General features: G+C 44.8%; 50 protein-coding genes and 1 pseudogene. 23 read left to right on the top strand and 28 right to left on the bottom strand.

From position 1 onward, the window contains the following. From QUA45_RS11825 to QUA45_RS11815, 3 genes are all read left to right on the top strand, one after another. On the top strand, positions 1–2,180 hold a 2,180-nt coding region (locus QUA45_RS11825), incomplete at its 5' end, for a PAS domain S-box protein (protein WP_333220814.1). Then, positions 2,177–3,553 carry a response regulator gene (locus QUA45_RS11820; protein ID WP_333095027.1) on the top strand — a complete coding sequence of 459 codons (1,377 nt, stop codon included), beginning with the start codon at positions 2,177–2,179 and terminating at the stop codon, positions 3,551–3,553. The genes QUA45_RS11825 and QUA45_RS11820, both read left to right, overlap by 4 nt. A gap of 224 nt (positions 3,554–3,777) precedes the next feature. After that, a complete protein-coding gene (locus QUA45_RS11815; protein ID WP_333220812.1) occupies positions 3,778–4,791 on the top strand; it encodes a poly(ethylene terephthalate) hydrolase family protein in 1,014 nt (337 codons plus the stop codon). A gap of 67 nt (positions 4,792–4,858) precedes the next feature. On the opposite strand, the pseudogene QUA45_RS11810 reads toward QUA45_RS11815, so the two are convergent. From QUA45_RS11810 to QUA45_RS11780, 7 genes and pseudogenes are all read right to left on the bottom strand, one after another. After that, a pseudogene (locus QUA45_RS11810) lies at positions 4,859–4,948 on the bottom strand (helix-turn-helix domain-containing protein); the annotation flags it as partial. Between the two features lie 162 nt (positions 4,949–5,110). Then, positions 5,111–7,207 carry a SpoIIE family protein phosphatase gene (locus tag QUA45_RS11805; RefSeq protein WP_333095029.1) on the bottom strand — a complete coding sequence of 699 codons (2,097 nt, stop codon included), beginning with the start codon at positions 7,205–7,207 and terminating at the stop codon, positions 5,111–5,113. After that, positions 7,204–8,196: an ABC transporter substrate-binding protein gene (locus tag QUA45_RS11800; protein ID WP_333095031.1), complete on the bottom strand. Its 993-nt coding sequence runs from the start codon at positions 8,194–8,196 to the stop codon at positions 7,204–7,206. Before QUA45_RS11800 ends, QUA45_RS11805 begins: the two co-directional genes overlap by 4 nt. Further along, positions 8,193–9,185 carry an ABC transporter substrate-binding protein gene (locus QUA45_RS11795; RefSeq protein WP_333095032.1) on the bottom strand — a complete coding sequence of 331 codons (993 nt, stop codon included), beginning with the start codon at positions 9,183–9,185 and terminating at the stop codon, positions 8,193–8,195. Before QUA45_RS11795 ends, QUA45_RS11800 begins: the two co-directional genes overlap by 4 nt. A 5-nt stretch (positions 9,186–9,190) precedes the next feature. Then, on the bottom strand, positions 9,191–9,436 hold the full coding sequence (locus QUA45_RS11790; protein WP_333095033.1) for a hypothetical protein: 246 nt from the start codon (positions 9,434–9,436) through the stop codon (positions 9,191–9,193). Next, positions 9,433–9,675 carry a GrpB family protein gene (locus QUA45_RS11785; protein ID WP_333220810.1) on the bottom strand — a complete coding sequence of 81 codons (243 nt, stop codon included), beginning with the start codon at positions 9,673–9,675 and terminating at the stop codon, positions 9,433–9,435. Before QUA45_RS11785 ends, QUA45_RS11790 begins: the two co-directional genes overlap by 4 nt. A gap of 201 nt (positions 9,676–9,876) precedes the next feature. Continuing rightward, a complete protein-coding gene (locus tag QUA45_RS11780) occupies positions 9,877–10,749 on the bottom strand; it encodes a hypothetical protein (protein ID WP_333220808.1) in 873 nt (290 codons plus the stop codon). Between the two features lie 223 nt (positions 10,750–10,972). On the opposite strand from QUA45_RS11780, the gene QUA45_RS11775 reads away from it, so the two are divergent. From QUA45_RS11775 to QUA45_RS11765, 3 genes are all read left to right on the top strand, one after another. Continuing rightward, entirely contained in the window at positions 10,973–12,544 is a 1,572-nt protein-coding gene (locus QUA45_RS11775; protein ID WP_333220816.1) for an NAD(P)H-quinone oxidoreductase subunit N, read from the top strand. 152 nt (positions 12,545–12,696) lie between these two features. Then, positions 12,697–13,296 carry a Uma2 family endonuclease gene (locus tag QUA45_RS11770; protein ID WP_333220807.1) on the top strand — a complete coding sequence of 200 codons (600 nt, stop codon included), beginning with the start codon at positions 12,697–12,699 and terminating at the stop codon, positions 13,294–13,296. A 105-nt stretch (positions 13,297–13,401) separates the two neighbouring features. Beyond that, positions 13,402–13,818: a GNAT family N-acetyltransferase gene (locus QUA45_RS11765; protein ID WP_333095041.1), complete on the top strand. Its 417-nt coding sequence runs from the start codon at positions 13,402–13,404 to the stop codon at positions 13,816–13,818. 2 nt (positions 13,819–13,820) lie between these two features. Here QUA45_RS11765 and QUA45_RS11760 read toward each other — a convergent pair whose 3' ends face one another. Both QUA45_RS11760 and QUA45_RS11755 read right to left on the bottom strand, forming a co-directional pair. After that, positions 13,821–14,180: a Spx/MgsR family RNA polymerase-binding regulatory protein gene (locus tag QUA45_RS11760; protein ID WP_333095043.1), complete on the bottom strand. Its 360-nt coding sequence runs from the start codon at positions 14,178–14,180 to the stop codon at positions 13,821–13,823. A gap of 15 nt (positions 14,181–14,195) precedes the next feature. Continuing rightward, the gene (locus QUA45_RS11755) at positions 14,196–14,639 is read right to left on the bottom strand and encodes a DUF4332 domain-containing protein (protein ID WP_333095044.1); all 444 of its coding nucleotides are present in this window, start codon (positions 14,637–14,639) and stop codon (positions 14,196–14,198) included. Between the two features lie 395 nt (positions 14,640–15,034). Here QUA45_RS11755 and QUA45_RS11750 point away from each other — a divergent pair, with 395 nt between their 5' ends. The 5 genes from QUA45_RS11750 (at position 15,035) to QUA45_RS11730 (ending at position 22,251) form a co-directional block, all read left to right on the top strand. Beyond that, the gene (locus tag QUA45_RS11750) at positions 15,035–16,423 is read left to right on the top strand and encodes an aminopeptidase P family protein (protein WP_333220805.1); all 1,389 of its coding nucleotides are present in this window, start codon (positions 15,035–15,037) and stop codon (positions 16,421–16,423) included. A 180-nt stretch (positions 16,424–16,603) separates the two neighbouring features. Further along, positions 16,604–18,166 (top strand): adenylate/guanylate cyclase domain-containing protein, encoded by a 1,563-nt coding sequence (locus tag QUA45_RS11745; protein ID WP_333220803.1) that lies wholly within the window; start codon positions 16,604–16,606, stop codon positions 18,164–18,166. A gap of 209 nt (positions 18,167–18,375) precedes the next feature. After that, positions 18,376–19,362 (top strand): GntR family transcriptional regulator, encoded by a 987-nt coding sequence (locus QUA45_RS11740; RefSeq protein WP_333041052.1) that lies wholly within the window; start codon positions 18,376–18,378, stop codon positions 19,360–19,362. A 165-nt stretch (positions 19,363–19,527) separates the two neighbouring features. Continuing rightward, entirely contained in the window at positions 19,528–20,202 is a 675-nt protein-coding gene (locus tag QUA45_RS11735; protein ID WP_333095047.1) for a nitroreductase family protein, read from the top strand. A 159-nt stretch (positions 20,203–20,361) separates the two neighbouring features. Then, on the top strand, positions 20,362–22,251 hold the full coding sequence (locus tag QUA45_RS11730; RefSeq protein WP_333095048.1) for a hypothetical protein: 1,890 nt from the start codon (positions 20,362–20,364) through the stop codon (positions 22,249–22,251). Positions 22,252–22,310: 59 nt separating this feature from the next. On the opposite strand, the gene QUA45_RS11725 is transcribed toward QUA45_RS11730, so the two are convergent. Together QUA45_RS11725 and QUA45_RS11720 are read right to left on the bottom strand one after the other, a co-directional pair. After that, positions 22,311–22,949 carry a Uma2 family endonuclease gene (locus QUA45_RS11725; RefSeq protein WP_333095049.1) on the bottom strand — a complete coding sequence of 213 codons (639 nt, stop codon included), beginning with the start codon at positions 22,947–22,949 and terminating at the stop codon, positions 22,311–22,313. 187 nt (positions 22,950–23,136) lie between these two features. Further along, positions 23,137–23,916 (bottom strand): ABC transporter permease, encoded by a 780-nt coding sequence (locus QUA45_RS11720; RefSeq protein ID WP_333095050.1) that lies wholly within the window; start codon positions 23,914–23,916, stop codon positions 23,137–23,139. Positions 23,917–24,043: 127 nt separating this feature from the next. On the opposite strand from QUA45_RS11720, the gene QUA45_RS11715 reads away from it, so the two are divergent. The 4 genes from QUA45_RS11715 to QUA45_RS11700 all read left to right on the top strand — a co-directional run bounded on the left by QUA45_RS11715 (position 24,044) and on the right by QUA45_RS11700 (position 29,011). After that, positions 24,044–25,201, top strand: a complete 1,158-nt coding sequence (locus tag QUA45_RS11715) for a DegT/DnrJ/EryC1/StrS family aminotransferase (RefSeq protein WP_333095051.1) — start codon at positions 24,044–24,046, stop codon at positions 25,199–25,201. Positions 25,202–25,610: 409 nt separating this feature from the next. After that, positions 25,611–27,287, top strand: coding sequence for an AarF/ABC1/UbiB kinase family protein (locus tag QUA45_RS11710; protein ID WP_333095053.1), 1,677 nt, complete (start codon positions 25,611–25,613; stop codon positions 27,285–27,287). A 191-nt stretch (positions 27,288–27,478) separates the two neighbouring features. Further along, a complete protein-coding gene (locus tag QUA45_RS11705; protein ID WP_333095054.1) occupies positions 27,479–27,853 on the top strand; it encodes a hypothetical protein in 375 nt (124 codons plus the stop codon). 207 nt (positions 27,854–28,060) lie between these two features. Then, positions 28,061–29,011 carry an NAD-dependent epimerase/dehydratase family protein gene (locus tag QUA45_RS11700; protein ID WP_333095055.1) on the top strand — a complete coding sequence of 317 codons (951 nt, stop codon included), beginning with the start codon at positions 28,061–28,063 and terminating at the stop codon, positions 29,009–29,011. 14 nt (positions 29,012–29,025) lie between these two features. Here QUA45_RS11700 and QUA45_RS11695 read toward each other — a convergent pair whose 3' ends face one another. From QUA45_RS11695 to QUA45_RS11640, 12 genes are all read right to left on the bottom strand, one after another. After that, complete coding sequence (locus QUA45_RS11695) at positions 29,026–30,048, bottom strand: Npun_R2821/Npun_R2822 family protein (RefSeq protein WP_333095056.1); 1,023 nt, start codon at positions 30,046–30,048, stop codon at positions 29,026–29,028. Between the two features lie 157 nt (positions 30,049–30,205). Further along, positions 30,206–31,078 (bottom strand): Npun_R2821/Npun_R2822 family protein, encoded by an 873-nt coding sequence (locus tag QUA45_RS11690; protein ID WP_333220801.1) that lies wholly within the window; start codon positions 31,076–31,078, stop codon positions 30,206–30,208. After that, positions 31,075–32,049 carry an Npun_R2821/Npun_R2822 family protein gene (locus QUA45_RS11685; protein WP_333220799.1) on the bottom strand — a complete coding sequence of 325 codons (975 nt, stop codon included), beginning with the start codon at positions 32,047–32,049 and terminating at the stop codon, positions 31,075–31,077. Before QUA45_RS11685 ends, QUA45_RS11690 begins: the two co-directional genes overlap by 4 nt. A gap of 125 nt (positions 32,050–32,174) precedes the next feature. After that, positions 32,175–33,278 carry a formylglycine-generating enzyme family protein gene (locus QUA45_RS11680; protein ID WP_333095059.1) on the bottom strand — a complete coding sequence of 368 codons (1,104 nt, stop codon included), beginning with the start codon at positions 33,276–33,278 and terminating at the stop codon, positions 32,175–32,177. Continuing rightward, entirely contained in the window at positions 33,275–34,240 is a 966-nt protein-coding gene (locus tag QUA45_RS11675; RefSeq protein ID WP_333220797.1) for a glycosyltransferase family 10 domain-containing protein, read from the bottom strand. The genes QUA45_RS11680 and QUA45_RS11675 overlap by 4 nt, the downstream gene beginning before the upstream one ends. A gap of 143 nt (positions 34,241–34,383) precedes the next feature. Further along, complete coding sequence (locus QUA45_RS11670; RefSeq protein ID WP_333220795.1) at positions 34,384–35,625, bottom strand: glycosyltransferase family 4 protein; 1,242 nt, start codon at positions 35,623–35,625, stop codon at positions 34,384–34,386. A 63-nt stretch (positions 35,626–35,688) separates the two neighbouring features. Then, positions 35,689–37,692 (bottom strand): ABC transporter ATP-binding protein, encoded by a 2,004-nt coding sequence (locus QUA45_RS11665; RefSeq protein ID WP_333095063.1) that lies wholly within the window; start codon positions 37,690–37,692, stop codon positions 35,689–35,691. 92 nt (positions 37,693–37,784) lie between these two features. Beyond that, on the bottom strand, positions 37,785–38,936 hold the full coding sequence (locus tag QUA45_RS11660; RefSeq protein WP_333095064.1) for a glycosyltransferase family 4 protein: 1,152 nt from the start codon (positions 38,934–38,936) through the stop codon (positions 37,785–37,787). 280 nt (positions 38,937–39,216) lie between these two features. Beyond that, entirely contained in the window at positions 39,217–40,053 is an 837-nt protein-coding gene (locus QUA45_RS11655; protein WP_333095066.1) for a hypothetical protein, read from the bottom strand. A gap of 12 nt (positions 40,054–40,065) precedes the next feature. Further along, positions 40,066–40,908: an alpha-1,2-fucosyltransferase gene (locus tag QUA45_RS11650; protein WP_333148840.1), complete on the bottom strand. Its 843-nt coding sequence runs from the start codon at positions 40,906–40,908 to the stop codon at positions 40,066–40,068. A gap of 179 nt (positions 40,909–41,087) precedes the next feature. Beyond that, the gene (gene galE / locus QUA45_RS11645; RefSeq protein ID WP_333095070.1) at positions 41,088–42,089 is read right to left on the bottom strand and encodes a UDP-glucose 4-epimerase GalE; all 1,002 of its coding nucleotides are present in this window, start codon (positions 42,087–42,089) and stop codon (positions 41,088–41,090) included. Between the two features lie 200 nt (positions 42,090–42,289). Next, the gene (locus QUA45_RS11640) at positions 42,290–42,493 is read right to left on the bottom strand and encodes a hypothetical protein (protein WP_190659093.1); all 204 of its coding nucleotides are present in this window, start codon (positions 42,491–42,493) and stop codon (positions 42,290–42,292) included. Positions 42,494–42,729: 236 nt separating this feature from the next. On the opposite strand from QUA45_RS11640, the gene gloB reads away from it, so the two are divergent. Then, positions 42,730–43,503, top strand: coding sequence for a hydroxyacylglutathione hydrolase (gloB, locus tag QUA45_RS11635; RefSeq protein WP_333095071.1), 774 nt, complete (start codon positions 42,730–42,732; stop codon positions 43,501–43,503). A gap of 2 nt (positions 43,504–43,505) precedes the next feature. Here the strand turns inward: gloB and QUA45_RS11630 are convergent, their stop codons facing one another. Further along, on the bottom strand, positions 43,506–44,345 hold the full coding sequence (locus QUA45_RS11630) for a glycosyltransferase (protein ID WP_333095073.1): 840 nt from the start codon (positions 44,343–44,345) through the stop codon (positions 43,506–43,508). 619 nt (positions 44,346–44,964) lie between these two features. Between QUA45_RS11630 and QUA45_RS11625 the strand changes: the two genes are divergently transcribed. From QUA45_RS11625 to dnaB, 3 genes are all read left to right on the top strand, one after another. Then, positions 44,965–50,061 (top strand): PAS domain-containing protein, encoded by a 5,097-nt coding sequence (locus QUA45_RS11625; protein ID WP_333220793.1) that lies wholly within the window; start codon positions 44,965–44,967, stop codon positions 50,059–50,061. A 262-nt stretch (positions 50,062–50,323) separates the two neighbouring features. Next, a complete protein-coding gene (rplI, locus tag QUA45_RS11620) occupies positions 50,324–50,782 on the top strand; it encodes a 50S ribosomal protein L9 (protein ID WP_006634794.1) in 459 nt (152 codons plus the stop codon). A gap of 166 nt (positions 50,783–50,948) precedes the next feature. Then, positions 50,949–52,274, top strand: coding sequence for a replicative DNA helicase (gene dnaB, locus QUA45_RS11615; RefSeq protein WP_190735109.1), 1,326 nt, complete (start codon positions 50,949–50,951; stop codon positions 52,272–52,274). Between the two features lie 94 nt (positions 52,275–52,368). Here the strand turns inward: dnaB and QUA45_RS11610 are convergent, their stop codons facing one another. Together QUA45_RS11610 and QUA45_RS11605 are read right to left on the bottom strand one after the other, a co-directional pair. Continuing rightward, entirely contained in the window at positions 52,369–52,956 is a 588-nt protein-coding gene (locus QUA45_RS11610; protein WP_333095075.1) for an FKBP-type peptidyl-prolyl cis-trans isomerase, read from the bottom strand. Between the two features lie 278 nt (positions 52,957–53,234). After that, positions 53,235–53,561: a phasin family protein gene (locus tag QUA45_RS11605; protein WP_242723321.1), complete on the bottom strand. Its 327-nt coding sequence runs from the start codon at positions 53,559–53,561 to the stop codon at positions 53,235–53,237. Between the two features lie 215 nt (positions 53,562–53,776). Between QUA45_RS11605 and QUA45_RS11600 the strand changes: the two genes are divergently transcribed. The 4 genes from QUA45_RS11600 (at position 53,777) to QUA45_RS11585 (ending at position 56,640) form a co-directional block, all read left to right on the top strand. Then, positions 53,777–54,133, top strand: a complete 357-nt coding sequence (locus QUA45_RS11600) for a zinc ribbon domain-containing protein (RefSeq protein WP_333148834.1) — start codon at positions 53,777–53,779, stop codon at positions 54,131–54,133. A gap of 135 nt (positions 54,134–54,268) precedes the next feature. Then, entirely contained in the window at positions 54,269–55,234 is a 966-nt protein-coding gene (locus tag QUA45_RS11595; protein WP_333095077.1) for a BadF/BadG/BcrA/BcrD ATPase family protein, read from the top strand. Between the two features lie 244 nt (positions 55,235–55,478). Further along, complete coding sequence (locus tag QUA45_RS11590; protein WP_333095078.1) at positions 55,479–56,135, top strand: hypothetical protein; 657 nt, start codon at positions 55,479–55,481, stop codon at positions 56,133–56,135. Between the two features lie 37 nt (positions 56,136–56,172). Beyond that, a complete protein-coding gene (locus tag QUA45_RS11585) occupies positions 56,173–56,640 on the top strand; it encodes an MgtC/SapB family protein (RefSeq protein ID WP_333220790.1) in 468 nt (155 codons plus the stop codon). 268 nt (positions 56,641–56,908) lie between these two features. Here the strand turns inward: QUA45_RS11585 and QUA45_RS11580 are convergent, their stop codons facing one another. Further along, positions 56,909–57,214 carry a hypothetical protein gene (locus tag QUA45_RS11580; protein WP_333220788.1) on the bottom strand — a complete coding sequence of 102 codons (306 nt, stop codon included), beginning with the start codon at positions 57,212–57,214 and terminating at the stop codon, positions 56,909–56,911. Beyond that, positions 57,195–57,467 (bottom strand): hypothetical protein, encoded by a 273-nt coding sequence (locus QUA45_RS11575; RefSeq protein ID WP_333220786.1) that lies wholly within the window; start codon positions 57,465–57,467, stop codon positions 57,195–57,197. The genes QUA45_RS11580 and QUA45_RS11575 overlap by 20 nt, the downstream gene beginning before the upstream one ends. Positions 57,468–57,502 lie beyond the last annotated feature (35 nt).

Raw genomic sequence — 57,502 nt, 5'->3', positions numbered from 1 at the left:
GTCCTAACCCGATCGAGATCGCCCGGTTTGCAGATGGACGCTACATTGAAGTGAACGACAGTTTCCTCAGCACTTTTAATTACTCTCGCGAACAGGTAATTGGTTTTACAGCAATTGAGTTGAATCTTTGGCTTAATTTAGAAGAAAGTGACAGATACAAACAGCTATTGCAAGAATCAGGAGTGGTTCGCAATCAGGAATTTGATTGTCGTACTTCTTCAGGCGAGGTGAGGAAGATGCTGGTATCAGCAGATATTATTGAGCTGGGTGGAGAAGCGTGTATTCTCTTAGTCACTAACGACATTACCGATCGTCAAAGGGTAGAAGAAGCGCTAAAAGAAAGCGAGGCTAAATACCGTGACTTAGTTGAAACATCGCAGGATATGATTTGGTCAGTTGATGTTGAAGGGCGTTATACCTTCGTCAACGCTGCCGTCCAACAGATTTTTGGCTACAGCCGTGAAGAAATGATAGGGCGAAAATTCAGTGAGTTTCAAATACCTGAACAACTTCCCAAAGATAACGAGATATTCCAACGTATGTTGAATGGAGAGTCCGTATTTCAGTATGAAACCATACAATTAGCTAAAGACAGCAGACCTATCAATCTCCGGTTTAATTCACTTGTAGTGCGGGATTCCGAGGGAAATATTCTAGGAATAACTGGCACAGCCAGCGATATTACGGAGGACAAAAAAGCAGAGGCAGCCTTACAACAAGCCAAAGAAGTTGCAGATGCGGCTAACAAGGCTAAAAGCGAATTTTTATCAAAAATGAGTCACGAATTGCGAACTCCCCTCAATGCAATTCTCGGCTTTACCCAAGTGCTGGGACGCGACCCATCCCTTTCTCACATACAGCAGGAACAGATCGCCATCATTAGTCGTTCTGGCGAGCATTTGCTGACGCTGATTAATGACGTTCTGGAAATGTCTAAAATCGAGGCAGGTCGGATTACATTAAATCCTACTAGCTTTGACCTGTATCACTTGCTCCATTCTCTAGAAGAAATGCTCAAACTCAAAGCTGATTCTAAAGATTTACAGCTCAGTTGGCACATCAATTCTAATATTCCTCAGTATGTAAAAACTGACGAAAGCAAATTGCGTCAAGTCTTAATTAATCTGCTAGGAAATGCGATCAAGTTTACTACGAAGGGAAGTGTCACACTTCGAGTTGCAGCAATTAGTGAGAAACAAAAGTCCCCAAAAGACAACGAACCACGGATTATTACGTTTGAAGTGGAAGACACGGGTCACGGTATTGCTCCTACTGATGTAGATTCTTTATTTGAGCCTTTTGTACAAACGGACGCGGGTCGGAAATCTCAAGAAGGAACTGGGTTGGGTTTACCCATCAGCCGACAATTCGTACAACTGATGGGAGGAGACATTACCGTCAGCAGTACCTTGAATCGAGGAACAATTTTTAGTTTTGATATCCAAATTAGCTCCCCTGAGATGGCTAAAGTTCAACCTCGACAATCAAGAAAGCGGGTAATTGGTTTAGAACCCAATCAACCCTCATATCGCATCTTGGTGGTTGATGATAAATGGGAGAGCCGTTTGCTATTGGTTCATCTTCTCCAACCGCTTGGCTTGGAGGTGCGCGAAGCAGTAAATGGTCAAGAAGCTATTAGAATCTGGGAAACTTGGAAACCTCACCTAATTTGGATGGATATGCAAATGCCTGTGATAGACGGGTATGAGGCTACCAGACAAATTAAAGCCAAGATTAAAGATGAGGCTACCCCGATTGTTGCGTTGACCGCTAGCGCTTTTGAGGAAGAGCGAGCCGTTGTTTTATCATCAGGCTGTGACGATTTTGTAAGCAAGCCTTTCCAAGAAGAAGTTATTTTTGCCAAAATGGCTGAACATTTAGGGGTACAGTATATCTATGAAGATTTACCGAACGTTACATTATCTCAGCTTGGGGGTCAAGACTTGAGTGTAAAAGAAGAAGAAAAAACAGAAAATTTAAAGGCAACTTTGGCAAAAATGCCTGCGGAGTGGTTGAGAAAGTTAGATCGAGGATCTATCGATGCTGATGCCCACCTGATTTTAAGTTTAGTCGCCACAATCCCTGAATCCGATACTTCTTCTGCGGAGGTTCTCACCGATTGGATTCATGATTTTCGATTTGATAAAATTACTGCTTTAATAGAAAAAATTCTTCCATGAACAGCCAGCAATTAGAATCTCATGTTGCCAATCTTTTAGTAGTTGATGATACCCCCGACAACCTGCGTCTTTTATCCATTATGTTGAGCGACAAAGGATATAAAGTTCGGGGCGTAATAAACGGGGCAATGGCTTTAAAAGCAGCGCGTTCAACCCCGCCAGATTTGATTTTGCTGGACATCACGATGCCCCAGATGAATGGGTATGAAGTTTGCCAACACCTAAAAGCGGATAGCAGAACTTCGGGTATCCCAGTTATTTTTTTGAGCGCCCTAGATCAAGTATTAGATAAAGTCAAAGCATTTGCTGTGGGAGGAGTAGACTACATCACCAAGCCATTTCATTTAGAAGAAGTTTTAGCTCGTGTTGAAAATCAACTAACTATTCAACGTTTGCAAAAAAAATTGCACGATCAAAATGCAAGATTGCAGGAGTCCGAGGCTAAAGAGCGGAAGAAATCCCAACAACTAGAGCTGGCTCTACAACAGTTACAAAAGGCACAAGCTCAACTCATCCAAAGCGAGAAAATGTCAAGTTTAGGGAATGTCGTAGCAGGGGTAGCTCACGAAATTAACAATCCGATTAGCTTCATTAAAGGGAACCTCTGCCCCATAACCGAGTACACTGAAGATTTGCTGAGGCTGGTGCAACTCTACGAACAAGATTTTCCTAATCCCACAGCCGCTATCCAGGAACAACTGGAGGCAATCGATTTCACTTTTCTCAGGAAGGACTTGCCGAAGCTAATTGCTTCTATGAGAATAGGAGCTGACCGAATCGGAGAAATCGTGCACTCGCTACGGAATTTTTCCCGACTCGATGAAGCTGAGTTAAAAGCGGTGGATATTCATGAAGGAATTGAAAGTACGCTGATGATTTTGCAGCATCGGCTGAAAGATGAAGCAGACCAAACGATAATTAAAGTTGTAAAAGAGTATGAGGAGCTGCCAAAGATAGAATGTTATGCGGGGCAAATAAATCAGGTTTTTATGAACATCCTGACTAATGCGATTGAGGCGTTGCAGTCACAAAAAAGTTGGGAAAAAGAGGCCGATAATAACAGCCACATCCCTACTATTACTATTTGCACGAAGTTACTCTCCGATTTTCAAGTGGGTATTTATATTACTGATAATGGGCCGGGCATAAAAGAAGAGATTCAACAACGCATTTTTGAACCCTTTTTTACAACGAAGCAAGTGGGCCAAGGAAAGGGTTTGGGATTATCGATCAGCTATGCTATTGTAGTGGACGAGCACGGCGGGCAACTTCGTTGTGTTTCGAGACCTGCTCAAGGGGCGACATTGGTAATCGAAATTCCGATTCACCACTTTAAAAAATATTTTTATGAAGAAGATTTAGGCGGGTTATAAGCCACACTAAAATAAAAGTAGTCAAACATGGTGTAAAATCAGGAATCTTGTTTATTTATGAGTCAGTGTATTTGTAATTTTGAGACAAATTTATATTAATCACAAGTTGATACTCTTAGCCACAGAGTCCGAAATATTTTCCGGCAACGCTCCTTAAATTGCCAACGGTCACCGACTTGTTTTTTTGCATAGCTTATGCACGCACTCTCAAACCCACAATAATAATGATGAATTTCCACCCTCATTTTTTTTCGGCAAAAACCCTAGCAATTGTTTGTGCAATTGCTGCGTTTGTTGTCCTTGGTAGCAAAGTCTTTGCCACAACAATCGGTTATGCACCGCCATTTAAAGAAACCAGCTTTTACAGTACGATGATATCTGCTAATAACGATTTAGCTGACATTTATTATCCTAAACCATCCGATCTTAATTCAGGTAATTACTCTTTCCCCATTGTACTTTTATTGCAAGGTGCGCTTGTAGATAAATCATTTTATTCAGATTACGCTAGCCACGTGGCGCGGTACGGCTTTGTGGTAGTCGTTCCGAACCATTTGCGCCCTTCGCCCTTCAATCCCACTTTACCGCCTAATTTGGCGTCGGAAACTTCGCAAATTGCGGCGGTTTTGTCGCAAATGGCGATCGAAAACACAAACCCCACATCTCCTATTTCGTCTGTTATCGATACGCAGCGCCTTGGTTTATTGGGTCATTCTTTTGGTGGTGCAGTGGGGTTATCTGTGATTGCTAATAAATGCCTCCCAGAATTGTATTTGTGTCAAGAGCCATTTACGCGCCCGAAAGAACTATTAGCGGGTGCATTTTTTGGGGCTAACTTGCGGAATCCCATTGCTAATGAATTTGTACCCATCGCTAATGATGGCATTGCAGTGGGGTTGATTCAAGGATCTATCGATGGTGTCGCCCTGCCCGATCGATCTCAAAGCACTTTTGAGCAAATTCAAACACCACCCAAAGCTTTGATCGCTGTTATGGGTGCAAATCACTTTAGCATCACTAATGTTAATAACCCTGCGGGTGCGAACCCCGATCGCAATACTGCTACCTTAGAGCAAGCCGTGGGTATTGAAACGATCGCCCGTTGGAGCGCCCTGTTTTTGCGGGCACATATGCTTAAAGATCGATCGGCATTTGATTATATTTACTCTCAAGGTGACGCCCTCGATCCGAATGTCCGCGTTACCACCGTTGCAGTTTCCAAACCATCTTCTAAGTAGCTACCTAAAAAAACGTAAGATAGATTAAGGCTAATAGATAGTGTGCGTACAGTTTTATTATTGGGCATCACTTATCTGACAGACCGCGAGCACTATATTTTTTTAACCATCTATGTACAGTAATTCTATGTACATCTAAACGTTCAGCTACATCTGTAAGGCTTTGACTCGCTCCAGTTTTTAACCAATCAAGTGCCTGATTTTTTTGTTTATTAGGTAGAGTTCGCTACTCGGACAGAATTATTTTTAACTCCTCTGCTGTTAAATCAATTCTTTCTGGGTAGTTTACTTTCATAAAGTATTCCTCAAACTTTGTTCTTCATTGTAGCAGTTCTGTTTGGGAAATGATATTTTTAACTAAATTTCCCTTTTCAGTAACGTCAGCCTGCCGCTTAAAGACTAGCAACGTAATATCATCAAACACTTTCTGCTTACCAATATGTTGCCGCACATCTACAATCACCGCATCCTTAACTCCTGCTGCAGACTTGTGCCAATTTTGACTAATTACTTGACACAATTGCTTCAGTCCATACTGCTTTTTGCGGATGTTATAGGCTTCTGGAATCCCATCAGTATAAAGCACCACGCCATCTCCAGGTTCTAGCTCAATCAGGACGTGACTGATGAAGTCTGCGATATCATCATCTAAAGCGATGGGGAAGCCTAACTCCATCGTATCGATGCGCTCAACATCTCCATTTTTTCGCACAACTAGCGTTTCTTCATGCTGACCGCTGATGCTAATGAGTCCTTCGGAGTAGCTCAAAATCGCCAGCGTCAGACTTTTCTCAGAATTCATGCGCTGTACGTTTTTGTAGAGGGTACGGTTGAGTACATCCAAGAATCGAACGGGGTCTAGTTCACGAATTTCTTGCAGGGTGCGAACTGAGGTTTGCGCCATCAGCATCAGAATGCCGCTTTCGAGGCCATGTCCGGTGACATCACCGATCGCCAGTGTGACAACACCATCGATCTGTAGCACGTCGTAGTAGTCACCTCCTACTTCATCAGCGGGTTCCATGTATCCGGCGATATCTAGTCCGTCAATTTCCAGTTCCTCAGGGTTAGGCAAAATCATTTGCTGGATCTGACGCGCCACATTTAATTCTGCACCTAAGCGGAGGTTGTCTACTTTGAGTTTTTCGTTGAGGCTAATGATTTCTTGATTAGCATGAGCGAGTTCTGCTGTTCGTTCTTTAACTTTGTCTTCGAGGGTTTCAAAGGATTCTTGGATTTGCCTCGCCATACTGTTGAACGATCGTGCCAGCAGACCGATTTCGTCTCGCGATCGCATCTTCACACGGATGTCTAACTTACCTGCCGTAAACTGGGCAACCGCTTGGGTTAGGTTAATCACAGGCTTTGTTAATAGTTGTGCGATCGCCAAAGCGATGATAGTTACAATTGTGGCGATGATTGCTAATAAAATAAGTGCATCACGTATTTGTTTTTCTACAGGTGCTAGCGCAACGGCAATGGGTTGTGCGAAAAGAACTGACCAAGGTTTATATTTCAGGCGGGCGATCGCTAACAGGCTCAACTCATTATTACCCCTAGCTGCCAATCGTGTGGTTAGATAGGGCTGCTTAGTGTCTAAAGCTTGCTTGAGGTCGGGCAAATTGATTGCAAATTCTTTCGTTATAGTCTTAGGCAAACGCCCTTCGCGTTGGAGTTTCGCTACAACATTGGGTGACAAAGGCACAATTGATTTGAAAAGGAGTTCAGGTGTAGTGCTATGTGCCAGATGAATATAGTGATCATCTAAAAGAACTGCTAAGGATTTCGCACCTGCGCGTTCAGTTTCCCGAGTCACCAACTGCTGGACAGATGTGGCATTGTATGTGACTCGCAATACACCCAATATATTTCCCTTCGCATCGCGAACAGGACTGCTAAAAAAAAGCGTAGCGAGGTTGGGAATTGTCGTCGATTGCCTAATACTAGAAACAAAAGGTAGTTGAGTTTTGAGCGGTTCTTGGAAGTAATCTTGGCCGGATTCATCTCGTCCGACATCCGGTGTATTCGTATCGAGTACATTCCGTCCCTTTAAGTTGAGCAAGGCATAGGAGATAATATTAAGCATATCTTTGCGACTGAGCCGGGTTAAGGTTTCAGTCGCTAACATCTCTTGGGGACTACCATTTCGCCGTTCTGGAGGTAGGCCCAGATAGGCGGCCAAACCTGGTAAAATCGCTTCTACGCGCACGGCACTGAGATTCCCATCGATAAACCCATCTATTCTGTAAACAGTTTCGTTAGCTGCCGCAAATAGGGATTGTCGTGCGTTGTCGGTCAATGCCTTTTCAGTTGTATTTTTGTCGATAAATGCTAACAACAGCAATGGAATTAGAGCAACGAGGAGAAACGACACGATTAACTTTGTACGAATGCTGTTGAAAAAGGAACGCTTCATGGTTTCAGACTAGGAGGGGGGGTTAAGAAAGAAGAATTGAACAATTTTTCTAGATTGGGAAGGCGCGTCACATTGCCAGCGCGAATAAAAAAGTCCGCATATTTCTTGGCAGTTTTGTAGATATAATTAGGACTGTCTGATTGAAAGAACTTTTGATTTTCGGCAAAGTCAGTGAGGTCTATTCCCTCGAAAGAGATTGTCTTGCTGGGAATATTCAACGCTTTGCTCACGAGCGCGTTTCCTTCGGGAATATTGGCTTCCCAATATGACAAGGCTTGAAACCAGCCTCGCACAAAGGCGCGAATATCTTCGGGGCGATCGCGTATCGCCTCACCCCGAAACGCGATCAAATCCAAAATTAAGCCTGGGGTTTGCTTGCTTGTAAACAAAATTTTTGCCCCTATTTTTAATGCTTCCGAAATATGCGGTTCCCAAGTGTGCCCTGCTTGGATAGCATTGTTTTGTAAGCGCTGGGGAACTTCTAAACCATCAACTTTAACCAGCCTAACATCATCGCTCGTCAGCTTAGAGATTTTCAACATCTCAGTAACGAAGACTTCGCTAAAGCCGCCTAGATTTGCACCAAGCTTTTTTCCTTTCAAGTTAAGAATTCTTTTAATGTCCGATTGCGCGACTACGACATCTGCACCAGTCGATTCATCCACAACCATCACAGCTTGGATATCAGGATTTGTGGCACTCAAGATCATAAAATCTCCCAAGGTTAATCCGATCCCATCATACTTCCCTGCACTGAAATCTGCTTGTTGCAATTGTAAGTAGTCTACATAGCTCAGTTCCACGTCTATCCCTTGCGCTTTGAAGAATCCTTTCTCTTGAGCAATGATGCCAGGCATATGGCCAACAAAAGAGATAAAACTTACTTTCAGGGGAGGAGTTTTTACTTTTAGAGATTCCGGAGAATGACAAGCAAACAGCAGCCCGCAGGTAATAATAATAAAGATGCTGTTGAAAAAGGAGCGCTTCATGGTTTCAGACTATGAGGGGGGGTTAAGAAAGAAGAATTGAACAATGTTTCAAGATTAGGAAGGCGCGTCACATTGCCAGCGCTAATAAAAAAATCTGCATATTTATTGGCGGTTTTGTAGATATAATTAGGACTGTCTGATTGAAATAACTTTTGATTTTCTGCAAGGTTAGTGAGGTCTATTCCCTTGAAAGAGATTGTCTTGATGGGAATATTCAACGCTTTGCTCACGATCGCGTTTCCTTCGGGAATATTTGCTTCCCAATATGACAAGCCTTGAAGCCAGCCTCGCACAAAGGCGCGAATATCTTCGGGGCGATCGCGTATCGCCTCACCCCGAAACGCGACCAAATCTAAAATTAAGCCAGGGGTTTGCTTGCTTGTAAACAGGATATGCGCCCCTAAGTTTAATGCTTCAGAAAGATAAGGTTCCCAAGTGTGTCCTGCTTGGATAGCATTGTTTTGTAAGCGATTGGGAACTTCTAAAGGCTCGACTTTAACCAGGCTAACATCATCGCTCGTCAGTTGAGAGGCTTTCAACATTTCAGTAACGAAAACCTCGCTAAAGCTGCCTAGATTTGCACCAAGCTTTTTTCCTTTCAAGTTAGGGATTGTTTTAATCTCCGATTGCGCGACTACCACATCTGCACCTGTCGATTCATCCAAAACCATCACAGCTTGCATATCAGGATTGGTGGCGCTCAAGATCACCAAATCCCCCAAAGTCAATCCGATCGCATCATACTTCCCTGCACTGAAATCCGCGTCTTGCAATTGTGAGTAGTCTACATAGCTGAGTTCCACGTCTACCCCTTGCGCTTTGAAGAATCCTTTCTCTTGAGCAATGATTAGAGGTGTATAGCCAACAAAAGGGACACAAGATACTTTTAGGGGAGGACGTTTTACTTTTAGAGATTCCGGGGAATGACAAGCAAACAGCAACCAGCCGATAATAATTAATATACAGATGTAATTGAGTAGTTTAGACATACTAGCTAGAGCATTCCTGGTGTAGAAAAGGCGACTGATATTTTCTTGAACCCGATCGACCTAAGTGCATCGTCCGCAATCGCCGCTAAACCTGTTCCGGTGGCTATATCTAGAACAAGCTTGCCCGATCGCACTTTTGCCACTTCTACTAACCGAGTTGCAGCTTGTTTGTGCAATTCATTCTCGTAGCCTGGAGGGTTGTTGCAGTCATTGAGAATCTCCTGTTTGTAGGCACTTAGCGAGTCAGTCATGCCGAATTACTGGTTGAACTTTCTACTTTAGCAAAGTCTTTGACCTCAATTAAGAAATCAATAATCGGTTTTGCATAAATGCTCGGTATCGCTGTGCTACCGATATGGTGAACGGTGACCGCCTTTTCTCCCATTGCTAATGCAATCTGTTTTGACTCTTTAAGGAAGGTAATTCGCCATCCTAGATCGTGGGGAACTACTTCTACTTTTCGGAAGTTTTTAAAGTTAGGCAAAGACATAATATTTACCTGTTAGCTAAATATTATTTGGCACGACAGTTACTATTTTATCAGCTCTATCGGCTCACCAGAAACTCTAAAATATAAAAGATAAAATTTCAAAGCGAAATAGTTTTTACCAAAACTCAATTTGAATCGGGGTTTTTAAAGTGGCAGCATATTCAGGAACAGGCTTTCGGGCCTGTTCCACAATAAAGATGATTAGGAGTTAAGTACGTGCAAGTTATCGAGCATGGTTTTAGCAGTTGCGATCCAGTCGGGTAACTCGGGCGATATCGCGTATACCCAAACGATCGCGTGTAGCTGTCGCATTTTACGGTACGGTTCCAGAGTGGCAAAGTCGGGCGCATTCGGATAAGCGGCCATCCCCTCATCGTCGAGGTTAATCAAGTCCCAGGCGATAGAACCGGTGCAAGTGTCCTCAAAATCGTTCCACAGCAATCCTTTCGCAGTTGGAATTAAATTTAAGGCATGGGCATCTCCGTGCAGCGGCTGCAACACGCTGACTGAATTGCTTAACTCCCCAAGCAGGCGATGGTAAGTTGTTTGCAGCAGCGTCAGGTCACTTTTCGGCAGAATATTGCCAAGCTTTTCGAGCCTTTCGAGCCCGCGCGGAATATCGTTGAGGGGCGGCGCCAGCAGCGGGTAATCGCCCGGGTAATCGCGCAGAACCGCGTGCAGTTCAGCTTGCATTCGTCCGACTGTCGCCCCATCGGGCAAAGCATCAGAGATTGGTTCAAAGTAGCGCCAGAAGCTCATCGTCAAACCGTCGCAATGGTGGGGAACCGGGGGTAAAAAATCGCTGGGAGGGACTACAGGAGCGCCTTTGGCAGCCAGAAAGGCGACGACAGAGAGTTCGCGGGCCAACCAAGACTCGACTGGCGATCGCAGTACGGGGGTTAGGGTAGCGATCCGAGCCACAATGGGTGCAGGTTTCAGGTGAACTCGCACGGAATAGGTGTCAGCAAGCACGTGGGGGTCGTTTACCCGAATGTCGGCTGCAGAGGCAACAGACACCGATGCTGCGACGGCGCGGGCTGTAAGTTCGGGGTGATCGAATTCTGTCGATGGCATAAGCGGCACATTAAAACTGGTTCGCAGTTGCCCGCAGCCGGCGAGTCAACGCGCAACTGCGAACCTACTTTTTTGTATTATATTGTAATACAAAAGCTCGCACTCGCAACGCAGAGAGCATGAGGGAGCTTCCGCGATACAATCTGTGTTTGGTAAAGAATTTTTACAAGTTCACAGCCCATTACAGCCTTTGCGGCTTGTACTACCCAACCTGCCTGAAAATATGGATTTTGCTACTCTTGCTGCCCAGCTAAATGCTGGAACTATCTTGCCAGAGGGAATTGTCATCATCACCCTCTTGGTGGTTCTCGTCGGCGATTTAATCGTAGGCCGCAGTTCCTCGGGTTGGACTCCCTACGTTGCCGTTGCGGGTTTGCTGGCCGCCGTCGCTGCCTTGTGTTTGCAGTGGGATAACACGGATACCATCTCGTTTCTGGGCGGTTTTAACAGCGATGCCTTGAGTTTAGTGTTTCGCGGGATTATCGCTTTGAGTGCGGCTGTCACTATTTTGATATCCGTCCGCTATGTACTGCAAACTGGTACTGCTTTAGCGGAATTCATCGGCATTTTGCTTAGCGCTACTTTGGGGGGAATGTTCCTCAGCGGCGCTGATGAATTGGTGATGATTTTTATTTCGTTGGAAACTCTGAGTATCTCGTCTTATTTGCTGACAGGTTACACAAAACGCGACCCGCGTTCCAATGAAGCTGCTTTGAAATATTTGTTAATTGGGGCTTCTTCTTCGGCGGTGTTTCTCTACGGGATTTCGCTGCTGTACGGGTTGTCTGGCGGCGAAACGAAGTTAAGTGCGATCGCGGCTAACCTTTCTACCGTGAATGAAGGTCAATCTCTCGGTTTGGTGATTGCTTTGGTTTTTGCGATCGCCGGAATCGCCTTCAAAATCTCTGCGGTTCCCTTCCACCAATGGACTCCTGACGTTTACGAAGGTTCTCCTACACCCGTTGTTGCCTTCCTTTCTGTCGGTTCCAAAGCAGCCGGTTTTGCCCTAGCAATCCGCTTGTTAACAAGTGCTTTCCCCGCACTTACCGAACAGTGGCACTTCGTGTTCACGGCCTTAGCCATTCTCAGCATGGTGTTAGGAAATGTGGTTGCCCTCGCCCAGACTAGCATGAAGCGGCTTTTGGCTTATTCGTCGATCGCCCAAGCCGGTTTTGTAATGCTGGGTTTGATTGCAGGAACAGAAGCCGGTTACTCCAGCATGATATTTTATCTGTTGGTTTACCTGTTTATGAACTTGGGTGCTTTCGCCTGCATCATCTTGTTCTCGCTGCGGACTGGAACCGACCAAATTAGCGAATACTCAGGTTTGTACCAAAAAGACCCGCTGTTAACTTTAGCCTTAAGTATTTGCCTGCTTTCTCTCGGTGGAATTCCGCCCCTGGCTGGATTTTTCGGCAAAATCTATCTGTTCTGGGCCGGCTGGCAAGCAGGACTTTACGGCTTAGTTATTCTGGGATTAGTTACCAGCGTAGTTTCGATTTACTACTACATCCGCGTTGTCAAGATGATGGTAGTAAAAGAACCTCAAGAAATGTCAGACGCGGTAAAAAATTATCCCGAAGTTCGCTGGAACCTTCAGGGAATGCGGCCTTTGCAAGTCAGCGTTGTACTCACTTTGGTTGCGACAACTTTGGCGGGAATTTTATCGAATCCTTTGTTTAATTTGGCAAATGATGCTATTACCAAAACTCCCATGTTACAGTCGGCATTGAGTCATGTGAAACCTGTTGTGGGTGCGAAAATCGAATCGAATTTGGTGTCTCGCCGGGATTGATTTTTCCTGGTTTTGAAATAGTGGAAAACGCCTGACTCTTTGAAGTTGGGCGTTTTTTTTTGTTGTGATATACTGTTAATTAGGATTTTCAACCGCAGATGTAGCCAGATTAACGCAGATTAACGCAGAGAAAAGTTAGTACAGAGGCAACAATGTTAGTACAAAGTAAGGCAAAGTTTTATACTCCAGATGAGTACCGGGAGTTAGAGAAAACTGCTGAGTTTAGAAATGAATACCGCGATGGAGAAATTGTACAAAGGAGTGGTGTCAGTATTAATCACACCCAGATAATCGGTAATATTTATGCGTTCTTAAAATCTGCTTTGCGGAGAAAGAATGCCCGACCATTTACGAGCGATTTGCGGTTGTGGATTCCTCGGTATCGACGCGGGACTTATCCAGATGTGATGGTAGTTGAAGGAGAATTAGTTTGCACAGAGGGACGGAAAGATGAAATACTCAATCCTGTGCTGATTGTGCAAGTGCTTTCTAAGTCTACCAAGGATTTCGATCGGGAGGATAAGTTTCGGTTTTATCGATCGATCCCTGAATTCCGTGAATATGTGTTAGTCAATCAATCTGAGTTTTTAGTCGCACAATATATTAAAACCGAATCAAATGAATGGTTGTTTCGGGAATATGAGGGGGAATCAGCAATAGTTTCCTTCGCTTCAGTGGAAGTGCAAATGTCGATGCTCGATATTTATGAGCTGGTTGTATTTGAAAGCCCGGAAACAGAAGTGCAGCAATAAAATTCATGCTGTGGGGTGATGCAATGTCTAGCTTGGTAACAGTAAAATAATAATAATTTGGTTGGTGGTAAGGACTTTAGTCTTCTAATTTTTATGAGGGAAGATATGGATAACTACCGAATTGTCGAAACTTTTACCGAAAACCAGGTTTCCGACTTGATGGATTTGTATAAAAACGAGTTTTGGAGCGACAAGCGGAGGCGGGAGGATGTTCTGAAAATGCTGGCTTCTACTGATGTTACCATTGGTTTGGTCGATGAGTGCGATCGGCTAATTGGCTTTACCCGAGTCATTACCGATTTTGTCTACAGAGCCATGATTTTTGATGTGATTGTCAAGCCGACACACAGAAAATGTGGACTGGGTAAGGTGTTGATGGATGCAGTGTTAAATCATCGCGAACTGCAAGCAGTGGAGAGTTTCGCTCTTAATTGTTTGCCGAACATGATGCCGTTTTACGAGCGTTGGGGTTTCACAGATGATGTGGGCGAAATGAAGTTTATGCGGCGAACAACAGGCTGAACTCAGCCCCTTGAAATCCCCAATTTTTCTCGAATTACATCTTCTTTGAAACCTACTAAAACAGCCGTTCCATCTTTAACGAAAAGAGGACGTTTCAGCAGCATCGCATCCTTTGCAAAAGCCTCTACCCACTGTTCGCTAGTCCAATTTTTCTTGTCATCGCCCAAAGCGCGGTAAGATTGACCGGAAGTATTTCGCATGGGTTGAAAACCCAAAGCAGCTACCCAGTTTTGAATTGTTTCGCGAGTCGGCGGCTGTTCTTTGGTGTTAATGAACTCGTAATTCACATCGCTATCTTTGAGCCAGTGGAAAGCTTTTTTGCAGGTTCCGCAGTTCGGGATTCCGTAAACTTGAATTGACATAATAATGACTACTAACTAATGACTACTGACTAATCTAGCTTGTTGAACCCATTTTTGCACGCGATCGACTGAAGGAGTCAAGTCATTGCGCTGCATTGTCGCTACGTGCAGCCTTAAAACTTGTTGGTGTAATCTCTCCACGGGCATTTCAGCCAATTGAGCCGGCGAAGCAACGCCCGCGTGCAGTAACAGCCCGCAATACTGACACCCTACACTTGGAATTCGAGCCAAATTTGCCATCGCTACCCATTTATTAACATATTGAATGTTAATCTGTAATTGATGGGCTAGCAACATTTTCGCAGCCGGTGTTTTCGTCATGCGAATTAGTTGTCCGGTTGTGGTGATGCTGCACTCTTCCAGTTGAGATTGGTTTTCCTTGCTCAATCCCGGTAAGTGTGCGATCGGCCAATCGCGTACTTGCGCTGAAGTTTGAGGAACTTTGTGAGAAATTTTCATGTTTTTTCAGTGAACTTTACTTATACTTTAAAGTCTAAAATATCAAACAGTCAATAGAGGCGATCGATCGCGTCACCCAATCAACAAAAACCCGACCAAGGAATTTGACTAATTGCGGATGTTGTGACATTTCTGCTAATTGCCTGCAAAGTAGCACTTTTAGCCTGTTTTTCCTGACTGTGGTTCAGGCTTACTGCTTAACCAAATCATCCCGGCGATGACGACAAAGACTATAGAAAAGACAGCATATAAATGCTAGCAAAAAATTAGATAAAGATGAGAGTTTTCTCAAAAATGTCTGCCAAGTTGGCAGTCTTAATTTTAGTGGTTTAATGCTAAAAATGCAAAAACTTCCCCTGACTGCAAACCCAACTCAAACTTATCGGTTTCTACCCATGAAAATTACAGAAGGTTATGATTTGTTAACTAATACTCTACACCAACGGCGGCAAAAACTGGCTAATTTAATTAATTTTCCGGTAATTTTATGGTCGGGGCGCAGCATTCCTCGCAATTATCCGGCACTTACTTATCCCTTTCGTGCCAGCAGTCACTTTCTATATTTTGCTGGTTTGCCCTTAGAAAATGCTGCCATTCGCTTAGAGTCGGGGAAATTAGAATTGTTCTTAGATGACGCACCTGCTAGCAGCACTCTTTGGCACGGAGAAATGCCGAAAAGAGCAGAAATTGCCGAACTAATTGGGGCTGATGCTGCTTTCCCAATGGCCGAATTGAAAGCCCGATCGATCAATGCAGCAACGATCGCTATTCAGGATTCTTGGACTCAGTTGCAACAGTCTCAAATTCTAGATCGCCCTCTGGCACCGCCCAACTCGCCAACCGGAATCGACCTAGAATTAACTCAGGCGATCGTATCTCTGCGCCTGAGCCACGATGCAGCCAGTTTGGCCGAATTGCGTCAAGCTGCGGCTGTCACCGTAGAAGCTCACAAAGCGGGAATGGTGGCCACTCGAAATGCTCAAATTGAAGCAGGGGTGCGCGCTGCAATGGAAAGTGTCATCATCTCCAAAAATATGACCTATGCCTATCCTAGTATCGTGACTGTGCATGGAGAAGTGCTGCACAGCGAACATTATCACAATCCCCTACAAGCCGGAGACTTGTTGTTAGCAGATGTCGGTGCGGAAACATCCACGGGATGGGCGGCTGATGTGACTCGCACTTGGCCGGTTTCTGGCAAGTTTTCTCCGACTCAAAGAGCAATTTATGATGTAGTTTTGGCAGCACACGATGCTTGTATTGATAAAGTTAGTCCGGGGGTGGAATATCAAGACATTCATCTGTTAGCTGCTCGAATTATGGCAGAAGGATTGCTTGATTTGGGAATCTTGCGGGGCAATGTTGAAGATTTGGTGGAAATGGATGCTCACGCGCTATTTTTTGTACACGGTATCGGACATTTAATCGGTTTGGATGTTCACGATATGGAAGATTTAGGAGATTTGGCTGGCTATGAAGAAGGAAGAACCAGAAGCAGTCGGTTTGGGTTGGGATTTTTGCGGCTGAATAGAGTTTTGCGTCCGGGAATGCTGGTATCGATCGAACCGGGATTTTATCAAGTTCCGGCCATCTTAAATAACCCAGAAAACCGTGCCAAATATGAAGATTTTGTTAACTGGGAGGAGTTGGAAAAATTTGCAGATGTGCGGGGGATACGCATAGAAGATGATATACTTGTCAGCGAAAAGGGTAGAGAAGTATTGACAGGCGAATTGCCCACAAAAGCTCCGGAGATTGAGGAGTTAGTTGCGGTAAATACGTAAGTAGAGCCGAGTTCGATCGCACATACGCAGTTCCATCAGGTGTGAAAAAAGATAAAGATGAATAAAGGTTGGTCAAGAAATCTTTTGATATTAGTTAAAAAAGTGGTCTCGCAAGTCAGAAAATTCGCAGCACTCATACTTCCACGCATGGTTCGTAAACCTATATCCTCGCGACCTCCGATGCAAGCTGCACCTTTGCCCAGCAACGAAGAAGAGAGGCTAGAAGCACTTCATCGCTACGACATTCTAGATACAGAGGCCGAAGCAGCTTTTGACGATCTCACAGCTTTAGCCTCGTATATTTGCGGCACTCCTATTGCTTTAGTAAGCTTAATAGATTCTAACAGACAGTGGTTTAAATCAAAAGTCGGTCTGGAAGCGCCAGAAACTCCGAGAGAGTCAGCTTTTTGCGCCCACGCTATTTTAAATCCCAACCAATTGCTAGTTGTACCCAATGCTTTAGATGACGATCGCTTTGCCGCCAATCCGCTAGTAACTTCCAATCCAAATATTCGGTTTTATGCTGGCGCGCCGCTAGTAACTCCTGACGGTTATCCGATCGGCACTTTGTGCGCGATAGATACAATTCCTCGTAATCTCACCCCACAACAGCTAGAAGCGCTGCGGACTTTAGGACGGCAAATTATCAACCACATGGAGTTGCGAATCAATCTGACTAAATTAAAGCGCGCACAGATCAAGAACAAACAAGTAGAAGAAAAACTCCGTTCTACAGACGAGCAAATTGTCAATTTTTTAGAAGGAATGAGCGATGCTTTTTTTGCTTTTGACACGCAGTGGCGATTTACTTACGTCAATTACAAAGGATCGCAATTTTTGAAGCGCTCGCAGGAAGAACTTTACGGTAAAAATTTTTGGGAAGAGTTTCCCGAATTCGTGAATTCTGATTTTTATAAAGAGTATCATGAAGCTGTAGCCAAACAAATTGGAGTGGCTTTTGAAAAATATTATCGTCCCTTAAAAGTGTGGCTGGAAGTCCGGGTTTTTCCTTCTCACGACGGCATTTCTGTGTTTTTTCATGACATAACTAAGCGCAGGCAGATGGAATCTGCACTCAGGAAAGAACAGAAAAAAACTGAAAGTTTACTGTTAAATATTTTGCCAGAACCGATCGCCCACAGGTTGAAGTCTAAACCGGGGGTAATAGCAGACAAGTTTGAAAAAGCAACAATTCTTTTTGCTGACTTGGTGAATTTTACCCAGATTTCTACTACTATGTCCGCCACTAAATTAGTATACTTACTGAATGAAATTTTCTCAGCTTTTGACCAACTGAGTGAGAAGCACGGCTTAGAAAAAATCAAGACGATCGGGGATGCTTACATGGTCGCAGCCGGTATTCCCATTGAACGTCCAGACCACGCAGAGGCGATCGCCGAAATGGCGCTGGATATGCTAGCAGCAATTAAGGAATTAAATGTGAAGCTAGACGCGACATTTGACCTCCGCATCGGGATTAATAGCGGGCCGGTGGTAGCGGGGGTAATCGGCACTAAAAAATTCATTTACGATTTGTGGGGAAATGCGGTGAATACAGCCAGCCGCATGGAATCTCACGGCATAACAGGTCGCATTCAAGTCAGCCACTATACTTATGAGCTGCTCCAGGATAAATATGAATTTGAAGATCGTGGCGAGATCGAGATTAAAGGTAAAGGGGAAATGCAGACTTATTTGCTGATGGGTAGAAAAATAGCAAGCGAGCTCAAAATCTCAGAGTAAATAAAACTAAGACTGGAAAGTACCTGATTGTTGAGGGAAACTCCGGAGGCTGCGATTAATCGCCTATTCGGCGCGATCGCCCTGTGGCAGAACGGCTGCTGCAGATCAACCAAATAAGATTATGCTATAGACAGAGATATCGGAGCAATCCTAGGCGCGGTACTCGACGTTATAAAAATACTAAGTTGAAGTCGTCGGAGCCTTTAATAATGGTTCAATTTCATATTCAAACAGATAGCGATATTCCAGCATCCACCCAACTATTCAATCAAATCAGGTTCGCGATCGCCTCGCGACAATTTCCGCCCGGACACCGCTTGCCCAGCACCAGACAGCTAGCCATGCAGACAGGTTTGCACCGCAACACCATCAGCAAAGTATACCGCCAGCTCGAAAATACCGGACTCGTAGAAGCGCAAGCAGGATCCGGCATTTACGTCCGCGCTCAAGGCAACGAAGTTGTAGGCAACAAACACAAATCTCCGATCCTCGAAGAATATCCCCTTGCCAACAAAATAGTGCAAGGAAGTATCGATAAACTGCTGGAACAGGGCTGTACGCTCAACCAAGCGAGGGAATTATTTTTGGCCGAAATTGACTGGCGGCTCAGGTGCAGCGCCCGCGTGGTCGTCACAGCCCCTACAGAAGACATCGGCGTGGGTGAACTGATGGCGAAAGAACTCGAACAAGCTCTTCGCATTCCCATACAGTTAGTCCCGATGGAACAGCTAGGTACTTTTTTGGATCAAATTTCTTCGGGAACTGTGATCACGAGTCGATATTTTATCGGAGAAGCAGAATCGATTTCGGCACCGCGTTCGGTGCGAGTTATTCCCGTAGACATCTACGACTACAGCCAGGAAATCCAGTTAGTGGGGGGTTTGCCGAAAGACAGTTATTTGGGTCTCGTCAGCCTGAGTCCGGGAATGCTGCGATCGACCGAAGTCATCATCCACAGCATCCGGGGAGAGGATTTACTGGTGATGACGGCCTTGGTGTCGGACGAGTACAAGATTAACTCGATCGTGCGATCGGCCAGAACAATTTTTTGCGACCAACCGAGTTTTGCTACAGTAAAAGCTGCCATCAATGCGGCTAGAGAAGATATTATTCGTCCCCCGCAACTGATATGCTCCGAAAATTACATCGGATCTAAGTCGATTAATTTGCTCAAGCGCGAGTTGGGCTTGGGGTGACGAAGGAAGAAGGAAGAAGGAAGAAGGAAGAGGGAAGAAGGAAGAAGGAAGAAAAACAATTCAACTTTTTTAAGTTACCAATCCCAATGCCCAATGCCCCAATCCCAATTCCCTGTTTGGCCAATGCCCAATGCCCAATGCCCAATTACCAATTACCAATTATCTATGACAATTGAAATCCAACCTTCAATTAATGTTAAAACGGCGATCGAAAGCCGCCGCGCCGCCCGCAGCTTCAAACCAGATCCGATTCCCCCAGCAATATTGGCAGAGATTTTGCGGTTGGGAGTGCGATCGCCCTCTGGTTACAATTTGCAGCCTTGGCGGTTTATCGTACTTCAAGACCCAGCCAGCAAACAAAAATTAAAAGCTTGCGCCTTCGATCAGCGCCAAGTGGTAGAAGCCCCAGTAGTATTAATCTGTTGTGGCGATCGACGCGCCGCCGGATCCAAAAACACCGAAGCCGTCATCGAATTGGGCAAAGCCACAGGGGCAATGAATGAGAATTTAGCCGGTTATATGCGACAAGCAATCCCGCAATTGTTCGAGAACCGTCCCTGCTTCGACTCCCTAGAAGCTTGGACAAACAGGCATACAATGCTCGCAGTAGCCCACTTAATGATTGCAGCTAAAAGTTTTGGGGTAGACAGTTGTCCGATGGAAGGTTTTGTCAGCGCTAAGGTGAAAGAAGCCTTTCAAATTCCCGAAGAAGTAGATGTTTGCTGTTTGCTGCCACTTGGTTATGCAGCAGAACCTTTCAAACAATATGGCGGACGTTTTGAGGTCACTCAAGTTTATTACAGCGAAAGTTATGGGCAGGCTTTGCAAGCTGAGATTTGAGAGTTAAGATTTTGTTGCAACTTGAATTTTAAGAGTTAAGGCTTGGAATGAATCGATGCCAAAGTTCAAACCAATCAAAAATCCCGACAGTTCTGCAATCTAAAATCTAAAATTCAAAATCTAAAATCGAAAGTGGTGAGATAAGACAGAGGAGAAAATATGACAGTAGCAACGCGACAAAGCAACGCCCAAATTCTCGAAATAAAATTGCAGCAACACTTGCAAGCTGCCGGATTTAAAAACTTACCGCTTTATATTAGTTGTGATTTTCGAGATGAATCTTTAACTGTTGTGGGAGAACACCCGCGCAGTTTAGTTCTCAAAGCCAAACCGACTTTTGCGGTGCTAGAAGCAGCAATTCTCGAAATAGAACCAGAATCTATTCAACAGATTGGACTTTGCCTAAAAATTACCGGGCAAAAACAGCCTTATGCTTTCCATTCTTTTACCATGCACAACCCTGTTTTGTCAAGACCAAAAACAGTGCAGTTGTTCAAAAAAACAGAGAATATTCCCGCAGCAGAAACCGGGATAGTCTTAACAGAAAATGCCGACCATATGGCGGATGTAGAGGAGGAGATACCGTTAGAAACCGATGGGAAAGATGCGTGGGATGAAGAATATTTCCCCAATTTGTCTGAGAGTTCCAGCAATTCCGCTCCGATCGCCTTTAAAGTAGCTGCCATACCCACAGATATTGCAGACAATCCCTTCAATCCGCTGGATATGGAAGCGGTAACAGTTGCCCAAAAACCCAAACATTCACCGTTGGCGATACTGGCTGCAGCAGGAATGGTCAGCATGGCGGCGCTAATTTTGGCAGGCGGTTATTATATGCTGAGCCGCCCCTGCGTCATCGGAGAATGTACTGCATTAGCTAATGCCAAACAGTTGAGCGAGAATTCGACGAAGACGCTGAAAACCTCAAAAGTTGCCAACAGCCCCCAAGAAGCGCAGCGACAGTTAAAACAGGCGATCGCCCTTTTGGAACCGATTCCCTCTTGGTCAATTCATCGCGGTGAAGCTCAAAGCGCTCTGGAAAGCTACCGGAAGCAAAATCAGAATTTAAACTCTGCGATCGATGCAGCGCGCCTCGCACAGTTAGCAGCCAAGAAAACCCAAAATCCGCCTTACTCTGCCGAGGACGGTCAGGAAGCGCAAGCTCTGTGGCAAAGTGCGATCGCCGAACTCGGAGAAATCCCCCCAGACAGCCCAGTTTATACATTTGCTCAGAAAAAGTCAAAAGAATACCGGAAAAATTTAGCAACTGGAAATCGGCAGTTAAGCACAGAGAAACAAGCCGAAAAAACGCTGCTCGCCGCCAAAAGTACAGCCCAAATAGCAGAAGCTCGCGAAGCAGTAGCTCAGACAGCCGAGACTTGGGCTCAAGTGCAATCAGGTTGGGAAGAATCCCTCGACATCCTATCAGCAATTCCCACGAGCACGACATCTTACCAACAAGCTAAACTGCTAGTTCCCAAATACGAAACCAAACTTTCAGAAGCTCGCGAGCGCAAAAATGTCGAAGGAATTTCGGAAAATGCGTATACTCAAGCTGTGACTTTAGCAGCGGAAGCTCAAATTTTTGAAGGCAAAAACGCCTGGTTTAAAGCATCTGAATCCTGGCGGAGAGCTTTGAGTTACGCGGAGCAAGTGCCGGCGGCAACTTCCTATTCCCAGAAAGCCCAACCGCTGATCGCTTCCTACAAAACTTCCTTGCAGCAAGCAGAAGTAAGGTTGCAGGAAGAAAGAAACCTGCAAAAAGCCCGCACCGATTTAGATAAAACTTGCAAAGGCAACCCAAAGATTTGCGACTATACTGTTAGCAAAGATTTGATTGCGGTGCAGATGACTCCAGGTTACGTGCAGAAACTGCAACAAACCTTCATCCAAGCAAACAACAACAATGCTGTGAAGACTCGCCAAGCTGTAGAAAAGCACGTTCAAACATTGCAAAAAGCTTTGGAGGCGATCGCCGAAAACGCCAAAATCCCGATGCAGGTGTACGATGGCGAAGGCAAGCGGATTGGGAGTCACGAACCGAAGTAGTTGTAGTTGTAGGGTGCGTGAGGGCGAAAAATCTGTCTGAACGATCGCAATATTTACACTCACGCATCCCCAGCAATTTCACCCGCAGTCAATCCAGCTTGAAAAACTTGTTTCGCCGTCAAATTCAACTCTGGAAAAGCTGGTGACTCAATCCTATCATTTCCCCGAAACAAACTCACCTCATACTCGCCGTCAACCAACTGATAAACAGATATCGTTGGTTGTTTGGGATTGCCAATAAACCTGCGGCCGCCCAACCCGAGATAATCCACAATCCAATATTCAGGAATCCCGATTAGTTCGTATTCGCCTACTTTTTTGATGTAGTCATCTTGCCAATTCGTGCTAACTACTTCAATAACCAGCGGAATTGATGCGCCTTGAGTCACGGTTGAGAATTTTTTCCACATAGGTTCTGACGCTAAGTTGGGGCGATTTAATATCGGAATATCGGGCGAATAAGCTGATTCGTTTTCTAGTGGCTTAACTAATGCTTGTTTGGGGATGAAGTACGGAAGTTTTACCTTTCTAAACTCAGCAGTTAACTCAGAGGCTAAAAAACCGATAACTTCTTCATGGTTTCCTAATGGCTGTGACATTTCAACAATCTCTCCATTGTGCAGTTCATAACGTGCATTTTCGGGCTTCCATTCCGCAAATTCTTCAAAAGTTAGCGGTTTAGTTGCTATTTGAATCATGGCTATTCTCCTTAGTGATGACTGGGGCGGGCTATTCTTCTCACCCCACAAGATAACTCACTCTGTGTGGAACAGGCCGGAAAGCCTGTTCAATAAAATAAGGCTCAATGCAAGTTCCTACCTACATTATATTACCAATTATCAATGCCCAATTATCAATGCCCAATGCCCAATTACCAATTAACAATTACCATTTGATCAATTGTGCGTCTTGATTGAAAAACTTCCGGGACAATCCCTCAGTCAACAGCAGAGTTGCGATTATAGTTGCCAGCGCTAACACAAACATAATTAAAATCTGGTAAGATGCTGCATCGAGAGGACTGACACCGCTCAGCATTTGACCTGTCATCATTCCGGGTAAAGTTACGATTCCTACCACCGTCATTGTATTTAAGAGCGGGATTAATCCAGCTTTGATCGCATCTTTGCGGTATTGTTTGACTGCTTGCTGCGGCGTCGAACCTAAACTTAAATGGGTTTCTATTTCTAACTGGCTGCTATTAACTGTACTCACCAGTCTTTCGCCGGCGATCGCCCCGGAGTTCATGGCATTGCCCAAAATCATACCCGCTAAGGGAATCAGGTATTGCGGTTCGTACCAAGGGTCAGGTTGCAAAATTAGCAAGTTTGTATAGGCGAGAGTCAAAGCCGTACTGATAAAAATTGAACCCCAAACTAAGGGCAGTAAGTTCTTGATTTTTTTGCTGATGCGGTTGCTGGCAACCATGCTAGCTGTTGTCAGCATGATTGCTAAAACTGCTAAAACCAGCCAAGGATTTTTTCCCTCGGGGTCAAATACGACTGCGAGCACGTATCCGACTAAAATTAGCTGGATTAGGGTGCGCCCCGCGGCGATCGCGATCGCCCCCTCCAGCCCCAATCCCTGCCACGCCGAAAGCCCGATCGCGATCGCCACCATCCCCAAAGCCCAACCCAAATCTGTAAAATCTAGCAGAATTAACACCGGCCCACCCTTTCGATAATGTGATTGTTTGCCTGTCCAAATATAAGATATTGCAATAAAGGTTTCTGAGAAACAGTTTTGCTGCAAGAATTTGCTTTGATAATGCTTGAAATTTATGGTGTGAAGAGTGAATAATGTTCCCCCCCTCGACTTAACCCGCCAATACGCGCAGATTGGCGACGAGATAACCGCTGCGGTGCAAAAAGTGCTTGCCTCTGGCGGCTACGTAGGCGGCCCGGCCGTGAAGAGTTTTGAACGAGAGTTCGCCGATTACACTGGAGTTTCCGAGTGTGTTGGCTGCAACTCCGGCACCGATGCCCTGATTTTGGCTTTGCGTGCTCTCAAAATTGGCCCCGGCGATGAAGTCATTACCACTCCTTTTACCTTTTTTGCTTCGGCTGAGACAATTAGCGCCGTCGGTGCAACTCCAGTATTTGTCGATATTGACAGCGAGACTTTTAATCTGGATGTCGAACTCCTGGAGGCGGCAATTACCGACAAAACCAAGGCAATTATGCCAGTGCACATCTTCGGCCAACCGGTAGACATGACTCGGCTGATGGAAATTGCGACTCGGCACAATTTAGCCGTAATTGAAGATTGCGCCCAATCTGTCGGGGCCGAGTGGCAGTCTCGAAAAGTCGGCAGCATCGGCCATGTCGGCTGCTTCAGTTTTTATCCAACCAAAAATTTAGGCGCTTGCGGTGACGGTGGCGCGGTGACGACAAACGATCCTGCCCTCGCAGCTTCGATGCGAGTGCTCAAAGAACACGGACAGTCTTCTAGATATTTCTACGAAGAAATCGGGTACAACAGCCGTTTAGATGCCCTGCAAGCGGTGATTCTCAGCATTAAATTGCGGTATCTCGACAGTTGGAACGCGCAGCGGCAGGAGAAAGCGGCACTTTACAGCGAATTTCTCTCCCGCGTGCCCGGAGTTGCCGTCCCCAAAGAATTGCCGGAAGCAAAAGGAGTTTGGAATCAATACACGATCCGGCTGACAAGTCCAGAAGAGGCGCAAAATCCCTCTGGCGATTTTCGAGATTGGATGCGAGCTCAGTTGCAGGAATGCGGCATCGGTTCGATGGTTTACTATCCGTTACCTTTGCACCTGCAACCTGTTTACAAATCTTTGGGTTATCAAGCAGGTCAGTTGCCAAAGGCTGAGCAAGTTTGTCGCGAAGTCTTGTCTTTGCCGATGTTCCCGGAACTGTCGAGGGATCAACAAGAGCGGACGATTTATGGGCTGAAAGATTGCTTGGCAAAGGCCGATCGCATCCGGTAGCTTTGGCGCGATGGCATCAGCGAGGGAAATGCAGGAGGAGAAAAGAATTGCAGGGTTGCAGTGCTGTGAGAATGTGCAGGGTTCAGGGAGAGCTGTTAAGTATTTTGACCGATCACTTGTACTTTTATGTACTATATTTAATGAAAAGAAACAAATTTAGGCTAGCAATCCGCCTCGAACGGGTGCATTTTCCGCTCGCCTAAAACTTGAAATGCGATCGGTCAATGATGAAGAAGGAAGAAGGAAGAGGGAAGAGGGAAGAACGAAGAAGGAAGAACGAAGAAGAAAGAATAAATAATATTTGAACTTTCGACTTCCCTCCCCGATGCCCGATGCCCGATGCCCGATGCCCGATGCCCAATTCTCAATTTAACCTGTAATTTTCATAAGATAAGAGGAAAATAAACGAGTGCCTCAGTATCAATTCACTCAGGCTAGACGCTACGATCCACAAGCGATCGCTCAATATTACCGCAACCGTCCTTGGAAAGCAATTTGGCGCGCAATTACCGTTATTTGGTCTTTTGCAGGCTTCGTTCTGGGGATGCTGTGGGACAGTTGGCAGCACGAAGTCGCAGCACACCAGCCGGAACGGGCCGCCCACCTGCGACAAATACTCACTCGCTTGGGTCCCACTTTCATTAAAGTTGGCCAAGCCCTTTCTACCAGACCGGATTTGATCCGCAAAGACTTTCTCGAAGAATTGATCAAACTTCAGGATCAATTGCCGCCGTTTGACTCCGTGCGCGCTTTCGAGATTATTGAAGCAGAACTCGATCGCAAAATTAGCGAAACCTACAGCGAAATCTCTCCCGAACCTGTCGCCGCGGCAAGTCTCGGTCAAGTCTACCGAGCTCGCCTCCTCACCGGGGAAGCAGTAGCAGTCAAGGTTCAGCGACCGAATTTGCTGCCAGTCTTGAGCCTGGATCTTTATTTAATGCGCTGGGCCGCTGGATGGTTGGGCCCGTTGCTGCCGCTGAATCTCGGTCACGACCTTTGTTTAATAGTCGATGAATTCGGTATCAAATTGTTCGAGGAAATTGATTATCTCAATGAAGGCCGCAACGCCGAGAAATTTGCTACAAATTTTGCCGACGACCCGACAGTAAAAGTTCCGAGTATTTACTGGCGCTATACTTCAAATTGCGTTCTGACCCTCGAATGGATTGACGGCATCAAGCTGACAGATATGGCAAGTGTTAAAGCCGCAGGTTTGGATACCGATAGTTTAATTGAAGTCGGAGTCCGCAGCGGTTTGCGGCAGTTGCTGGAACACGGATTTTTTCATGCTGACCCCCATCCGGGAAATCTGTTTGCCTTAGCGGACGGCCGCATGGCTTACATTGATTTTGGGATGATGGATCAGATGGAAGAAACAACTAAAGAAACTTTGGTTGATTCGGTCGTTCATTTGATCAACAAAGATTACTTAGAGTTAGCTAAGGATTTTGTCAAACTTGGCTTTTTGACGCCAGATACAGATATTATGCCGATCGTTCCGGCGCTGGAATCTGTACTCGGTGATATCGTCGGCGAAAAGGTGTCAGATTTTAACTTCAAGACGATTACAGACCAGTTTTCGGAGTTGATGTACGATTATCCTTTCCGGGTGCCGGCGAAATTTGCCTTAATTATTCGCTCTCTGGTGACAGAAGAAGGTTTGGCCCTGACGCTGAATCCGAATTTCAAGATAGTCGAGGTGGCGTATCCTTATGTAGCGCGGCGTTTGTTGAACGGAGAATCTCCGGCACTGCGGCGGCGTCTGATTGAGGTATTATTCAAAGATGGCAAATTCCAGTGGAACAGGTTAGAGGACATGATCGCGATCGCCCGATCGGATCGTAGTTTCGACTTGCTACCCACAGCACAACTAGGCTTGCAATTTTTGCTGTCCGAGGAAGGGTCGTTTTTGAGACGCCAGCTAATGTTAGCTTTGATTGAGGACGATCGAATCCACACCGAAGAAGTTCGCAGCCTGTGGAACTTAGTCAAGGAAGACTTGCAGCCCGGTCGCCTGTTCAACGTTGCTCTAGGCGCTTTGACGGAGTTTTCCACAGCAGGAGCAGCGGCGCTAACTCGGTTTTAATTAGAAGGAAGAAGGAAGTTCGGCAACGAATTCTGTAACGGATGTAACGGATGTCAGGAAGAAGGAAGAGGGAACAAGGAAGAAGGAAGAAAGAAGAAAAATAATTCTACTCTTGCCCATTCCCCATTCCCTATTCCCCATTCCCCATTTCCCATTCCCCATTTCCCATTACCCAAATTAAGGAATTATTTGTGTATTATTTTCCAGAACCTCCCTATTTTTTAATGTCGGCTGGATTACTAGCAGGTATGGCTTCCGGCGTAGCATTTGAAGCTACTCTCAAACAATCCGTACAACAGTGGTCTAAAAATCGTTCTACTCGCACCTTGGCTAACCTGCCAAGGCTGCAATTGGTCATACCTTTTCTGGGAATGGCTGGCGGTATTTGCGTATTTTTAGCTTCTGGAATGGAGATTTTTGGCTTCCCAAAACTACTTTCTTATGCCCTAGCTTTGCCACTGACGCTACTCACTGGCTGGCTAGTTTGGACTCAGTTGGGTAAGCTTTTGATCGAGTTAGAACGCGGAGGTTCCCAAGCGCTGGATTTAGATTCTTTTGAACAATGAAAGTTAACTATCAACCTCTTTTTATCAGAAGGAAGGGGGTTGATAGTTCTCTAAGATTATCCTATTTGATGCTTTTTGAACCGGAGAGAACGCAGAGAACGCAGAGGAAGAGAAAGAAGAAGAGGACAACTTATGCAATAATTGATGTAAAAAATTTTAAATCTAAAATTTTAAATCTAAAATCTAAAATCTAAAATCTAAAATCGAATGAGTATTTTAATTGTTACGGGTGCGGCGGGATTTATTGGCTCTAACTTAGTAGAAACTCTTTTAAATCGAGGCGAGACCGTTATCGGTATTGATGAGTTCAACGATTATTACGACCCGGCTCTCAAGCGCAAGAATATTGCACGATTTGAAAAGTATCCGGGGTTTGAATTGGTGGAAGGCGATATTTTGTCTCTAAATTGGCAAGGTCTTTTATCCGATGTTAAGGTAATATTTCATCAGGCGGCGCAAGCAGGAGTTCGTGCTAGCTGGGGCGACGGTTTTCGCAGCTATACAGAACGGAATATTAACAGCACTCAAGTATTGTTAGAAGCGGCCAAAGATGCGCCAAAATTGCAAAAGTTTGTCTATGCTTCTTCTTCTTCTATTTACGGTAATGCTGAATCTTTTCCCACGAATGAAAATGCTTGTCCGCACCCGGTTTCTCCCTACGGAATTACGAAATTAGCCGGTGAACGTTTGTGCGGGCTTTATTACAAAAATTTTGGTCTTCCGACTACTTCGCTGCGCTATTTTACGGTTTACGGGCCCAGACAGCGCCCCGATATGGCTTTTCACAAGTTTTTTAAGTCGATTTTGTTTGACGAGGCTATTTCAATTTTCGGCGACGGATTGCAAACGCGGGATTTTACGTTTATCAGCGATTGCGTGGCGGCGAATTTAGCGGCGGCTGAGGTTCCAGAAGCTGCGGGAGAAGTTTTTAATATTGGTGGGGGAAGTCGGGTAGTTTTGAGAGAAGTTATTGATACAATAGAGAGAATTGTCGATCGACCTATTCGGATAGATTTTACCGAAGCTGCGAGGGGAGACGCGCGCCACACTAGCGCGGATGTGTCTAAAGCCCAGAAAATCTTAGGTTATCAGCCGCAGGTTGCTTTAGAAGAAGGTTTAAGGCGCGAATGGGAGTGGATTCAGTCTTTGTACAGTTAGAGTACAGTTAGATGCTATCTATCCCAGAAATTCCGCAGCTTAAATTGAAAATTGTTAATTTTTCTAATTCCCCAAGTTTTGAGATTTCTCCCCAAGCGAACCAACAAATTTGGAGGCGCGAGTTTGGGCTGTGTTTCCGGCGAATTCAAATAGCGGTAGTGCAGAAATACGTCTCGGTAGGGAATCTCAACATCTTCGCCAGCACACAATCTAGTAAACTTTGCAGCCGAAATACTCATGTAGTGCAAATAAGTCAATCGTCGTCCTTTGTCATATAGAACATAATCTATTACATCAAATTGAGAAGACCAATGATTTCCCGTTACCTGTTCGGGTTCAGCATATCCAAAGTTGTAAAAAGATATTTGGCTGCGGGCGACTAAATAGTTAAGTAAAGATTGGTCAGCGCCTCGTAAAGACATAATTTCCGCTTCTCCTGATGTTAATTTTTCTAAAAGTTGAGAGCAATTATTTCGATTGAAAACCCCGGCTTTGGACGCAAACCAACCCGCACAAAAAGTATGAGATTGCAGTTCATCCAAATTTAAAATTTGACGTAATTTTGGGGACGACAAGTCAAATATATAATTGAGGTCTGATTTGTATTGAAAATCGTTTGCTATCCAATCAAAATCATCAAGCTTTTGATAAATATAATCTACAGAACCCATTAACAGAGTGTCTGCGTCAAAATAGATAAATTTATCAAAAGTGCCGTCGAAACAACATAATTTTCGGTGCATTTCCAAACATTGAACAGGTTTCAAACCTTGAGATTGCCAAACTTTTTGAGCTTTTGCATGAGTTTTCCAAACTTGAGTCGCAAAATCTTCCCAGAACTGGATAGAATCGGTATTTTCAAACAGGGTTACATTGTGTAGGCGGGAAATGTGCGATCGCACTTTTTTCAAGTTATCATCATAGGGAATGATGCAAACTGGAATATCTTTTGCCCCATTGACTTCGAGACTGTTCAATAAAGCAACTAAGTGGTCAAAAACAACATCGTTTGCTAGAAGATAAATGCCATCAGTCATCGGATTTTAGTTAATAAGTAACCCAGCACATATATATTGCTTTTTAGGTGCGGGCAAGATGCCCACACCACAAGAAATAAAATTTATTCATTGTGGAACAGGCATCTGGCCTGTTCTTCAAAGCTTGTTGACAATGATAGAACATATGATTTTATCCTCACCTACTGAAAGCCAGAAATATTTTTTGCACTAAATTTGGTTGTTCCTCATTGAGATAACGATAATGTTTCCAAAGTTTCCAATAAGGGCTACCAGATTTAATCGGGATTCCAGCCCAGTGAAGATATTTTAACCTTTTGCCTTTGTCATAAAGAACATAATTTATTTCCTGAAAATGCTTGGAACCAGCCCAGCTTCCCGGTTCGGTTGCTGAATCTTTAACAAGATTGCAGCGCTTGAGAATCAGTTTAAGAATGATATAATTTAGTATAGGTTGGTCTGTGACATTTTGAGTAAAGTCGAAATATTCTCGATGCTGCGAACATTCTCGCAAAATTTCATACATTTGCGATTCTGTAATAGTTTCTTTTCTGGAAGCCCAAAAACCGCTGTTAAATACATCTTGAAGCTGTGAGTCTGTAAAGATATTTTGTTCTTTTACAGCAGGTGAAAATACATTTCGCAGTTTTTCGCTGAGGTAGTGGTAATCGCAGCAAAAAAAGTCTACTTCTGATAGTTTGTTTAAGTTGTCTGCGATGTCTTCAAAGACGATGATATCGGTATCGATGTACAGAAATTCGTCAAGGGGGCCAAACCAGGTGGCGAGTTTTCGCATTTTGTTGGGGAGGGCTAAAAAGTTGCGATCGAACATTTGGCCAATTTCTCTGGTAAACTGTTCCACAAACTCCAGATTTGGGAACAATCGCACCCCGTGGAGACGGCTGAGTGCGGCTGCCACTTGCTGATAATTGTCGTCGAAGGGAATCAGAAACACAGGTACTTGACAATTGTACAGACGTATGCTGTTTAAAAGGGCGATCGCACTTTCGATCACCTTATCATTCGCAACAATATAAATACCGCGAGTCATAGATTTATCCTCAACCTTCTCAATACCCTTTTTAACAAATTCGGCGCAGAAACCTCAGTATAAGACTTTGGCCCTTGGACAAAAATCGGACGCTTGGACGGTTCGCGGAGATAGCGGTAATGCAGGAACAAATCGCGATAGGGAAACTCAATATTTTCGCCCGCACAAACTCTCCGAATTAAATCCGGCGGCACACCAATATAATGAATGTAAGTAAGTCGGTTTCCCCTGTCGTACAAAATCCGATCTTGCTCTTCAAAATGTTTGGAAGTGACACTGCATCCGGTTTTTTCGCCATCCGGAAGGCTATAAGCAAAATTATAGCTATTCATCCCCGTTTTCATCACCATATAATTGAGCAACGGCTGTTCTCCCGCCCCTTCATAGAGAATTTCCGCCTCGCCCGATTGCAGTTGAGCTAACAACCATTCCCTAGTATCTTGCTCAAACAATCCTTGCTTGCTGGCGTAAAATCCCGAACAAAATATTTCCGATTCCAGGCGAGTTTGCTCAAAAACTTCGAGGAGTTTGGGTGACTGAATATTGTATACTTTAGTTGAATCGCGAAATTGAAAATCATAAACCACAAAATCCGATTCTTCTAACTTCTGAAAAACCGCATCAAGGGAATTCATCACCAAAGTATCCGCATCCATATAGATAAACTTTTCAAACGGGCCGTCGAAAGCGCAAAAGCGCCGATGTGCGCCGTAAAGCCGGAATTTTTTGCGGTTCAAACGCTCTGGTGCGGCTGCTTGCATGAATTTATCCCATCGCTGAATAGATGCGCTATCTTCATAAATAAAGACGTTGGGACGGTTAACAATTCCAGCTTTTATTTGCTCTATTTGGTCGTCGAAAGGATAAATACAGACAGGAGTATTTGATCCTAAGATAACTTCAATACTGTTGAGCAAGGCAATTAGTTGGTCGTAAACTGTATCGTTGGCTAACGTGCAAATTCCATTCATATCTATTAGTCCGCGGAGGCGGACTTTGTTTGTGCAGAAGCGGTTTCAACCGCCGAATCATTTAAAGGGTAAAAGGGTAGAAACGTGCGATCCGGTGCCTACAGCACCAAACCGCAAACCGGAGACTACGCCAAATCGACAGCTACGCGAAAACCGATATACGATTCGCGGTTGCCGACCGAGCCCCTGACGCGATAGGCACTGCGACAACTGACCGCATGGCTGGCCCAGGAACCGCCACGCTGCACTCGGAAATTATCTCTACCAGTTTCTTCCCAAGAACTTCCGTCAGTGGGTGCGCCCTCATAGCTACCGTGCCATTTATCGCTGCACCACTCCCAAACATTGCCGTGCATATCGTACAGTCCAAAGGCATTGGGAGGAAAACTCCCGACATCGGTTGTTTTTCCGCAGCAAAGTCCTTTGGGGGCGTTTGCGTAGGGTTTGTGTCCGTTATGGTTGACTAATTCCGGGGTAATAGTTTCCCCAAAATGAAATGGGCTCGTTGTACCGCCACGACAGGCGTATTCCCATTCAGCTTCACTCAGGAGGCGATATTTTTTCCCGGTTTTTTGCGAGAGTTTGGCACAGAATTCGACTGCGATATCCCACGATACTTTTTCTACAGGAAGTTTTTCACCTTGAAACCACGATGGGTTATTCCCCATCACCGCTTGCCACTGTGCTTGAGTAATGGGGTATTTGCCTGCATAAAAAGCGGGTACTGTTACTTGATGCTGCGGACTTTCATCATATATTTTACCTTTTTCGGTTGCTGGCGAACCCATAATAAATGTACCGCCGGAAATATAAACCATTTCCAGCACAACTGGATTCCCTAAGTCTTGGCGCAAAAAGTGAGCATAATCACGGCGGCGACTGTTTTCTTTTCCTTCAGCATTTACTGTTATTGCATCAAAGTCAAAAATAGGCGAATATTTTTGGAACTTCTCTTTTATATTTGGTTCATCTCTCTCCTTCAGCACCGAATATGCAGCCAACTTCACCTTTATTGATTCATCCTGCAATGCCGGAATTATCAAGTCTAAACCAGCTTCTCCATATTTCAGTGCTTCATACAGTGCGGTGATTCTGACTTCGACAATCGGTGAAGCTAACCGACTCTTAACACCAGGAATCCCGCCTAAGACAGTCGCACCAAATGGCACTTGAGATTGGACACCGAGTACGGCATCGTATTCTCTGGGTTGATTTTGGTTTTCTGTCATTGCGCTATTTCCTGAGATACAAACTTTGACAGCCAATTGAGCAGGTTCAATTCGTGGAGAATGATTTGTCTGGCTTCGGCAATTTTTTCCCTGGCTTCATGCCAATAATCCGGCGTAGCAACAACCTCTTTAATAAATTCTACTCCTTTCTCATCCAAACTTGGCAGTCGCAGAAAGCTCCCTGCTGGCAACAACTTATCAGCCGCCGAACCGCCGTAATAAATTGGCAAACACCAAGCTAATAAAGCATCCCAAAGCTTCTCGCTGACATACCAATCGTTTTCTGCATAATTTTCAATAGCTAAGTTGTAATAGTATGGTGCGAGGGCGTGCCATTTATTGTTCACAGTGCCGTTCCCGCGCGCCCAAGTTGGCAAGTTTCGCCCGTAAAGGTCAAAATCCAATTCTTGCGATCGCAGCAATTTGATAAAGTCTAATCTGTGGCGGTGATTGGCGCTGCGGCTAACACCTGAAGTTATCCAAGAACAGGATTTAGTTTTTGGCGGCGCAGGCATTTCATCGAGTTCTCGAAACGAGTTAGAGTGATACCAAATCGCGGGCATATAATCTGGTTTTGGGGCGAAGTCGTCTGGCCCGGAAACGTAACCGCAATAAAGTTTGGCTTGTTCGTAGTTGGCTTTGGTAATTTCAATAACTTCTGGTAATGGTGGCTCGCGGATCAGGTAAATTATGCGTTCCTTGGGGACACCGCGCAATTTTTCTCGAATGTCCTCTTCTGGATTTATGGGGCTTGGACGGCGGATTTTGTCGAGCCATGACTGCTTTTTGGGCGATCGGGGAAAGTCGAATTGATACATGAGTAAAAAGTCTGGTTCTGGGTGATTCGCTAACATTTGAATATTGCCCCATTTGCCGAAGTTGTGGGGGGTTTGTTGCCACAGCCAGTCGCTTTGGTTCATGCCTGGATAGGTGGTGATTGTGCCGATGATTTTTTTGTTCATATCTAATAATAAATTGGGTTTTTGCGTGTGGATGGGGCGGGTTTATGAGATTATTAATTTTAGGCGATAATTTTTGGTACAACCCGCCCCTACTAATAATAAATGTGGTTTTTGCGTTTGGCAGGGCGGGTTTATGAGATTGTTTATTTGAGGGGATGATTGTTGGTAAAACCCGCCCCTACGGAATTTTGAATTATCGGATATCGCACTGACTCTTCCACATAACCCATAATTTTCTGTATCCTATTTTCCCACGAAAATTGCTTGACAAAATCCATTGTTTCTGCATAACCTTCGCTCTTCCTCGGATATTTGGTTAAACAATCTCGAATGCTTTGCGCGAACTGTTGCGGGTTATCCGGTTCGCACCAAGTTGCTGCTATATTGCCCGATTTAAATTCCATTAAAGATGCAATCTCCGTCGCCACAATCGGAGTTCCCGATGCCATGTAATCAAAGAATTTTAAAGGAGATGTGAACGTCGCGGCCTCTGTCGAACAGTGCGGGTGAGTCAAAACATCGGCTGCTTGCAGCAAGCTAGCCAGTTGATTTTGAGGGAGGTAGCCGAGAAATTTAATGTTGTTAACTTGCTTGGATTTGGCTAACTGCTGGTAGGATGTTACTTGGGATGAATCACCACCTGCGATCGCAAATTGAACCAGCGGCAATTCCTGAGCTACATCCACCAACATATCAACACCTTTAAACGGGTAAAGTCCCCCTGCATAAACAGCTAAATGCTGTTTGTCATTTTGTAATAATTGCTGTCGCCAATTCTGAGCAGATTCTGTTTGTCTCGCGAGAAAAAAATGGTTAAAACCGTTGTGCAGCGTAATTACTTTTTCTGGTGGCATCCCATTCAAAATCATGCTGTCTCGAACTGTATCGGCAACAGTTACGGAAATCTGAAACAGAGGATTGCGGATAATTTCTGGTTCAAATTGCTTGTTTTCATGGTGGTGCTGTTCGTAGATAGCGGGAATACCGTTTTTAATTGCTGCTTTGACAAAGTTCCAGTCGCGGGTGTGGACAATTTTAGTAGATTTAAGCAGGTGAATTGGTAAGTAGTATTTTGAGACTATTGTACTCGAACTCGTCCACTTGCTGTCCCAAAGGTCGATCGGCCACGGCATCGGTAAATCTGCTACTTTTAATTTATCTTGAATATTGTAAATTTTGGCAAGTTTGTCATCGGGTTTCGTGGGTTGAAAAGGAAAAAGCAAATCAACCGGATTCAAAGCACTCCAGCCTTTACGGAGGTATACCAAAACTGCTGGATAACCTAGGTTTGCTGCGGCATTGGCAGAGTGTGCAACTTGAACTAAGCTCGCTACATTGGGTTGCGGTAAGATATTTCTGGTAAAAAATACATAATATTTAGACATGGTAATTGGTAATTGGTAATTATTGGCTGTGCAGGCATTTGACTAATGAATACTGCCAACTGACTACTTTTTAACAGCCTGACGCTTAATAGTGTTTTCTATAAATTCTAAAGTAGTGAAAATATTAGCAGCAGAGTGAAATGATTCTCTGATTAACTCGTCTCTTTCTTCGGGAGAGTCTACCATTTCATCTACTAGCATTTTGAGGTAAGCTATCATGGGAGTCAGGCGAGTGCGAATTTCGTAAGAACCTCTAATTAGAGCTTCATCACGAGCGGTTTCTTCAGCAAATTGCACTGAATACAAGCGAGTGTAGTAACCTCCTTTTGCTAGCAATTCTTCGTGGGAACCCATTTCTACTACTTGTCCGCGATCGATCACGGCGATTTTGTTGGCTTTTTGGACTGTGGAGAGGCGGTGGGCGATGACTAAGGTTGTGCGATCGCAGCTCAATTTCTCGATCGCCGCTTGCACGTACCTTTCCGAAACCGTATCCAGCGAACTCGTTGCCTCATCTAAAATTAAGATTTCCGGGTTTTGCAGCAGGGCTCTAGCAATTGAAATTCTCTGACGCTGCCCTCCCGATAAGATCACGCCCCGATCGCCAATTTGAGTCTCCAACCCATCCGGCAATAGTTGGATAAACTCGTAAGCATTCGCTCCCTTCGCCGCTTCCACAATTTCTTCCTCAGTCGCTTGGGGTCTAGCATAAGCAATATTTTCGCGCACTGAAGCATTAAACAAAAACGTATCTTGGCTAACAATACCCATCGCTTGTCTGAGACTTTTTAGATCGAATTCGCGCAAATCCCTGCCATCGATCGAGATATTACCTTCAGTAGGATCGTAAAATCTCGGCAGTAAATCTGCCAAAGTTGACTTGCCAGAACCCGAAGTTCCTACCAAAGCTAAAGTCGTGCCGTGAGGTAGAAATAAATCAATTCCTTGCAAAACTAAATTTTTGTGGTTAGGATAACTAAAAGATATTTTATTAAAATGAATTCCCGATCGCAAATGAGTGTAAGGCACAGAACCGTTAAGCATAAATGGCTTGTCCTCGCGGCTCAAAAAATCATTAACCACCTCTACACTAGCCGACGTATTTGCAAATTGACTGCGCCCGCTATTCAACTGTGAAATTAAAGGAACCAATCGAAACAGTACCAATAAATAGGTTAATAAAATTGTAGCAATAGACTCTATCTCATTCGCAAATATTGTGCGACCTATGAATACAATCAAAATTATAACTATCAAATTAACAACTTCGTTAATTGGAGCGATCGCCGCATAATTTACCTGAGCCTGAAAATCCGCTTGTTCTCGCCTTTGAATTAAATGCTTGATCCGCTGATACTCCCTTTCCTCGTTACCAGTTGACTTAACCAGCCGAATCCCAGTAATCGTTTCCAGCACCCTCACCGAATAATCTTTCGACATTTCAGAAAGCAGGTGGCCAAAATGCTTGGAACGGTTAATAATATATTGATTTGTCCAAGCAACTAACGCCAGCAAAACTGTAGCTGTCACCGTCAGTTTCCACGAGATCGAAAGTAGCAGACCCACAAACACCAAAACCGTGATTGAGGTAGTAAACATTCCGATGGCCGTACCAACTGCACTAGCAGTCCGACCAATCTCTCCGCCCAATCTATTAATTAAATCCCCGACTTTAGTTTTAGAGTAAAAATCTAAATCTACTTCTAACAACAACTGCAAGCCGGCTTCTCGCAAATCAAAAGTCAAAGATCGCGTCAGAGAAGTAGCTACTAAAGTATTGATATAACTCGCAACATTTTTTAAAAAAATTGCCAGCACAACCGCCCCGGTCATCAGCATTAAACGCTGATTTCCGGGCATTCCCTCAAAGGGATACATCAAAGTTTTAATTAGAGGTGGAGCACCACGCAGCTCGATCGCTTCCTCTAAAAAACTTAAAAGCACTGGTACAATCATAGTAGTGCTGATACCGTTAAATAAAGCGCCAGAAAAGCCCAGCATCACAGTTAAGAGAATCCTGCCGGGATATCGTCTGGCAAATTTTAGGAGTAGCTTATTGGCAGACATGAAGCATTCCCAGCTAAACAGTACGGCATCTCAAAATATTCTTTAATAACAGCCAGTTTTTCGTCCTCCCGCCAGTTGTTTTAAAATAACATTTACATATCTGCGATTATATCTGAAAGGATGGGTTTCATTGCTTGAATACTATATTTTTTTACACATCTTTCCCGAGCTTTCATTCCTTGTAAATTAGCCGCTGTCAAATTTTGAAATATCCATTGAATATTTTGTGAAATTTGAGCGGGAGAACTCGGATCGACTAAATAACCCGTTCCACCTAAAATTTCTGGAATATCCCCGACTCGCGTAGACAAAACAGGCTTAGCCATTGCCATGCCATCTGTCAGCTTGAGCGGAAACTGAGCCACGGCTGTGAGAGTTTCTCGCTGAGGAACAACGACAACATGAGCCGCCGCTACAACGGACGGCATCTTCTCCACTGGAAACCTTGGTAGTTTAATAATCCAACGCCCCCATTGTTTCACAAGTTTATCATCATAATCATCATAAGGACTCCCGCCGACGATCGCTAATTTTAAATCGGGCTCATTTAACTGTTCGAGGGCCATCAAAACATCCTCCACGCCTTTATGAGGTCGCGGTGCCCCCGGAAACATCAAAACTCTATACCCGGACAAGCCGTAACACTGTCTGCTCAATTCAGGATTGTATTTAGCAGGGTCGAACATTGCAGTATCCTTACCATTAGGCAAATATACACCACCAAAACGCTGTTTTAAAAACTCTGTATCAACGGTGACTGCATCAGCATTGTGAATGAGACTTTCCATCCACTTGAGATAGAGGGGATTATCTGGTTCTCTTAATTGACCGTTGTGTTTAAAAATATCTCGATAAAGTTGTTTGAAAGAGGGACGGTATTTCCATTCATCTCCGCCGTACCAGCTCAGTTCCCAGTCGTCTATATCTAAAATTATAAAGTGGCGAGTCGCCAGTTTTTTTAGCAGTGATAACCCAAAGCTTGTAGGTTTAGGTTTGATTGCATAAATAATATCCCCATCTATTTTTTTCCAAAGTTTTTGAGCATCCATTAAAAACCCCGGATAATTTTTACCCGGTATCGCACATACCGGGATATCTCTGGGAGGAGTAGCATACAATTCCTTGCCAAACTGAAATCCAACAACTTCTACATCACATTTAAGCTCTATCAAGACTTGAGCTAATAAAAAAGCACGAATTGCACCTCCTCCTGACAAATCGCTCACTACTAATGAAACTTTCACTGAGTATTTTGTTTAAAACATTTGTTTAATTTTCCGGCTTAACCGAGCTTTTGTCAAGGCGACGGGGACTCACGTACTCCCGACCACAGCAACCAGGTTTTTAACCAGGGCAAAGGGCAGCAACGAAGTATTTTGGTAAAAAAACACACTAATGAATCCAAGACTGTTATTCAGGCCAGCAATAATTCTTCTAGGTAAATTTTCGGATATGTAGAGGCTAATTTTTTTTACTTGGGGCGGATTTTTGTTGCTTTTAATGCAGTTTGCCAAGCAACTTTAATTATTTTAAACGCCAGGGATTGTTAAGTTGATTTGGTAAAAATACTTTAGCCGTGCGATCGACTATTCTAGTAAAGAGCGATCGCGTTACGTTTTTGGCGTACTGAGGACGGTAAGGATAAGTGCAGTGCATTACTTTAATCGGTTTGTCGATCGTATAAACATCTTTCCACTTATCCAAGTAGTTGTAAACCGGGGACAAAGTTGTCATTTTCGGTTTCACCGATTCAACAGCCGCCGCAAAAGCGCCCTGATCTTTCAATAGTAACACATTTTGATGCGCCACTACCATATCGAAATATTTCTTAAACTTTGTGAACAATTCCTGAGTTTTACTGCTTTTCGTAAAAGCGATAAATCCGCCATTGTATTGAATGCTATTTTCATTGAGTGGTAATCCTACTGATTGCAGAGTTGAGAGAATATCTTGCTTGACTCTCAATAAATTAGCAGCTTTTGCGATCGCAGGCTGCACGTCTTCTGTTACCAGCAAATCTACTTCATCAAGAAAATCAAATACCTCATATATTGGTGATAGCAAACAAATATCACAATCCATATAAATAGTTTTCTCAAATAAAGATTCCCCGTACAAAGCCAGCTTAGCTTGCCGCGACGCTAAAACTGAGTTTTCGTGAGACGGTGCAGGTTTCAATATGACATTTCCAAACACCTGAAGTAAAGGATATAAAATTAGAGGGACTCTATCTATTAAAATAATAATGGGTTCGCGGTGAAACTTCCTGACAGACGCCAGAAAATGAACGCAATCCTGGAAAGAGTAAAGACCGGTTAAAATAGTGATAAATCCCTTGGCTGCTAATTTATTTGAATTCATTGATTTACTTATTTACCGAGCGTGTGTCCACTCCCAAAAGCTCTCACTCCAGTTATCTCGATAGTGAAAAATTCCTTGCCATTCATAAAAATGTACAAAATCTTTCAGGTTAATTGTTTTATTGACATTTACGATCATGTAAAGAGGTTTATCTCCATAAAAAGAAGCCCACATAGTATAACTGCTAGGCGGCCCGACAACATAGTCGCACTCAGCCAGAGCATACATATCTTCAATTAAATGACCGCTGCCAAATCCACAGTTAAAATTATCAAATAAACTCTGCTTTTGCGGAAGATTAGAACAAATCAAAAACTTAATTTTTTTTCCTTCAAATAGCATTACCACATAATTCATGACTTGTAAATATTGCTCAGTTGTGTAAAAGTACCTCCCTTTTTGATGCTGAGCATAATCCCCTTGGCGGATGTGAATTCCGACGAGCATATCAGAGTTATTTTTTAAATTCAATATCAAACGATCTACATTGATTCTATATCGCTCTAATGGTTCAAAGTAGGCTCTAATCGGGTCGGCATACTTGTGTAACTTGGAAACATCTTCTACAAACCAGCCATCTCGAAACAGCCAGCCTTGAAAACAAACTATTGAGCCCTGCTTGATTTGTTCTATATCCTGATATTTTAGCCAGCTAAAAGGTTCTTTTCGGGTTATTTCTTGCGTTTTTAATATTTTTTTATTGCTTAAATACTTAATAAAATTATAATATTTATTTCTGACAAAGTTGTTGCCTGCTGCGGTAAAACATGGAGGAGGATAACAACACAAAAAATCCCCCGCGGTTCCCACAAATAATTCTGCATATTCGTCAAAAGCAGGATTGAGAACAGTCAAATTATGCTCGATCGCCCAAGCAATGAAATTAGCAAAAAGCAGCAGTCGATTTCCGAGTTGCCCCGACTTAGCAGATATTATTAGCATATTGTATTTTTGGGGCGGGCGGGAAGCCCACCCCACAACAATTTAATCAAAATTTGCTGTAATTGTAAGGTGTGCAATGCCCACCCTACATACTAAGAGCTGTGGCGTTTTTGGTGCCACTGCCAAGCATGGGAGATAATGTTCTTAATGTCGGGATATTCTGGAGACCAACCCAAGGTTTTGATGGCTTTCTCGCTGCTGCCAACCAAAGCAGGCGGGTCTCCAGGACGGCGTTCGCACTCAACAGCTTTAATCTCTTTTCCCGTCACTTGACGAGCCGTTTCTATCACCTCTTTCACCGAAAACCCGCCGCCATTGCCTAAATTAAAGAAATCAGATTTGCCACCCTTGAGCAAATATTCTAATCCCAAAATGTGAGCAGATGCCAAATCGTTAACGTGAATGTAATCCCGAATGCAAGTACCGTCAGGAGTATCGTAATCCGTGCCAAAAATCGAGATCGAATCTCGTTTCCCCAAAGCAGCGAACAACACCAGCGGAATCAAGTGAGTTTCTGGATTGTGATCCTCTCCTAACAACCCATTAGGATCGGCCCCAGCCGCGTTAAAATATCGGAAACAAACAGACTTGAAATCGTACGCAGCGTCAAAATCAGACAAAATCCGCTCTACCATTAACTTAGTAGCACCGTAGGGATTGATCGGGTTTTGCGGGTGGTCTTCGGTGAGCGGAATTTTCTGCGGTACGCCGTAAGTCGCGCAAGTAGAAGAAAACACAAATTTCTTCACCCCAGCAGCGATCATTGCTTCCAAAAGCGTAATAGTGCCGATGACATTGTTGCGATAATATTTAGCTGGGTCGGTAACAGATTCGCCTACGTAAGCGTAAGCAGAAAAGTGCATGACAGCATCAATCTTGTGCGAAGCAAACAAGTTGTCTAGGAGAGTGCGATCGTTCGTGTCGCCAACTACTAACTCCACCTGCAAAGCCCGATCTACTAAATCTTTGTGACCGTAAACTAAATTATCCAAAATCACCACACCGTAACCTGCGTTTTTCAGCGCTAATACCGCGTGAGAGCCAATATATCCAGCTCCGCCTGTCACCAAAATAGTTTGTTTTTCTGCACTCATTTTCTTCTGCCTGTTTTTGTAGCTGGGATTGCCAATAGCCTTGTTAATTTGAGACTTCCACATCTGATGCTTTTACACTCCGCGTGAGCCGGAGAATTAAAGCGAAATATATAGGCTTTGCTGTGCGAGACGAGAAGATCGCACTCCTAAAAAACGCTTTTTACACTCCAGATAGATGCTGACTGTGCAAGTCTTTCTATTCAATCGATAAACTTGAGGCGACCAATTTGGATATAATCAAATATGCGATTAATCTGATGTCGATCCTCTTCTGAAATTTTATCATCTGACAGGATAGCCGAAGTCAAAACTAAATGTTCCCGGCGAGTTATCTTACCAGACGCTACAATCCGATCGACTTTTTGAGAAATTGTTAAGTTCGATTTGTTGTGAGATGTTCGCATTTATTCGATCGCTTTTACGCTAAAATAATTAAAGTGGATTGCAGTTCTTGACCAAAAAATATTGCGTACCCAACTGTAAATCACTTGGATCGATAGCTGGATCGATAGCAGAAATAACGTATCAGAGTTTTACTTCCCAAGATAGATATGCGGACTTAATAAATCTGCAATCAGCCTTCGGATAGCGTTCAGACTAACTTAATTATATAATATTTTTCCGAGAGAGGCACTTTTCTATGCAGGTTTATCGGCTTCCGGTACTGTTCGACAATTACATTTTCTTGCTGCACGACCCCGATCGCCACACAGCAGCAGTCGTCGATCCAGCACGGTCGCAGCCAGTATTAGAGCAACTGCAAGCACTCGGAGCCGAATTAACCGCAATTTTCATTACCCACCACCACAGCGACCACATAGGTGGCAATCAGGAACTGATCGATCGCTTTCCCCAAATTAAAGTTTACGGCGGCGCAGAAGATAGAGGCAGAATTCCCGGACAGCAAGTGTTTTTACAAGCGGGCGATCGAGTTTCTTTTGCCAACAGAACCGCCGAAGTCTTCTTCGTACCCGGCCACACAAAAGCTCACATCGCCTACTATTTCCCCCCCAGCAACCCCAGCGAAACCGGCGAATTGTTCTGCGGCGACACCTTATTTGCCGGAGGCTGCGGCAGGCTCAAAGAAGGCACTCCCGCCCAAATGTTAGCCTCTTTGGGGCAACTGCGAAACTTGCCCGACAATACCAGAGTTTGGTGCGCCCACGAATACACGCTGAACAACCTGCAATTTGCCTTGAGTGTGGATGGCGACAATCCCGATTTACAGCAGCGCTTCGCCGAAGTCAAGGAAGCGCGGAGTCGATCGCAACCTACAATACCATCATCGATCGGCCTCGAAAAAAGCACAAACCCATTTTTGCGCTGGGACTTTCCCAAGATCCAATCAGCCACCAACACCCGCGATCCAGTGCAAACCTTCGCTCGATTGCGCGGCATGAAAGACCAATTTTAACTTTAACGTTTTTGTTGTTTTAGGTAACTCTTAAACTTGAGTATCGGTTCGCTCAACCACCTGTCAAGTCTTTTGTATTTTACGTTAAAGCTCGACAGCCCCTTAAACTTATTTGGGATTTTTTCCAGTTCGTCCTTAAACGGTGTCTGAGACAACATATCAAGCCATAATTGATTGGGGGCATTGCTTTCCCACGGTTTCGGTCTTGACATAAAGTGCATCACTTTACTTGACATATCATCAGTCTTGTGGTTGTTCCATCTTTGGTCTAATTGCTTCCACCTTCCCACTAAAACTGAATTTAATGCACCTTGATCGCGATCGCCCCAAACGTGGGTTCTAGCATTTTGGAGCAACTTTTCCGACAGTTGCTCTTCCTCCCAAACCTTCATGTTGTAAACTAAAACACCACTGTTGAAATAAGGGTTTCGATCTTGATAATTGTTGGGATTTCCCCAGGTGTTGGCTGCGGCTGCTATCGGCAGAGTTTGAAAATCTAGGTTCCACAGCGGCTTTAAGCTGCCCAGAACGATCGTATCGCTGTCGAGCCAAATCAGCCTTTCTGTTTCTTTAGTATATTTTCGCGGCTCCAATTTAACGTAAGGAAGTTTAGAGCCTGATACCGAAAGAAGTTGGTCGTAATTAGATTGCAATTCTTGCCATTCAATCTGGTATTTGCAGCAATTCTGTAACTGTTCCTTTTCCGGTGAATATATCCTGGTAGATACAACGCTAATTTTGACCTGCTCCTCCCCAGATTGGCTAACATTCAGATCTACAGACTTGAGAAGTGCTGCTAACCCGAGAATATAGGTGCGATCGGCTGCTGTGAATATGTGCATAGGATTAAGTTTGTGAGATGAACGGCAAAGGTAACACAAACGTTGGGAATTGAGGAAGTATGCGACCCTGTATTGAGGTAAATGCGATCGCCCATTTACCGTTGAGACGAACAAAATATTGCCTAAATTTCCGGTTAGATTTACACAAACAGACGGGGATTCTAAGTAGTTAGCCGCAAATAAAGTTTACAAGGTAACAGAATGTAAGGCGGGCATAACAAGAGCGATTGCTTCGTTTCACTCGCTGCGAGAGAGGGGTTATGTATTTGCAAGCTTCCTCTACTTATTTATCTGTGTGCAAGTACCATCTGTTCGCACCCGAAAACGAGCAACAGCCATTGGTAATATGCAGCAACGCGAAAAATAATGAGACAGACTAACCTGCCATCTGAAACAGCCAGAAAATTCCCCGTCGCCTGTGCTGAATCCCGCAACTGGTTCAGACGTGGGACTCTACGATAAAATAAATTGTCTAGAGATCGATATTACCGCACAACGATCGACATCCATCTTAGGTTTGAAGTGTCACCCTGCTCAAATCACAAGTTCCTCTGGTTATTTCCCTATTATCGATCGCGATTGGCTTGGCCAAAAGTAAAATGAGCGTTGTTAGAAACCGATGCAAAACCCACGCAATACTGAACCCCAACCAAAAATGGACCCATCTGTTTCAACGGATTCTAACAAAGTGTTCTACCCAGCCGCGCCTTTGCCAACCGATGTAGGGATGCTTCTGCAATTGGCAGACGGTAGCATTCAGGGCTGCAATTGTCACGCCCAGGATCTGTTGGGGATGACAGCAGAACAGATGCTCTTATGCACTTCAATCAACAGTCGGTGGCAGACTGTGCGTGAAGATGGCTCGGATTTTCCCGGCGAGACGCATCCGGCGATGGTGGCGCTGCAAACCGGGCAACCATGTTTAAATGCCATCATGGGCTTTTATCGGCCACAGGGAGAATTGATTTGGTTGACGCTCAATTCTCAACCTTTATTTCAGGGAGATCGATCGACTCCCTATGCGGTAGTAACAACCTTCACTCCTATCGCTCAACCTCAGCCCGAACCAGTCTGTAATGCGCCCGCGCCACAACTGTCAGACACCCTCGAAAGTATTTCCGACGGGTTCTTTGCTTTGGATCGAGACTGGCGATTTACCTACCTCAATTCGCAAGCGGCGCGGTGGCTGAATCGACCCTCGAAAGATTTGATTGGCCACAGCATTTGGGAAGAGTTTCCCGAATCAGTGGGCAGTTTGTTTGAGCAGGAATATCGCCACGCCGCCACCTTCCAAGTTACAGTTAGTTTTGAATCTTTTTATCCGCCACTTAATGCTTGGTATGCGGTACGAGCTTATCCCATCCCATCGGGACTTGCCGTTTATTTTCAAGATGTAACCGAGCAGAAGGCAGCTCGGGCTGCTTTTGTTAAACAAGCGCAAACAGTGCAGCAACAACTAGCAGAAATCGAGGCGATTTATGCTAGCGCGCCGATCGGACTTTGCTTCCTTGATACTGAGTTGCGGTTTGTGCGCCTCAACGATCGCCTCGCAGAAATTAACCGAGTTCCAGCCGCCGCCCACATCGGCAAAACATTGCGCGAAATCTTGCCAGAAATGGCAGATGATTTAGAGCCGCTTTACCGACAAGTTATTGAAACTAAAGTTCCACTTCAACAGCTCGAAGTTCGCAGGACGAACTCAGCACAGCCGGGAGTCGAACAGGATTGGCTGTTGAGTCTCTATCCGCTGAAAGCCGAGGACGATCGCGTTTTGGGCGTGAATGTGACGGTGCATGAAATTACCGAACGCAAAGCTACCAAAAAAGAAATTCAACGGCTCAACCAAGAACTAGAGCGACGAGTTAATGAACTGCAATCGATACTTGATGCTGTACCCGTCGGTATTACGATCGCCGACGACCCACAGTGTCAAGTAATTCGTGCTAATCGGTTTGCCCAGTCGATGTTGATAGTGCCGCCCGATACAAATGTTTCTGGAACCGGAGAGCAAGCTGCAGCCCTTCCGTTTAGACGATTCCGCAACGGAGAAGAAATTCCCGGAGAACAACTGCCGATGCAACTGGCCGTGGCTTCCGGCGTCCAAGTGCGAGATATGGAAATTCAAATGGTGCGCGAGGACGGGGTTGCCTTTGATTGGTTGGTGAATGCGGTGCCGTTATTTGACGAGCAGGGTGCAGTTCGTGGCTGTGTGGCGGCGTTTATGGATATTAGCGAGCGGAAACAAGCTATTGCTGCTTTGCGCCGCTCTGAGGAACGCTATCGCACTTTGTTTGAGTCCCTAGACGAAGGTTTTTGCATCATCGAAATGCTGTTTGACGCCAACGAAAAGCCGATCGATTACCGCTTTTTGGAAGTCAATCCGGCCTTCTTGAAACAAACCGGACTCGAACAACCTGCGGGTAAAACGGTGCGGCAGCTCGTTCCGGATCTCGAAGATTATTGGTTTGAGATGTACGGCAAAGTCGCGCTGACGGGGGAGTCCTTGCGCTTCGAGCACGGCTCGGAAGTCATGAACCGCTGGTTCGAGGTTTTGGCGTTCCGCACTCCTGAGCCACACAGCCGAAAAGTCGCCTTACTTTTCAAAGAAATCAGCGATCGCAAACAATCAGAGAATCGGTTGCGGCAACAGGAAGAACAACTGCGGCTGTTCGTTAAACATTCGCCTGCGGGGGTGGCGATGTTTGACCGCCAGATGCGGTATATGCTGGTGAGCGACCGCTGGCTATCAAGTTACGGGCTCGGCGATCGAAACATTGTGGGTCGATCGCACTACGACATCTTTCCCAATTTGCCCGATAGTTTCAAACAAATCCACCAGCGCTGTCTGGCGGGAGCAGTCGAACTCTGCCAAGAAGATCTGTTTCCCCGCCCTGATGGCTTAATCGACTGGGTGCAGTGGGAAATTCACCCTTGGCGAACCAATACCAATGAGATTGGCGGCATCATGATTTTTTGCGAAATCATCACCGATCGCAAAAACGCTGAACTCGCGGTGCTAGCGGCCTCCCAGCAAGTCAGCAATATTATAGAAAGTATTACTGATGCCTTTATGGCTATCGATTCACAATGGCGCTATACCTACGTTAATACCACAGCAGAAAAACTGCTTTCTCGCTCTCGATCGGACTTGCTAGGTCGATCGATCTGGGAGGTATTCCCCGCCGAGAAAGAATCCAATTCGAGGGCATATCAAGAATTTCATCGAGTCGTTAACGAGCAAGTTTCTGTCAAGTTTGAAGAGTTTTCGCCGTCGCTCCAAATGTATATAGAAGTGAGCGCCTATCCAGCCGCCGAAGGATTTACGGCTTATTGGAGCGATATTAGCGATCGCAAACGCACTGAAGAAGAACTGCGGCAAAAGAATGCAATTTTGAATTTGATTAACGAGTCAGCGCCCACGCCAATTTTTGTCAAAGATCGAGAAGGACGGATTATTTATGCAAATCCAGCCACGCTGGACGTACTGGGCAAACCTGCTGCTGAAGTAATTGGGCGGCGCGATCGCGATTTATACCCAATAGCAGAACTTGGAGCCACAGTCACTGACAACGATCGGCGCATTATGGAATCCGGACAAACAGAAGTCGTCGAAGAATCTCCCGATGGCATTCGGACATTTGTGTCAATGAAAGCTCCCTACCGCGATGGGGCCGGAGAAGTCATCGGCTTGATTGGCATCTCCAACGACATCACAAATCGCAAACGAGCAGAAGTCGCCATGCAAGAACAAACTAAGTTATTGCAAGTAATCATTGACAGCATTGGTGATGGTTTGATTTTGGCTAACCAACAAGGGGAGTTTGTGTTGTTTAACCGAGCCGCCGTGGGGATATTCGGTCAGCTATCGAATGAAAAATCTTGTGAGGAATGGTCGAGCACTTACGGACTTTTTATGACTGACAAAAAAACCCTCTTTCCCGACGCTGAACTACCTCTAGCCAGAGCAATCAAAGGTGAATATGTTAATGATGTAGAGGTATTTGTCCGCCGCGAAGATTCCGAAGATCGCTGGATCAGTATCAGCGGTTATCCGGTAGTTGATACTAGCAGCGAAATCAAAGGCGGAGTGATTGTCTGTCGGGATATCACAGAACGCAAACAAGCCGAAGCAGCGCTGCAAGAAAGCGAAGAACGATTCCGCAATATGGCTAACAATGCTCCTTTTATGGTATGGGTAACAAACTCCACAGGCTACTGTAGTTTCCTGAGCCAAACCTGGTATGACTTCACAGGTCAAACTGAGGAAATAGGTTTGGGATTGGGTTGGGTAAACGCGCTGCATCCAGAAGACCGAGAATACGCCAAGAACGCATTTTTGACCGCCAACGAACGCCAGGAATCTTTCCGCGTGGAATATCGCATCAGGCGTAAGGATGGCGGATATTCTTGGGCGATCGATGCGGCTGCTCCCAGATTTTCCGAAAGCGGACAATTTGAGGGTTATATCGGCTCTGTTATCGACATTACAGAGCGCAAACAAGTGGAAACCGAGCGCGATATGGTTCTGCAATTAGAACAAACGGCCCGCGCGGAAGCGGAACGAGCTAACCGCATTAAAGACGAGTTTCTGGCGGTGCTTTCTCACGAGTTGCGATCGCCCCTGAATCCGATTTTAGGCTGGTCGCAACTGCTCGTCGGCGGCAAGCTGAAGGCGCATCAAACTGCCAAGGCTTTTGAGACGATCGAGCGTAACGCCAGACTACAATCTCAACTAATCGAAGACTTGCTTGACGTGTCTCGGATTCTGCAAGGAAAACTCACATTGAATGTTGCTCCGGTGAATCTGGCAACCATTATTCCGTCTGCGGTGGAAACCGTGCAATTAGCAGCAGAAGCTAAAAAAATTCAAATTAAAATTATTTTAAATCCAGATGTCGGCCAAGTTGTAGGCGATACAAGTCGCTTGCAACAAATTGTGTGGAACTTGTTATCAAACTCGGTGAAATTCACGCCCGAAGGCGGTCGAGTTGAAGTTCGATTAGAGCAAGTCGAACACCAAGCTCAAATTCAAGTCACAGACACTGGTAAAGGCATTACTCCCGATTTCTTACCTTATGTTTTTGACCATTTTCGACAAGAAGATGGCGCCACAACTCGTAAATTTGGTGGCTTGGGACTGGGATTGGCGATCGTCCGCCAACTGATCGAACTTCACGGCGGAACGGTGTTTGCAGAAAGCGCCGGAGAAGGTCAAGGAGCGACGTTTACGGTGAGATTACCGCTATTAAATGATGGTTCTAGAAGGCAGGGGGAGGAAGAACGTCATGGGGATGCTTGTCCCGATATGCCATCCTTGCCACTAGCTGGATTGAGAATTTTGGTGGTAGATGATGAGCTCGACTCGCGAGATTTTGTCGCTTTCGTGCTTGAGGAAGCGGGTGCAGAGGTGATTTCCCTGTCATCTGCTGCTGAGGCGCTAGAGTCGATCGAACAAACTGCACCGGATTTGCTCGTCAGCGACATCGGAATGCCCCACATGGACGGATATATGTTGATAAATCGCATCCGCACTCAGCTTGCGCCTGAGTATCGGCAGTTGTTGGCGATCGCGTTAACGGCTTATGCTGGAGAAGGGAACCAGCGCCAAGTTTTGCAAGCCGGATTTGACAAACACTTAGCCAAGCCGATCGATCCGACCCAGTTAGTTGCTACTGTAGCGCGATCGATCGTCCAGCGCCTTGAAAATAAAGCCTGAGTGTTCTGTAAGATCTTGCACTGTAGTTGATTTGGCTCATTACAGCACCCCGGTTTTGCGTAATTTCAAACTGAATTTACCCGTTAAAAATATTATCCCTGTTTCTTCCCTCGAACCTCGAATCTCAACATCCATCCGTTAAATCCGTTAAATCCGTTACATCCGCTACATAATCCGTTGCCGAACTTCCTTCTCCCTTGCGATCGCCCCTCAAACTTCGCTATTATAAAAAGTTGCAGTTAAAACCCCACAACCCACGATCATGGCCAAGCGCGTCCAATTAGTTTTAAATAAAGATGTCAGCAAACTCGGTAAAGCTGGCGACGTAGTAGAAGTAGCCCCAGGTTACGCCCGCAACTACCTAGTACCCCAAGGAATGGGATTTAGAGCCACTCCTGGCATTCTCAAGCAAGCAGAACGCCGCCGTGAAGAAGAAAGACTGCGCCAGCTAGAGCTCAAGCAGCAAGCTGAAGTCCGCAAAACCGCCCTCCAATCGGCTGGGCCTTTTATCATCTCCAAGCAAGTTGGCGAAGCTGACGCGATTTTTGGTACTGTCACCAACCAAGAAGTAGCAGAACTGATTTTCAACTCTACCAGTCAAGAAGTCGATCGGCGCGGCATCACTCTGCCCGAAATTCGCCAAACTGGTACCTACAAAGCTGAAATCAAACTACACGCAGAAGTTACCGCCGAAGTTGATATTCAAGTTGTTCCGATGTAATTAAGAGTCATCAGTCATCAGTCATCAGTCATTAGTTGTTAGTCATTAGTCATTAGCTAACAACTAAGCACTGCTAACTTGCAAAGTGAGTTACGCTAACTTACACATTGAGAACTGATTACTAATAAGTGGCCACTAATAACTAATGACTGAGAAATATTGACTAATGAGCGATTTGATGCCGACAAATATAGAGGCAGAAGAAGCAATTTTGGGCGGGATTTTAATTGACCCAGAAGCTATTTCCCGAATTGCCGAACTGCTGCGGCCGGAGTTTTTTGCCATCACCGCTCATCAAGTCATTTATCGATCGGCATTAGGGCTATTTTTACAGGGTCAACCTACCGATTTAATGACGGTAACAACGGCACTAACCGACCGCAACCAGTTAGAGCAAGTAGGAGGACTAACTAAATTAGCACAATTAGTCGATCGCACAGTTTCCGCAGTCAACATCGACCAATATGCAGTTTTAGTTGAAGACAAATATCAGCGCCGCAAATTAATCGAAGCTGGCAACAACATAGTACAATTAGGTTACGAGACGGCAACACCGCTAGAAACAGTCTTAGACCGCGCCGAACAAGAAATTTTCAGCATAACTCAAGAACGTCCGCAACAGGATTTAGTGTCGATCGGCGAAACACTCAACCAAACATTTCAAGACCTAGAAAATCGCAATGAAGGCCTGACACTTCCCGGCATTCCCTGCGGTTTCTATGACTTAGATGCGATGACAGGAGGCTTTCAGCGCTCGGATTTAATCATCGTTGCGGCCAGGCCGGCGATGGGCAAAACGGCCTTTTGTACCAATATCGCCCACCACATCGCCGCCGGACAGCAAAAATTTCCCGTTGCCGTTTTCAGCTTAGAAATGTCGAAAGAACAGCTAGTGCAGCGTATCCTGTCCAGTGAAGCCAAAATAGAAAGTAACAGGTTGCGATCGGGTAGAATCAGTCAAAACGAATGGGAACCAATCAGTACAGCCATTGGGAATTTATCAGAACTACCGCTGTTTATTGACGATACTCCCAATATTACCGTCACAGAAATACGATCGAAAGTCCGCCGCCTCCAAGCAGAACAAGGCGGAACCCTAGGATTAGTCTTGCTAGATTACCTGCAATTAATGGAAGGTACCAGCGACAACCGCGTGCAAGAACTATCTCGAATTACCAGAAGTCTTAAAGGTTTAGCCCGCGAACTCAACGTGCCGATTATTGCCTTATCTCAGTTGAGTCGGGGTGTGGAAGCGAGGACAAACAAGCGGCCGATGATGTCTGATTTACGCGAAAGCGGATCGATCGAGCAAGACGCAGATTTAGTAATTATGCTCTATCGCGATGAATATTACAACCCTGATTCGCCCGATCGCGGAATTGCAGAAGTAATTATTACCAAACACAGAAACGGCCCCACAGGAATCATCAAACTATTATTTGACGCCCAATATACCTGCTTTCGCAATCTGGCATCTCCGAAGCGATCGTAAATCAACCAGGAAATACACAGAAACCCGGTTTCTTAATAAAAAAACCGGGTTTCTAAACACCGTAAAAGTTTTACGTTGAATTAGATTGAGCTACCTAGCCAGCGATTTTCAACAATTCCACATCAAAAATCAGCGTAGCATTAGGAGGAATGACTCCGCCCGCACCGCGAGCACCGTAACCGAGTTCAGGGGGAATAATCAACTGGCGGCGGTCTCCAACTTTCATCGTACCGACACCTTCATCCCAACCCTTAATTACTTGACCCACGCCAATTTTGAACTGAAAAGGAGAATTGCGATCGCGCGAACTGTCAAACTTCGTGCCATCCTCCAAAGTCCCAGTGTAGTGTACCACAACCGTCTGCCCGGTTTTTGGAGTCGCCCCATTACCCTCTTTCAATTCAACATATTTCAGACCTGAATCTGTGGTGACAGTTTTATCAGTATTATCAGTCATGTCATTGCCAGCGATAGTAGCTGGTACCTCCGGTAAAGTAGCATCAGCTACTAGCAAGTTATTTTCATTCAAAGACTGTGCTGACAACTTCTCAATAACAGTCTCTGGTAAAAGATTATTCAATTCGGCTGCAACTGCTTGGGACCCAGAACCGCCCATTTGAGCGACTATCAAAAACACAAAGCAAACCAGCATTACCCCCAAGCTGACTAGAACTCCTCGCAAAATTAACCCTCCTAATACTTTTAACCGCGATATCTCAGATATCTAAGACATCTAGTACAACAAGAACTACCAAATGTTATCTGAACTTTTCCACCAAAAAACGGCAGGTTCCAGATAATTTTAAAGGCAAAAGTATGAAGTCAGAATGTTTGTAATTCTACATAAGTGGCTTCTACATAAGTGCCTTTTTTAGGCTTCTGCCTTTGGGTGACAATTTTATCACAAGATAGCAGCGAACTCCTCGCGGGCGTTAGCGAAGCCCTCGAAGAGGATCGACCTCAGCGCCAGTTACGGTTTTCTAAATCCCGCATCTGACGTTCCAAACGATCGAGCCTTCCCCGCAACTCATCCATTTCGGACTGTCGGGGAACTCCCATATCTTGCAGCATATTCCGTAGTTGCCGCTGCAACTGCGTATCCCAATTTCCCTGTTCAGACTTGAGGTGCTCCGTCATGTCATCGACAAAGGTTTTGGCTTGCTCAGGATTGATTTTGCCATCTTTAACCCATTGCTCGCTGACTTCCTGCAATTTCTCTGCCACCAGGGAGGTAGTACCAATGCCCAGCATTACCAGTTGTTTGAGTAAGTTGCTATTGTTATCCATAGATTTTTCCTAATGTTTGCCCTTTCATACCCGAGCGGCTCAGGTCGCCTGCTGTCGCTGCGAAACCATCTGTAAACTTAAAGTTACATCAGCGCACACCTACCTTTCTATTTTGGAGCATCCAGCCGCCTGATGGCGAGCCGATCGCGCTAATCGGCGTTCGGAAAACCCGCTAATGAGCCTACCCACCACATTACCCCATAACCCTGCTGTCTATGCCTGATTGCCCCCGCTGTCACCAACCTGTAGACGCCCAAGCCCTCGCCTGTCCACACTGCAAAATTCCCCTCAAAGCTTTCGGTCATCCGGGTATCCCTCTTTATCGATCAAAACCCGAAGAATTTCTCTGCCCTACCTGTATTTATCACGAAGACGACACTTGCAACTACCCGCAGCGTCCCTTTGCCAAAGAATGCACGCTTTATCACGATCGAGCTGAGCCACTTGTGCCACAGACGAGCCATTACATCAGCAGCGGCTGGCCGCAATCAATCAAAAATTGGTGTCAGCGCCATCTCGTTTGGTTAGCTTTATTAGCTTTAATTATTATTAGCATTGCTGTGTCGATTTAATCTCACATCTTGCACCATTTTCAAGAACAGGCTTATTGACAATGGTGCAACATCTCTGTTCACTCGGATTGTACAAAGCCTAGAATAGAGATATCTCTGTTAATCTGGGTTGCTCTATTATTCTCTAAATTATTCATGAGTTACGTATTCGGCATCGACGGCGGCGGCACTAAAACTATCTGCCTTTTAATGGATGACAACCACCTTGTTTTAGGACGGGGTGAAGCAGGGCCGTCAAATTATCAAACCCTGGGAATTGAGACAGCAAAACAATCCATCCAATTGGCGATCGAACGAGCAGTTCTGTCCGCTCAGGTCGAGGCTGTAGGCAATCTCAACATAGAAGCAATTGGTTTGGGACTAGCAGGCGTCGGGCGTCCAAAAGATCGCGAAATAGTGCAATTTGTAGTGCAGAACTTGCAGTTGACAAATACTTTACCAGTAACCCGATCGTTCTTGCCCAGGAATATAGTAATTTGCAGCGACTGCGCGATCGCACTTGCTGGCGGTACAGGTCATCCGGTGGGTATCGCCGTTATTTCAGGAACCGGTTCGATTGTTTTCGGGCAAAACCGTCACGGGAAAACTAAACGAGTCGGCGGTTGGGGATATATTTTAGGCGATGAAGGCAGCGGATATAACATCGCCCTTCAGGGTTTGCAAGCTGCTTTGAAATTCTATGACGGACGCGAAGATTTTACCCTGCTTGCCGAAAAATTTCAAAAGCATTTAGGCCTCAATAACCTAGAAGAATTGGTAGAAGTCGTTTACGGGCGCGGTTGGGGAGTCAAAGAAATTGCAACTTTAGCACCAATAGTCGATCGAGCCGCAGCAGAGGGCGATCGCGTCGCTGACGGCATTATCAATAATGCTGTGGCAGAATTAACCTATTCAACAAAAATAGCCATTTCAGCGCTATTTAACCAAACAGAAGAATTTGAAATTGTGCTCGTAGGAGGTGTGTGGGGCGGCGAGGCAAATTGCCGAGGTCGGTTTGAAGCTGCAATAAGTGCGACCGCCCCAAAAGCTAAGGTAATCTCGCCCCGATACGAACCAGCTTTCGGTGCAGGATTGTTAGCCTTAAACGCTCTCAACAATTAATTGTTGACTGTTGACTGTTGAATGCTGACTTTTGACTATCTTCCTTATCTTCCCGATAGCCCCTGTATTGCCGATTTTCTCGATTTTTCCAAATTTTCAACTTCTGGATTATCGACCTTATCTTCCCAACTGGTAGAATTCCAGCCTGCCATAATCAAAACATCAGATGAATGCGAAACCAGAAACAAATTTAGCAGTAGTGCGTTCCTAAGTAAACAAAAACCGAAACAAGGAGACAATTTATATGATTACTTCTCAAAAATGGCGTTCAGCAACAGCAGCAATCCTCGCACTGGGCATTACAGTGGGAACCAGCGCGCCGCTGGTGGTAGCTAATCCTGCAGAAGCTCAACAACGAATTTCCCAATTTGATAGCATCCGCATTCCCTCGGGCAGTGTAATTCCAGTTAGCTATGAAAAAGACAAAATAGTTGTCACCCGCGAAGAAACTGCACCTTTAACTTTAACTGTAGCGCAAGACATCCGCACACCTCAAGGCAGAGTATTAATCCCCAGAGGCAGCCAGATAGTCGGGGCACTGCAACCTGTCAGAAGAGGCAATCAAAGTGGTACTCAATTTGTTGCCAGAGAGTTAGTTATCAGCCGCCGCCAACGCTATCGGATTGACGGAAATTCAGGAATTATTACCAGAACCGAAAGAGTCCAAAAAGGTGCTGGCACAGGTTCAGTAGCCCAAGGTGCAGCTTTGGGTGCAGCAGCAGCAGCAGCACTCGCAGGCATTACCGGCGACAAAGCCATCGCCACGGAAGAAGTATTAGGAGGCGCTGGGATCGGCGCTTTAGCTGGAGTATTGTTGGGGCGGCGCAGCGTTGACGTACTCGTGATTCGCCCGGAACAAGATTTAGCAGTAAGATTGCGATCGGACATCGTACTCCGGTAATATTGGAATCTTCGGATTAATTATTTGCAGTAAAACATTGTCGATCGCTAACTTGTGGTCTCCCGATAATTGGCTAGGCATACTGTTAAGGTTGTGCCTAGCCATGTTTGTTGGCGGAATTATTGGATGGGAGCGCCAACTCAGAAACAAACCAGCGGGATTGAGAACTCATATGCTAGTTAGTATGGGTTCTGCACTGTTTGTTTTAATGCCGCTGGCAATGGGTAAAAATGAAAACGGAGGAGATGCTGTAGCGCGGGTAATTCAAGGCATTGCTGCCGGGATTGGGTTTTTGGGAGGCGGAGAAATCATGCGGCAAAATCAGCAGGAAAGAGGCAAACCGGAAGTTCACGGGCTTACCTCTGCCGCCGCTATTTGGGTATCAGCAGCTTTAGGAACTGCGGCAGGATGCGGGTTGTGGCAACTGGCATTAATTGGCGCTTTAATGTCGCTGTTTGTTCTGAGAGTAATTAAAGAGTTAGAGCGTCGGAGTCGTAGGAAATAGTCTCATTGAGTATATTCAATTTGGCAAAATAACCTTACAATGTTGCTAGTAACGCCGCAATTACCAACTCGTTTGATGAATCTTCACTACTAACCAATTTGATTGCGGTTAATCGAGGGTAAATAATATTAGTTTTTTCATACCAAGTCGAGTTAATCACTTATCATAAATTGTTGGCTATCCTCCCCGCCAGACCTGTCAATGTATTGAAAAAGTAGCTCAAACCTATCATAATAAGGAGTGCAACCGGAATTGATATATAGCAATCCTATATGAATTGTGAAAAGGCATCAAATTTTTTCAAGTTAGGAAAATTGAAAAGATTATATTTAGCAAACAATTGAAATAAAAGATTAATAATATTAATTTTTTTGACTAAACGATAAAACATCCCGATCAAACTTTTTAATTGAAACCATATTGCTTCAATTGGATTTTCTTCGGGTGCATAAGGGGCAAAAAGTTCACAAGTAATTTTCCATTCCAAAGGGGCTAGTCCTTCATTTTGTTTTGCTAAAAATTTCCGCCTATTCTCTCCGGTATGATGCCTGATTTCATCCCAAAATATTAACAATCTTTTTCCGACATTTCTTTTGTAAATTTTCGACAACTTTGACAGTATTTTCTCCATTCCCCCTTGAATACTTGGCGACAATTAAATCTGGCTCTAACAAATTTAATGCACCATAATAAGTTTGCCTATCTTTATAATTATTAATTGGTATTTCCACGCGTTCTTTTGACTTTCCCCATCCTTCACCTACAATGTCTCCTCCATTAAATGGCAGGGTAAGCTCATCTAATTTGGTATAAATTGTACTTGACAATGACTCAAATGAGTGTTCTTAAGTCAAGTCGCTAT

The organism is Microcoleus sp. Pol12A5 (genome assembly GCF_036701435.1).
Taxonomy (GTDB): Bacteria; Cyanobacteriota; Cyanobacteriia; order Cyanobacteriales; family Microcoleaceae; genus Microcoleus.
Note: the sequence above shows the minus strand (reverse complement) of the source record. Positions and strands in the feature narration are given on the sequence as shown.

Coding starts and splice junctions, on each gene's coding strand:
- QUA45_RS11625 (WP_333220793.1), top strand. CDS start 44,965: ATGCAAAACCCACGCAATACTGAACCCCAACCAAAAATGGACCCATCT.
- QUA45_RS11785 (WP_333220810.1), bottom strand. CDS start 9,675: ATGTCTTTGCCTAACTTTAAAAACTTCCGAAAAGTAGAAGTAGTTCCC.
- QUA45_RS11695 (WP_333095056.1), bottom strand. CDS start 30,048: ATGACTGATGGCATTTATCTTCTAGCAAACGATGTTGTTTTTGACCAC.
- QUA45_RS11685 (WP_333220799.1), bottom strand. CDS start 32,049: ATGAATGGAATTTGCACGTTAGCCAACGATACAGTTTACGACCAACTA.
- QUA45_RS11765 (WP_333095041.1), top strand. CDS start 13,402: ATGGATAACTACCGAATTGTCGAAACTTTTACCGAAAACCAGGTTTCC.
- QUA45_RS11780 (WP_333220808.1), bottom strand. CDS start 10,749: ATGCCATCGACAGAATTCGATCACCCCGAACTTACAGCCCGCGCCGTC.
- QUA45_RS11740 (WP_333041052.1), top strand. CDS start 18,376: ATGGTTCAATTTCATATTCAAACAGATAGCGATATTCCAGCATCCACC.
- QUA45_RS11690 (WP_333220801.1), bottom strand. CDS start 31,078: ATGACTCGCGGTATTTATATTGTTGCGAATGATAAGGTGATCGAAAGT.
- gloB (WP_333095071.1), top strand. CDS start 42,730: ATGCAGGTTTATCGGCTTCCGGTACTGTTCGACAATTACATTTTCTTG.
- dnaB (WP_190735109.1), top strand. CDS start 50,949: ATGAGCGATTTGATGCCGACAAATATAGAGGCAGAAGAAGCAATTTTG.
- QUA45_RS11605 (WP_242723321.1), bottom strand. CDS start 53,561: ATGGATAACAATAGCAACTTACTCAAACAACTGGTAATGCTGGGCATT.
- QUA45_RS11805 (WP_333095029.1), bottom strand. CDS start 7,207: ATGAAGCGTTCCTTTTTCAACAGCATTCGTACAAAGTTAATCGTGTCG.
- QUA45_RS11730 (WP_333095048.1), top strand. CDS start 20,362: ATGACAGTAGCAACGCGACAAAGCAACGCCCAAATTCTCGAAATAAAA.
- QUA45_RS11800 (WP_333095031.1), bottom strand. CDS start 8,196: ATGAAGCGCTCCTTTTTCAACAGCATCTTTATTATTATTACCTGCGGG.
- QUA45_RS11750 (WP_333220805.1), top strand. CDS start 15,035: ATGAAAATTACAGAAGGTTATGATTTGTTAACTAATACTCTACACCAA.
- QUA45_RS11815 (WP_333220812.1), top strand. CDS start 3,778: ATGATGAATTTCCACCCTCATTTTTTTTCGGCAAAAACCCTAGCAATT.
- QUA45_RS11655 (WP_333095066.1), bottom strand. CDS start 40,053: ATGAATTCAAATAAATTAGCAGCCAAGGGATTTATCACTATTTTAACC.
- QUA45_RS11770 (WP_333220807.1), top strand. CDS start 12,697: ATGTTAGTACAAAGTAAGGCAAAGTTTTATACTCCAGATGAGTACCGG.
- QUA45_RS11725 (WP_333095049.1), bottom strand. CDS start 22,949: ATGATTCAAATAGCAACTAAACCGCTAACTTTTGAAGAATTTGCGGAA.
- QUA45_RS11820 (WP_333095027.1), top strand. CDS start 2,177: ATGAACAGCCAGCAATTAGAATCTCATGTTGCCAATCTTTTAGTAGTT.
- QUA45_RS11735 (WP_333095047.1), top strand. CDS start 19,528: ATGACAATTGAAATCCAACCTTCAATTAATGTTAAAACGGCGATCGAA.
- QUA45_RS11670 (WP_333220795.1), bottom strand. CDS start 35,625: ATGTCTAAATATTATGTATTTTTTACCAGAAATATCTTACCGCAACCC.
- galE (WP_333095070.1), bottom strand. CDS start 42,089: ATGAGTGCAGAAAAACAAACTATTTTGGTGACAGGCGGAGCTGGATAT.
- QUA45_RS11795 (WP_333095032.1), bottom strand. CDS start 9,185: ATGTCTAAACTACTCAATTACATCTGTATATTAATTATTATCGGCTGG.
- QUA45_RS11755 (WP_333095044.1), bottom strand. CDS start 14,639: ATGAAAATTTCTCACAAAGTTCCTCAAACTTCAGCGCAAGTACGCGAT.
- QUA45_RS11590 (WP_333095078.1), top strand. CDS start 55,479: ATGATTACTTCTCAAAAATGGCGTTCAGCAACAGCAGCAATCCTCGCA.
- QUA45_RS11630 (WP_333095073.1), bottom strand. CDS start 44,345: ATGCACATATTCACAGCAGCCGATCGCACCTATATTCTCGGGTTAGCA.
- QUA45_RS11700 (WP_333095055.1), top strand. CDS start 28,061: ATGAGTATTTTAATTGTTACGGGTGCGGCGGGATTTATTGGCTCTAAC.
- QUA45_RS11760 (WP_333095043.1), bottom strand. CDS start 14,180: ATGTCAATTCAAGTTTACGGAATCCCGAACTGCGGAACCTGCAAAAAA.
- QUA45_RS11640 (WP_190659093.1), bottom strand. CDS start 42,493: ATGCGAACATCTCACAACAAATCGAACTTAACAATTTCTCAAAAAGTC.
- QUA45_RS11680 (WP_333095059.1), bottom strand. CDS start 33,278: ATGACAGAAAACCAAAATCAACCCAGAGAATACGATGCCGTACTCGGT.
- QUA45_RS11675 (WP_333220797.1), bottom strand. CDS start 34,240: ATGAACAAAAAAATCATCGGCACAATCACCACCTATCCAGGCATGAAC.
- QUA45_RS11665 (WP_333095063.1), bottom strand. CDS start 37,692: ATGTCTGCCAATAAGCTACTCCTAAAATTTGCCAGACGATATCCCGGC.
- QUA45_RS11790 (WP_333095033.1), bottom strand. CDS start 9,436: ATGACTGACTCGCTAAGTGCCTACAAACAGGAGATTCTCAATGACTGC.
- QUA45_RS11595 (WP_333095077.1), top strand. CDS start 54,269: ATGAGTTACGTATTCGGCATCGACGGCGGCGGCACTAAAACTATCTGC.
- rplI (WP_006634794.1), top strand. CDS start 50,324: ATGGCCAAGCGCGTCCAATTAGTTTTAAATAAAGATGTCAGCAAACTC.
- QUA45_RS11600 (WP_333148834.1), top strand. CDS start 53,777: ATGCCTGATTGCCCCCGCTGTCACCAACCTGTAGACGCCCAAGCCCTC.
- QUA45_RS11775 (WP_333220816.1), top strand. CDS start 10,973: ATGGATTTTGCTACTCTTGCTGCCCAGCTAAATGCTGGAACTATCTTG.
- QUA45_RS11745 (WP_333220803.1), top strand. CDS start 16,604: ATGCAAGCTGCACCTTTGCCCAGCAACGAAGAAGAGAGGCTAGAAGCA.